Genomic DNA, 57,671 nt, shown 5'->3' on the forward strand with positions numbered 1-57,671 from the left:
AGCACCGGCAGCAGCACTTGCATCGCCACCGGCAGAAGAATTCTCAGGAGTCGCGGCAGGTGCAGCACCGGATCCTATGCGCCGATCAAGATCCTGGTATCGCTCCAGAGACTCTTGCTTCATGCGCGCAACCTGATTCTGCAGTTCTTCGATCACACCTTGCTGGCGCGATATCTGATCCTGCATCTGTTGCAGTTGGTTGAACAGCATGCCCTGTGCCGAGGCAGGGGCCGAAGCCGCTCCCCCGGCATAGGCGCCGTTCGTACCGTAACCTGCAGGCGGATAACTGCTCCCGCTATTGTTATAACCGGAGTTGTCATCGACCACAGGAACCGCAGCCCACGCCGCAAGCGGCGCGAGACTGAGAGCCAGAACAGTTACAGCACGACGGCACGTTCGCATATCGAATTACTTACGCAGTTCGACGCGACGGTTTTGAGCCCAGGACTGCTCGTCGTTGCCGGTAGCAACTGGACGCTCTTCGCCGTAGGAAACCAGTTCCAGCTGAGCTGGGGAAACACCTTGCAGTACCAGGTAACGCTGAACGGCTTTCGCACGACGCTCGCCCAGTGCCATGTTGTACTCACGAGTACCACGTTCGTCGGTGTTGCCTTCCAGAACAACGCGAGCGCCGTTTGCTTTCAGGTCTTTGGCGTGAACGTCCAGAGCGCGCATGGCTTCTGGCTTCAGGTCCGAGCTGTCGTATTCGAAGTAGAAGGTGGTGATTGCGCGCAGAGCAGCTTCTTCGCTCAGGGAACCGTCAACGGCACCAGTGTTTGCGCCGTAACCAGCGTTTGGATCAACAGCGCCTTCACCGGCGTTGTCGCCGCCTTTGGACGAGCAACCTACAGCTACAGCCATGGCCAGAGCCAGCGCAGCAAATTTACCAAACTTCAGCATTTCCATCGTGAAACTCCTAATGAACCCCAGTGTGTTAAGTAAAACGTAAAGCGCCGCGTCAGTTCAGGTAAGGGGACCAGGACGGTTCTCTGACTTCGCCTTGTGCGGTAGGAAGCGGGAGCCTCACGCGTCCATTAATGGACACGAGCATCAAGACTCCCCGGCCCTGCTGGCGGGTGGCGTAGATTACCATGGTGCCGTTGGGCGCAACAGTAGGCGACTCGTCCAGAGTGCTATCAGTTAGGATTTTTACACTTCCGCGCTGCAAATCCTGAGCCGCTACTTTGAAATTGGTGAAACCGTCCTGACGATGGATCATCACCAGGGTCTTTTCGTCAGCCGAAAGTTTCGGGTTGGCGTTGTAGTTACCGATGAAGGTCACTCGCTCCGCACCGCCGCCACTGGCGCTGGTTTTGTAGATCTGTGGTTTGCCGCCACGGTCCGAGGTGAAGTAGATGGTCGAACCATCCTTGCCCCAGTACGGTTCGGTGTTGATGCCAGGACCTGCAGTCACGCGAGTGATCTGACGCGAACCCAGGTTCATCACATAGATGTCCGGGTTACCGTCTTTCGACAGTACGAACGCAAGACGATTGCCATCCGGCGACCAGGCTGGCGCACCGTTCAGGCCTTCGAAGTTGGTGATCTGCTCACGGCGACCGGTGTCGATGTTCTGCATGAAGATGCGCGGACGCTTCTGCTCGAACGACACGTAGGCGATGCGCTTGCCATCCGGTGCAAAACGCGGCGACAGGATCGGCTCGCGCGATTGCAGCAGAGTCACGGCGCGGGCACCGTCGTAGTCCGAACGCTGCAGGGTGTAGCGAGTGTTCTTCTCGGAGAAACGCTCGGCTGTCACGTACAGCAGACGGGTCGAAAACGCACCTTTGATACCGGTGAGTTTTTCGAACGACTGGTCAGAGATGAAGTGCGCCATGTCACGCAGTTGCTCGGTGGTCCCGGAAACACTGCCGTCAGCCACTTTCTGCTCGGTGGCCACGTTGAACAGTGCCCACTGCACCTGCAGACGACCGCCCGCTGGAGCAATGCTGCCGACCATCATGTATTGAGCACCCACCGCCTTCCAGTCACGGAAGATGATTTCGCTCGGCTGGCTTGGCTGGCTGATCATGTTTTGCTTTGGAATCGGCGAGTAGTAGCCCGAGTTCCGCAAATCGTTACCAATGATTTCTGCCATATCGTCCGGCAGCACGGCACCGCCCTGCATGCCGAACGGTACAACGGCGATCGGGGTGGCCCGATCGCTGCCGCTGGTGACCAGAATGTTCTTTTCATCAGCCATCGCGATCCCTGCCATGCAGCAGATCACGACCAGCATTCCTCGAAGAAGGTTTCTCACAAGGCTAGATCCTCAGGTGTGAATGTCATCTTGAATGAACGATACGGAGCGAAATCGCTCGGCTTCATTCCCTGCATTTCCGTCAAACGTCCAATATTCTTGACCGCCGCGACTGCCGAAGCATCGAACGGACCGTCGCCACTGGACTTGGCCACGCTGACCGAGGTCACCGTACCGTCCGGCAACATGCCGATTTGCAGCACGACCGTCATGCCTTTGCGTGCCGAAGGAGGACGTGCCCAGCCTTCCGCTGCTCGCGCACGAATCAGGTCATCGAAACTGCCCGCGACTTCGTCACCCTGCTCATCGGCCAAGGCCTGCTGACGCTGCGGCGTGTCGGAAAGCAAATCTGCCAGGGCCTGAGCCTTTTTCTCTTCAGCAGATTTACGTGCCGCTTCCTGCGATTTCTTCTTCGCAGCATCGGCAGCAGCTTTCTTCTTCGCTTCGTCGGCGACTTTCTTCTTCGCCTCTTCAGCTTCAGCTTTCTTCTTGGCGTCTTCGGCGGCTTTCTTCTTCGCGTCTTCGACGATCTTCTTCTTGGCTTCTTCAGCGGCCGCTTTCTTGGCCTCTTCTTCAGCAGCCTTTTTGGCTTCTTCTTCGGCTTTCTTCTTGGCTATATCAGCCAATTGTTTCTCTTCGGCCTTTTTGGCTTCGGCTTTCTTCGCGTCGTCGGCTTTCTTGGCTTCATCAGCCTTTTTCGCTTCGTCCGCTTTCTTCGCCTCGTCGGCCTTCTTGGCTTCCTCGGCCTTTTGAGCCGCTGCTTCTTTCTTTTGTTCCGCAGCCTTTACCGCTTCCTGCTCGACCTTTTTCTGTTCCATCTGCTCGACTTCGGTCTGGCGTGCGGCGGATTTCTTCGCCTCACCCGCAATCTTCTGATTGGTCTGGGTGGTTGCCTGACTTTTCGATTTCAGCTGGTACAGGGTCGCCTGGACAATCGGCTTGGCCGGCGGCAGCTCTGGCGTGAAGGCAAAACTGACGAACAGCATGCCAAACACCAGCACGTGCAGGACAATTGCCAGGACACTAGGCCAGAAGTAGCTTTCCGAGGCGGACGGCTCTCGCTGTTGCTGCATCAGGGCGCCTCGGTAATCAAGCCAACATTACCGACCCCGGCCTTCTGCAACCCGCCCATGGCACCCATCACGGCGCCGTAGTCGACCGACTTGTCGCCACGGATAAAGACCTGGGTACGCTTGCCGCCTTCGGTGCCGGCGCGAATGATCTTGGTCACCGCGTCAGTCATCTGCGGCAGCGTCATGGCCCTGTCCTGCTGCTTTTCAGTGTCGACTTCGCTGCCAAGGTTCCAGTAGTAGGTCTTGTCAGCCTTGATCGAAATGGTCAGCACCTGAGTGTTGTTGTCCTGCGGCAAGGCTTCACTGGAAACCTTGGGCAGATCCACTTTCACGCCCTGATTGAGCATCGGCGCGGTCACCATGAAGATAACCAGCAGCACCAGCATCACGTCGATGTATGGCACCACGTTCATCTCGGCGACCGGCTTGCGCTTGTTTCGGGCTCGAGCGATTAAAGCCATCGGGAAATACCTGCTTATTCTTCGCTGGTGTGCACTTTGCGGTGCAGGATCGCCTGGAACTCATCGGCGAAGGTGTAGTAGCGGCTCAGCAAGGTTTCGCTGCGGGCAGAGAAACGGTTGTAAGCGATAACGGCCGGGATCGCGGCGAACAGGCCGATCGCGGTGGCGATCAGGGCTTCGGCGATACCCGGGGCCACGGTGGCCAGGGTCGCTTGCTGGGCACTGGCCAGACCACGGAAGGAGTTCATGATGCCCCAAACGGTACCGAACAGACCGATGTACGGGCTGACCGAACCGACGGTGGCGAGAAACGGCAGGCTCTGCTCCAGTTTCTCTTCTTCACGGGAGATGGCAACGCGCATGGCACGCGCCACACCTTCCATCACCGCCTCAGGATCGACGCCTGGCTGCTGACGCAGACGGGAGAATTCCTTGAAGCCGGCACGGAAGATCTGCTCCACGCCCGAATCCGGATCAGGGTTGCTGCCGGCCTGACGGTACAGCTTGGACAGGTCGATACCCGACCAGAAGCGCTCCTCGAAGCTCTCCAAGGCACGTCGACCGGCACGCAGCAGATTGCTGCGCTGAAAGATCATGATCCATGAGGTCACCGATGCGGCCACCAGGGTCAACATTACCAACTGCACCACGATGCTGGCATTGCTGACCAGGCTCCACATGGAGGAATGGTCGACGACGTTAGCTTCCACGCTTTATCTCCTGCTTTGAGTGTGTACCCGTGCCGCCCGCGTCGGCAAAGGCCGCACGCAAGGATTCGGGCATGGCCCGGGGTTTCAAACTTTCGGTGCGCACACAGGCCACCAGAAACTGCCCTTCACAGAGCAGCACATTATCCGTGGCCCGCCTGACCTGCTGTTTGAAGCGCAGGCTGGCACGGTTCAATTCGATTACATCAGCGCTTACCAGCAGTTCGTCGTCCAGTCGCGCCGGCGCGTGGTAGCGCGCTTCGCTGGAATGCACGACAAACAACAGGTCCTCCCCTGCCAGTTCCGACTGGGCAAAGCCCAGCGTCCGGAGCCGCTCGGTTCGAGCCCGTTCCATAAACTTGAGGTAATTAACGTAATACACGATGCCGCCGGCATCGGTGTCCTCGTAATAAACGCGACAACGATGTGCGAACGGCTCAAGCCCGTTTTGCGCGCGCATACTCTAGTGCTTACTCCTCGGGTTGCCAATCCAGCCAGGCAACTGTTTTTCATTGTTCAAAGGCTTTACCGCAAAAGTACCGTCCTGTGACAGTACAAACGCTGAATAAATCGAGAATAAATGTGTGCTAATCGTCTACCGCATCGAGAAACTCGTCTACCACAGGCATCTCGCCCATTCGTGACGGAATGTTTAAACCGAAATGCAGGTAGGCATGCCGCGTCACCACCCTGCCCCGTGGCGTGCGCATGATGTAGCCCTGCTGAATCAGATACGGCTCCAGCACGTCTTCAATGGTGTGGCGTTCTTCACTGATCGCCGCCGCCAGGCTGTCGATGCCCACCGGGCCGCCGTCGAATTTCTCGATCATGGTCAGCAGCAGGCGCCGGTCCTGATGATCGAAGCCATGTTCGTCGACATCCAGCAGGTTCAACGCCAGATCGGCCACGGCCTTGGTGATGTGCCCCTTGGCCCGGACTTCAGCGAAATCGCGTACCCGACGCAGCAGACGGTTGGCAATCCGTGGCGTACCACGGGCGCGGCGAGCCACCTCAAAGGCGCCCTCCGGATCCAGCGGCAGGCCGAGAATGTTCGCCGAGCGACTGACAATCGTCGACAGGTCAGCGGTGTTGTAGAACTCAAGACGCTGGACGATACCGAAGCGGTCACGCAACGGGTTGGTCAGCATGCCGGCGCGGGTGGTGGCGCCGACGAGGGTGAACGGTGGCAGATCCAGCTTGATCGACCGCGCCGCCGGCCCTTCGCCGATCATGATGTCGAGCTGAAAGTCTTCCATCGCCGGGTATAGCACTTCTTCCACGATCGGCGACAGGCGATGGATTTCATCGATGAACAGCACGTCGTGCGGCTCAAGATTGGTCAGCAACGCCGCCAGATCACCCGGACGCTCAAGCACCGGGCCGGAGGTGCTCTTGATCGACACGCCCATTTCCTGGGCAATGATGTTGGCCAGGGTGGTTTTACCCAACCCCGGCGGGCCGAAAATCAGCGTGTGGTCGAGAGATTCGTTACGGCCACGGGCGGCCTGGATGAACAGCTCCATCTGCTCGCGGACTGTCGGCTGGCCAATGTAGTCGGCCAGGCTGACGGGGCGAATGGCCCGATCCTGGACTTCTTCGCGCTCGCGCGGACTGTGCGCGGCGGCGATCAGACGATCAGCTTCAATCACTTAAATCATTCCCTTCAGGGCGCGGCGGATCATGTCTTCACTGCTCAGGTTCTTGTCCTTGATGGCGGAAATTGCCTTGCTCGCTTCCTGCGGCTTGTAGCCCAGGGAAATCAGCGCGCTGACCGCATCGTTTTCGGCGGTGTTGACCGGCGCCGGACCGTCCGGCTGGTTCGGCACCAGGGCGAACATCGCCGGCACGGTTTCCCAGGCCTTGAAGCGGTCTTTCAGTTCGACCAGCAGACGCTCGGCGGTTTTCTTGCCGACACCCGGGACTTTGGTCAGTGCCGAAGTGTCCTGGGATTGCACGCAGCGGATCAGCTCATCGACTTCCAGGCTCGACATCAGGGCCAGGGCCAGTTTCGGCCCGACACCATTGAGACGGATCAACTCACGAAAAAAGTCTCGCTCACGCTTGCCGGCAAAGCCATAGAGTAACTGCGCGTCTTCGCGTACGACCAAATGGGTATGCAGCGTCAGCGGTTCACCGACCGACGGCAGGCGATAAAGAGTGGTCATGGGCACTTCCAGCTCATACCCGAGGCCGTTTACATCCAGAATCAGGTGCGGCGGCTGTTTCTCAGCCAGGGTGCCGCGCAAGCGTCCAATCACGTTTCAGATCCTTGAGCGTTGACCAGCCGGGGGCTGGCGACAAAACGGAATACGGATTCGGGCCGACGACCCAGGCACAGAATCCGTATACCGGAAAATTGATTGCTGATGCTATCAGAGACGCAGGCGCCCGCCACGACTGCGTGCGGTACCCAGACCATGCGGCAACAGACTGGAACGGGTGTGCGCATGACAAATGGCGATTGCCAGCGCATCCGAAGCATCGATTTGCGGCTTGCTGGTCAGCTTCAGCATGTGCATGACCATCATCTGCACTTGTTCCTTGTTGGCCGCACCGGTACCAACCACGGCTTGCTTGACCTGGGTTGCGGTGTATTCGGCAATCTCCAGGCACTCTTCAGCCCCCGCCACAATAGCAGCCCCACGGGCCTGCCCAAGCTTCAGTGCGGAATCGGCGTTTTTCGCCATGAACACCTTTTCGATGCCCATGGTCACCGGGCCATAGGTCTGAATGATTTCACGCACGCCGCGATAGACGATTTGCAGCCGCTCATGCAGCTCGCCGGCGCCGGTACGGATGCAGCCCGAGGCCACGTAGATGCAGCCGCCGCGTCCGGTATCGCGAACAACCCCGTAACCGGTGATGCGCGAGCCGGGGTCGATACCCAAAATTAAAGTCATAACGCCTGCAGAAGTTGATGCGAAAGCTGAGGGTACATGTAGGAGCTGCCGAAGGCTGCGATCTTTTGATCTTTTAAAAGCAAAAAGATCGCAGCCTTCGATAGCTCCTACAGGTGAAGTGTAGAGCCATCAAAAACTGCGACCTTTCTATTTTGCATCAACCGAGCTGAGCGGCCACGTCTTCCGGAATATCCGCATTGGAGTAGACGTTCTGCACGTCATCCAGATCCTCGAGCATGTCGATCAGCTTGAGCACCTTCTCCGCGCCTTCCAGATCCAGCTCGGCGCTGGTGGTCGGCTGCATGACGATTTCCGCGTCATCGCCCTTGAACCCGGCCGCTTCCAGCGCGTTGCGCACGGCATAGAAACTGGTGAACGAGGTGAATACGTCGATCGAGCCGTCTTCATGGGTCACCACGTCGTCGGCATCGGCTTCCAGCGCCGCTTCGGTCAGGGCGTCTTCGTCAACGCCCGGGGCGAAGCTGATCTGGCCCTTGCGTTCGAACAGGTAGGCCACCGAGCCGTCGGTGCCCAGGTTACCACCGCACTTGCTGAACGCATGGCGTACGGCTGCAGCGGTACGGTTGCGGTTGTCGGTCATGCACTCGACCATCACCGCCACGCCGCCCGGGCCGTAACCTTCGTAGGTCAGTTCTTCAACGTTGTCCGCTTCGGTCGCACCGGCGCCGCGTGCCACGGCGCGATCGATGATGTCGCGGCTCATGTTGGCCCCGAGCGCCTTGTCCAGGGCCAGGCGCAGGCGCGGGTTGGAACCCGGATCGCCGCCGCCCTGACGGGCCGCAACAGTCAGTTCACGGATCCACTTGGTGAAGATCTTGCCTCTCTTGGCATCCTGACGTTCTTTGCGGTGCTTGATGTTCGCCCACTTGGAATGACCTGCCATAACTCGCTCCGAATTCTCTTGAAACGTTGCCCGCCCTGCTCATGCAGCGGCCAGCACACAAAAAATCTCGACCTGCTCTCTATAGATAGAAAAAAGGCGCATCCGAAGATGCGCCTTCAGGCCCGTCTTACTCAGCCTTTGGCGTTTCGCGCAAACGAATGTGCAGCTCGCGCAGTGCCTTGGCATCCACCACACCCGGGGCTTGCGTCATCACGTCCGCAGCACTCTGGGTTTTCGGGAAGGCGATCACTTCACGGATCGACTGGGCGCCGGTCATCAGCATCACCAGACGGTCCAGACCGAAGGCCAGACCACCGTGCGGCGGTGCACCGTACTTCAGCGCGTCGAGCAGGAAGCCGAATTTCTCTTCCTGTTCCGCTTCATTGATACCCAGCAGACGGAAGACCGACTGTTGCATTTCCTTGCGGTGGATACGGATCGAACCGCCACCGAGTTCGGTGCCGTTCAGCACCATGTCGTAAGCGCGCGACAGAGCGCCGGCCGGGTTGGCCTCGAGCTCTTGCGGGGTGCACTTCGGCGCGGTGAACGGGTGGTGCAGTGCGGAGAAGCTGCCGTCGTCGTTTTCTTCGAACATCGGGAAGTCGACGACCCACATTGGCGCCCACTTGCAGGTCAGCAGGTCGAGGTCGTGGCCGAGCTTGATACGCAGCGCGCCCAGGGCTTCGCTGACGATCTTGGCCTTGTCGGCGCCGAAGAACACGATGTCGCCGTCAACCGCGCCAACGCGATCGAGGATCACGTTCAGGTTGGCTTCAGGGATGTTTTTCACGATCGGCGATTGCAGACCTTCAACACCGGCAGCACGCTCGTTGACCTTGATGTACGCCAGGCCCTTGGCACCGTAGATGCCGACGAACTTGGTGTAGTCGTCGATCTGCTTGCGCGGCATGCTCGCCCCGCCTGGAACGCGCAGAGCGGCGATACGGCATTTCGGGTCGTTGGCCGGGCCGCTGAACACCTTGAATTCAACTTCTTTGAGTTGGTCGGCAACGTCAACCAGTTCCAGCGGGTTACGCAGGTCCGGCTTGTCGGAACCGTAGCGACGCATGGCTTCTTCGAAAGTCATGTGCGGGAATTCGCCGAATTCCAGATCCAGCACTTCCTTGAACAGGTTGCGGATCATGCCTTCGGTCAGGCCCATGATGTCTTTTTCGTCGAGGAAGCTGGTCTCGATGTCGATCTGAGTGAACTCAGGCTGACGGTCGGCACGCAGGTCTTCGTCGCGGAAGCACTTGGCAATCTGGTAGTAACGGTCGAAGCCGGCGACCATCAGCAGTTGCTTGAACAGCTGAGGCGATTGCGGCAGGGCGAAGAACGAACCGGCGTGAGTACGGCTCGGCACCAGGTAGTCACGGGCGCCTTCCGGGGTCGCGCGGGTCAGGATCGGCGTTTCCACGTCGAGGAAGCCGTTCTCGTCGAGGTAGCGACGGATGCTGGTGGTCATGCGCGAACGCAGACGCAGCTTTTCGGCCATTTCCGGACGACGCAGGTCCAGGAAGCGATAGCGCAGACGGGTTTCTTCGCCGACGTCGGAGTATTCGTTGAGCGGGAACGGCGGGGTTTCCGCCTCGTTCAGCACTTCCAGCTCGTAGCCCAGCACTTCGATCATGCCCGACGCCATGTTGGCGTTGGTGGCACCGGCCGGACGCAGACGTACCTTGCCGGTGATCTTCACCACGTACTCGCTGCGCACGCGATCGGCGGCGGCGAAGCTCTCGGCGCGATCCGGGTCGAACACCACCTGAGCCAGACCATCACGATCACGGATATCGAGGAAAATCACCCCGCCGTGGTCGCGACGACGGTGAACCCATCCGCAAAGGGTAATTTCCTGGCCTTCCAGGCTTTCGTTCAGTTGGCCGCAATAATGGCTGCGCATCATGGTAGTGGTTTCGCTTCTCGTAATTCGAAATTCGGTGGAGATCCCGTCGCCATCAAGCATTGCGGAATCTCACGCGTGTCGTTCGACCTGGGCCTGAACCCTAGTCAGATTTGTCGCCACCGGCCAGATTCTTCTTGGCTCCGGTCTTGAAATCGGTTTCGTACCAACCGCTGCCGCTGAGGCGAAAACCCGGCATGGACAGCTGTTTCCTGAGCTCTGGCGCCTGACAGGCAGGGCAGTCGACCAGCGGTGCCTCGCTGATCTTTTGAATGGCTTCCAACTGATGACCACAGGAAGCACATTGGTAATCGTACATCGGCATGGGGGTGTCTCGGCGATCAGATTGCCACCGCGCGCAGGGCTTTGCGGCGAAAGAGCGGGATTATATCCATTAAATGCGGGCTGTGCAGCCGTAAGACTGCACAGCCCGCTTCGTCGTTTCAAGTATCGCCCGTTCAGGGCATGACGGCCGACGGGGTATCCCGCAGGCCATTCATCACGCACACCACCCGCACCAGACCGCTGAAGTTTTTCACCCCGCCGTGGCGCAGGTGCACTTCGCGGTCCACATGGGACAGCAGCGTATTGATAGAACAGCCATTGTGCTCGGCCATTCCCCCGAGAATGTTCCAGTAAACTTGCTCGAGCCTCAAGCAGGTTGCAAAGCCGTTCAAACGTACCGACCGGGCTAACGGCCGGATCAGCTCGAAGTCAAAATCCCTGACAAACGGGTCGACCTTCATTTCCTGTCGCGAACCGAGCGGCTCGCTTCGCCTGTCTCCACCTACCATATCGCTGACACTCCTTTGCCATCTCTGGTTGTTATAAAGGCAACATCCTGTGCCTTCATAAAAACGCAGACGCAAAGTTAGCGCCAGATGACTAGTTGCCCATCTGCGTAGGATAAGCCGACATCATTGGTAAGATTTGAAACAGTACGCGGACATCCACCACCCCGGGACGTCCGCGCACCTGGCGATCAGGTCTCCAGCAACGCGCGCAGCATCCAGGCGGTCTTCTCATGCACTTGCATGCGCTGGGTCAGCAGGTCGGCCGTCGGCTCGTCGCTGACCTTGTCCAGCAGCGGGAAGATGCCACGCGCAGTCCGCGTCACCGCCTCCTGCCCCTCGACCAATTGCTTGATCATGTCTTCGGCACTTGGCACCCCCACCTCTTCCTTGATGGAGGAAAGACGGGCGTAAGTGGCGTAGGCACCCGGCGCCGGAAAGCCCAGGGCGCGAATACGTTCAGCGATCAGATCCACGGCCAGCGCCAGTTCGTTGTACTGCTCTTCGAACATCAGATGCAGGGTCCTGAACATGGGACCGGTGACGTTCCAGTGGAAGTTATGGGTTTTCAGATACAGCACGTAGGTGTCCGACAGCAGCCGCGACAGCCCCTCGACGATGGACTTGCGGTCTTCTTCACTGATACCGATATCGATTGCCATGTTGACCCCCTAAGGCGATTGAATTCATCCAGCAGGTGCAGACCCACTCTAGCAAGGCAACCGCCACCTCGCAGCCCGCAATCGGCGCGCGCGGTGCGACAAATCGACCGGGCAGGTGCCGCTGGCCGGGGTGATTTGAGTAGCCGCAGGCTTTGCTGTTAAATAGGCGGCGTGTCGCTACGCCCCATTTTTCGGGGGTGTGGCGCATAGGCTGATGCCGGGCACGTGTCCAACGCCTCTTTATTGTTCCGAAGCGAACCGTGCGCCTTCAGCTCTTCCTTGTGAGCCGTCATAACGTGAGCCAATCAAAATGTTGAAAATCGTCCACCTGCTAATGGGCGCAGCGGCCTTGCTGCTGTCGTTCATACCCAGCTTGAAATCCGAAGCCGTTCCTTACCTGCAACAACCCGATGCACTTTACCTGGCCTTTTTCGGCCTGCTGAACCTGGTCATCGCTCCAGTGATCCCTTACTGGAACAAAGGCCCGCGCCAGCATCTGCAAAATCTGGTCAGCGCTCTTCTCGTGCTGACTGTCGTCCTGCAAACCCTGACCCTCATCGCACCGATGCCGGTCATCGCCGGTCAACCGGCCGTGTTGTTCAGCCTGGTGATTGCCCTGGTTGCCGTGGTCCTGCACCTGGCCGTCAGCTTCTACAAGTCTTCACCGGCTGCCGCACCTGTCAGCTATGACATGAGCAACCGCGATACCGGGACCGTCAAGTGGTTCAACACCTCCAAAGGCTTCGGCTTTATTTCCCGGGATTCCGGTGATGATATTTTCGTGCACTTCCGTGCAATCCGTGGCGAAGGCCACCGCGTCCTGGTCGAAGGCCAGCGCGTAGAGTTCTCGGTAATGAACCGGGACAAAGGCCTGCAAGCCGAGGATGTGATCGCCGCCCTGCCGCGTCGCTGATCCAAGGCAATAAAAAACCGCGAACAGCCAGACTGTTCGCGGTTTTTTTATGCCTGCGCAAAAGGCTCGATATCAATAATGGGGCGGCGGCGCCTCTTCCTCGAAAGAGTCGAACTGCCCGACCATCTCTTCCTGACGCTTGAGCAATGCTGCCATTTGCAGTTGCAGGCGCTCGATCACGCGCTGTTGCGCTACCAGCTCGTCGTTCAACGCCTGAATGGTGTCGTCCTGGAAGGCCAGACGGCTTTCCAGATCGGTAACGCGCGCTTCAAGGCTCATGACTCACCCCTCCAGAAACGTGAAATGTTCGGTCAGCACCAGACGCAACCGTTCGCGAATCGCCGTTACCTGCTCGGCACTGTAGGGCTTGGCCGGGTGCTTGCCCCAGACCGGTGCTGGCCATGCGGCGTCGTCACGCTTGCGCACGATCACGTGCATATGCAATTGGCTGACGACGTTACCCAGAGTCGCGACGTTCAGCTTGTCGGCGTCGAACAAGTCCTTGAGCAACTCGGCCAGCGCGGTCGTTTCCTGCCAGAGCTGTTGCTGGTCGGCGACATCCAACTGAAACAACTCACTGATATCGTCGCGTCGTGGTACCAGGATGAACCACGGGTAATTGGCATCGTTGGACAGCAGCAGCCGACACAGGGGGAAGTCGCCGATGGTCAGGGTGTCCTGTTGAAGTCGTGAATCTAAAGCAAACACTGCGTGCACTCCCGGCTGATCGACATAATTCAGCTTAGCGGCCATCCCGACGGGCAACGCACCAAGCGACAGGCAGGCAGCATACCTGCGAATGCGCCGGGCTTCACGGTGACAGTGCCCACTCAGGCCAGCACCGCACTGACAAGAGACATTGACACGGAGCGTGCACCATCCCTGAGCCAGCACTGCCCTCGAACACCAGCAAATGCCCGAAACAGCCTGATATACCCGACAACAGACGTACCCAAGCTGTATGAATCCAGTACAGCCTGTAAATTTTTTGCACCAAAACCGCACAGTGCGTCTACGCTCAGTGCGTCGGGCATCCGCCAAATACTCACTGACGGGGTGAACCGGTAACGTTTTTGGTGGTCACGCCCCAACGCGAACGTGACAACACTATGCAAGGGAGTGCGTCAACCCCCTGATACAAAAGGGCTTGAACACCCGTTTTCACGAGGTTTTCACGGGGTTTTCACGAGCACAGGCGGGTGTTCAGAAAAATAAACGTAGCGACCCTGCACTTTGTGCACGCTTGTTGCATTGATATACACATGATCTATAAGCGCACCACGGGAAGTGGCAGCTTGAGATCAATCAAATACGGTGGCAGGGTTGCCCCAATGGAGATTCAAGTGTTTTGCCAGGGACTCTTTTTTACCGATGCGGAAAGGCCCGAAAACAGCGATAAAGTTGTCAGCCCGGCTGCATGGGTACTGTGAATTTGCGACATCAACCCAGCTGTTTGCGACGTCGTCGTAAAGATCATGAAAGGTTGTATGCGCAAGTATCGCCAACATTGTCGGCGTGATATAAGTTTGCGCCGACACAAAAAGAAAGAGCCGCCCAGATAATAAAACAGGTGGGACGGCAGTACTCTTCTAAAACCAAAGGAGCAAATCACGATGCGCGTGATGAAGTGGAGCACAATCGCACTGGCAGTTGCAGCAGCAGCCAGCACTCAGTTGGCTACGGCCGCCCCGTTTGTAGATGACCAGGCAGAAGCCAAAGGTTTTGTTGAAGGCGCGAAACTTACCGAGACGTTGAAGAACTACTACTTCAACCGCGACAACAAGAACGGTGGCCACGACCAGAAAGACTGGACCCAGGGCTTCCTCGGTAACTTCACTTCCGGTTACACCCAAGGCACCGTAGGCGTCGGTATCGATGCATTCGGTTACCTGGCGGTCAAACTGGATGGCGGTGATGGTACTTCCGGCACCGGCAACATGAGCCGTAGCGACACCGTCAAGGCTAACGGTTATGCCCACGACGTTAACGACAGCCAAGGCAAAGCCGGCGCAGCCATTAAGTTCCGCATCTCCAAAACCGAGCTGAAATTCGGCGACATGCAGCCAAGCACAGCACCGGTATTCGCTGTTGGCGGCTCCCGTATCCTTCCGCAAACTGCCACTGGCTTCCAGTTGCAGAGCAGCGAAGTCAAAGACCTTGACCTCGAAGCCGGTCACTTCTACTCGGCTACCAGCCAGGACAAAAACGCCCGTGATGGCGGCCTTTACGCCACCTACGCTGGTGTTGAAGCCAAAAACATCGACTACTTCGGTGGTAAATACGGCATCACTGACAACCTGACTGCATCGCTGTACGGCGCCAAGCTGGAAGACATCTGGAACCAGTACTACGCCAACGTGAACCTCACCACCCCGTTTGGTGGTGATACTTCGCTGAACACCGACTTCAACATCTACCGCACCACCGATACCGGCAGCGCCAAAGCGGGCGACATCAGCAACACCGCCTTCTCGCTGGCAACCGCCCTGTCGTTCCTGAAGGCACACACCTTCACACTGGGCTTCCAGAAGGTCAACGGCGACACCCCGTTCGACTACATCGGCGTGGGCAAGAACAACCGTGGTGGCGACTCGATCTTCCTCGCCAACTCTATCCAGTACTCTGACTTCAACGCTCCAGGCGAGAAATCCCTGCAAGCCCGTTACGACCTGAAAATGGCCGAGTACGGCGTTCCAGGTCTGAGCTTCATGGTTCGTTACGTTAAAGGTTGGGATATCGACGGTACCCACACCCCAGCGGGTAGCGCTTACACCGGTCTTTACGGTGAAGACGGCAAACACCACGAAACCAACTTCGAAGCCAAGTACGTTGTTCAGTCTGGCCCAGCGAAAGATCTGTCGTTCCGTATCCGTCAAGCCTGGCACGTTGCTAACGCTGACGAAGGTGAAGGCGACGTTAAAGAGTTCCGTCTGATCACCGAATACCCACTGAACATCCTGTAATTGTCAGTGGTTAGTTTGGAAGCATAAAAAAAGGCCCATCTTCGGATGGGCCTTTTTTATTGCCTGTCACTTGTCATAAATGCCTGACCAACAAGTCAGACATTTAATTAGCAACCTATCATTGTGTTACCGATTCCTGAACCACACGAATCACGCGCTGTGGAAACGGAATATCAATACCGGCAGTCTTCAAACGATCGCGCGACTGTTCGTTAAACATGAACAGCACATCCCAGTAGTCTGCAGTTTTAACCCAGACACGCAGGGAAACAGTGATCGAACTGTCACCGAGGGTAGAAATCACCGCTTGGGGTGCAGGGTCCTGCAACACGCGCTCATCCTTGGCCAGATCCAGCAGCACCTGACGGGCCTTCTGCAGATCCGCTTCGTAATCCACACCCACATCGAACACCACCTTGCGGGTTGGCTGACGGTTGGTGTTGGTGATGATGCCATTCGACAAATTACCGTTCGGCACGATGATGGTCTTGTTGTCACCGGTACGCAGCACGGTGTGGAAAATCTGGATGCTGTCGACAGTACCCGACACGCCTTGCGCTTCGATCCAGTCACCGATACGGAACGGACGGAACAGCAGAATCAGCACGCCGCCGGCGAAGTTCGCCAGGCTACCTTGCAACGCCAGACCGATGGCCAGGCCGGCCGCACCGATCGCGGCCACGAACGAGGTGGTTTCCACACCGATCATCGAGGCCACGCTGACGATCAGCAGCACCTTGAGAATGATGTTCGCCAGGCTGCTAATGAACCCCTGCAGTGCCAGGTCGGCATTGCGCAGGGCCAGCAGACCGCCGAGTTTTTGCGTGACCTTGTTGATCAGCCACCAGCCGATCGCCAGCGTAATCACCGCCAGCAGCACACGGCTGCCGTATTCCATAATCATCGGAATCCACGCCTGGGATGCCTTGACCAGGTTGTCTACCTCAGCATTCAAATCCATATTCCATCTCCTGATTTCCGGCTACCCGGGCTATATGCAAATAAAAGTGGGAGCGAGCCTGCTCGCGAAAACGCCGTGTCATTGAGCAATGAGATATGACACACCGCTTTCGCGAGCAGGCTCGCTCCCACAGGTCATCCGACCAGACTTAGTCGCGGAAGTTGTTGAACTGCAGTGGCATGCCGAATTCCTTGGCGCGCAGGGCCGCGATGGCTTCCTGCAGGTCATCGCGCTTCTTGCCGGTCACACGGACCTGCTCGCCCTGGATGGCGGCCTGCACCTTGAGCTTGGCGTCCTTGATGTGAGCGACGATCTTTTTCGCCAGCTCCTTGTCGATGCCTTCCTTGAGGATGGCGTCCTGCTTCATCAGCTTGCCCGAGGCGTAAGCGTCTTTTACTTCAAGGCACTGCACATCGATCTTGCGCTTGGTCAGAGCCAGCTTCAGGATCTCGATCATCGCTTCCAGCTGGAACCCGGCTTCAGCGGTCAGGTTGACGGTCAGGTCCTTTTCCTTGAACTCGAAGCTGCCTTTGCCTTTCAGGTCATAGCGACGATCGAGTTCCTTCACGGCGTTCTCGACCGCGTTGGTCAGCTCGTGTTTGTCCAGTTCGGATACCACGTCGAACGACGGCATGTAATCTCTCCAATAAAAAGGCGCGCTCGATCAGGATGGAGCGCGCTTGGCTTGCGGTTAAAATCCGGCTCATTATAACGGGTCTTTTCCCACCGATACGGCGAGCCTTGCATGCCAGTACCTTACCGAGTGAAAAACTGATGTCCACCCCTTGGCACGTTCTCGGCGCCGGCAGCCTCGGCACCCTGTGGGCCACGCGCCTGGCCCGGGCCGGTCTGCCGGTGCGGCTGATCGTGCGCGATGCCAAGCGTTTGCGTGGCTATCAGGCGGCCGGCGGCCTGACCCTGGTCGAGCACGGCGCAGTCAACACCTACGCCGTCCCCGCACAAACGGCGGACGATCCGGAGCCGATCCGCCGCCTGCTGGTCGCCTGCAAAGCCTATGACGCCGAAAGCGCCGTCGCCCGCCTCGTCCCGCGTCTGACTGCCGATGCCGAGCTGATCCTGCTGCAGAACGGCCTCGGCAGTCAGGACGCCGTCGCAGCCTTGGTACCGCAGGCACGTTGCATCAGCGCTTCCAGCACCGAAGGCGCCTTCCGCGACGGCGACTGGCGCGTGGTGTTTGCCGGCCACGGTTTCACCTGGCTGGGCGATGCGGGGCACCCGGTAGCGCCGATCTGGCTGGACGATTTGCAAGCGGCGCACATCCCCCACGAATGGAGCACCGACATCCTCACCCGGTTGTGGCGCAAACTGGCGCTCAATTGCGCGATCAACCCGCTGACCGTGCTCCACGATTGCCGCAACGGCGGGCTTGAGCAGCATCAATGCGAAGTCGCCACGCTGTGCAGTGAGCTGGCCGAGCTGCTGGAGCGCTGCGGCCAACCGGCAGCAGCCGTCAACCTGCAACAGGAAGTCGAACGGGTGATCCACGCCACGGCGGCCAATTACTCCTCGATGTATCAGGACGTGGCGAACCGGCGCCGCACTGAAATCAGCTACCTGTTGGGGCACGCCTGCAAAGTCGCCACGCGCCATCAGTTGAATCTTCCCCACCTCAATCGATTGCAGCAGCGCCTGGTCGCCCATCTGCGCAGCCTTGGATTGCCCAGCGACTGAGCAGCGGCTACGCTGCCCACTTGTTCCTCTGCTGCGATAAACCTGATGCCATTGCGCCAGCGCCTTGAAAACCTGCCGGTCGGCCAGAAACTGCTGGCCGCCCTGCTGGTGTTGTTGACCACTGTTCTGCTGGTCGCCAACCTGACCTTTATCAGCGCCGCCTATTACATCTCCCAGGAAAGCATGGCGCCGCAGGCCCTGCAGACCATCGGCCGACTGATCTCCAACCCGAGCCTGGTCTCGCAAGCCCTGGAATCGCCGCAAAGCGCCGAACGCCTGCTCAAGGAACTCGACAGCTATTCGCCGCTGCGTGCGGCAGCGCTGTATAACGGCCAGGGGGAGCGGATCGCCCAGGTGCAGCGTGGCGACAAGCTCAATCTGCCGGAACGCTATCGACACGTCGAAGCCTGGCAACTCACCGAGTTTCGCAGCAATCAGCTGATCACCCTGCCCCGCCCGGGTACCGAACCAGGGCATCTGCTGCTGGTGGCCAGCAGTGAACTGCCGATGGCGTTCTACACCGGCACGCTGACCGCCAGCCTCGGCATCCTGATTTTCAGTGTGCTGCTGTGGCTGGTGATTGCCCGGCAGATCAAACGCCTGATCACCCGCCCGATCCATGAGCTGGAAGAACTCTCGCGTCAGGTCACTCGCGAAGAGAACTACGCCCTGCGCGCCTCGCGGGGCAACCACGACGAAATCGGCAGCCTCGCCGAAGCGTTCAACACCATGCTCTCGCGCATCGAAGCCCGCGAACAGCAGCTCAAGCGCGCCCGTGATGACTCGCAAGCCGCCTATGACCAGGCTCAGGGTCTGGCGGAAGAAACCCGCCACACCAACCGCAAACTGGAGCTGGAAGTCCAGGTGCGCAGCAAGATCGAGAAGAAGCTCACCGGATTCCAGAACTACCTCAACAGCATCATCGACTCCATGCCCTCGGCGCTGATCGCCCTCGACGAGCAGCTCTACGTGACCCAGTGGAATCAGGAGGCCAGCGCCCTCTCCGGGACACGCCTGGATGAAGCGCTGAACCAGCCGATCTTCCTCGCCTTCGAACCGCTCAAACCGTTCCTGCCGCAACTCAAGCAGACCGTGGAACAACACACGGTGGCGAAGATCGAGCGGGTGACCTGGCTCAAGGATGACGAACCCAAGCATTACGCCCTGACCTTCTACCCGCTGATGGGCGGCGCCGGGCGCGGTGTGGTGATCCGGATAGACGACATCACCCAGCGCCTGTCGCTGGAGGAAATGATGGTGCAATCGGAAAAAATGCTCTCGGTCGGCGGCCTCGCCGCCGGCATGGCCCATGAGATCAACAACCCGCTGGGCGCGATCCTGCACAACGTGCAGAACATTCGTCGGCGACTGTCGCCGGACCTGCCGAAAAACCTCGAAACCGCCGAGCAGCTCGGCATCGAGCTGGACACGGTCAACCGTTACCTGCAAAGCCGCGAAGTGCCGAAACTGCTCGATGGCATTCAGCAGGCCGGTGCCCGCGCAGCCAAAATCGTCACCCACATGCTCAGCTTCAGCCGGCGCAGCACCCGGCAAATGGCGCCCTGCGATCTGCCGGCGCTGATCGATCAGGCGGTGGAAATTGCCGGCAACGACTTCGACCTGGCGATCGGTTTCGACTTCAAGGGCCAGGCGATCATCCGTCAGTTCGACCCGGCGCTCGGCCCTGTGCCGGGTACCGCCAACGAACTGGAGCAAGTGCTGCTCAACCTGCTGAAAAACGCCGCGCAAGCCATTCACCAACGCGAAGACGACAGCGAGCCGGGACGGATCATTCTGCGCACCAAACTCAACCCGCCATGGGCCGAGATTCAGGTCGAGGACAACGGCATCGGCATGAGCGAGAACGTGCGCAAACGCACCTTCGAACCGTTCTTCACCACCAAGGAAATCGGTCAGGGCACGGGCCTTGGGCTGTCGGTGTCGTACTTCATCATCACCAACAACCACAAAGGGCAGATGGAAGTGCAGTCCGCGCCGGGCCAAGGCACCTGCTTCACGCTGCGCCTGCCACTGACGCAACCGGCGGCCATCGCCGCCGAAACCAATCAACTACCGAGGTAACCCATGGGCTTTCGCTTGTCGAAGATTTACACCCGCACCGGCGACAAAGGCGAAACCGGCCTGGGCGATGGCCGCCGCGTGCCCAAGGACCACCCGCGAATCGAAGCCATTGGCGAAGTCGACACGCTGAACAGTCAGGTCGGTGTGCTGCTGGCCGGTTTGATCGCCGAGCGTGAGGCTTTTCCGGGATTGAATGAACTGATCGAAGTGCTCGCCCCTTGTCAGCATCGCTTGTTCGATCTGGGCGGTGAGCTGGCAATGCCGGAATATCAGGCGCTGAACACGGCAGAAATCGAACGCTTGGAAGCGGCGATCGACGTGTGGAACGAGGAACTGGGGCCGCTGGAGAATTTCATTCTGCCCGGTGGCTCAATGCTGATTGCCCAGGCCCATGTGTGCCGCAGCCTGGCGCGCAGTGCCGAGCGCCGTTGTCAGCATTTGAACGCGATCGAGCCGTTGGCCGGGGTTGGCCTGGCGTATATCAATCGGTTGTCGGATTTGCTGTTTGTTGCAGCGCGGTTGATTGCGCGGCGGCAGGGGATTGCGGAAATTCTGTGGCTGCCGGCGGCGAAACCTTCAGATAAGTAGTGCCTGACAGGACGCCTTCGCGAGCAGGCTCACTCCTACAGTTGACCGCATTCCGTCAGATAGAACGCGGTTAATGGCAGGAGTGAGCCTGCTCGCGATGAGGCCGGTAGCCGTTAAACAGAATCAGGCCAGAACGCCCGAATCCCCGCCACACCCTGAGCCCCAACGCCCCAGGCCTTGTCCCGCTCCGCCGGGCCTACCCCGCCGAGCAGGAACACCGGCTTGCTGAAGCCCTCGATCAACGTCGATGCCTGCTCCCAGCCCAACGGCTGCGCGTCCGGATGCGTCAGCGTCGGCTGCACCGGCGACAGCGTGACGAAATCCACGCCCATCTGCTCCGCCAACGCCAATTCCTCAGCGTTATGGCACGAAGCCGCCAGCCAGCGCTCCGCCGGCAATGGCCGCCCCGCTTCGGCGTATTTGCGCAATTGCGCGGCGGTGATGTGCCAGCCGGCAGACGGGAAATCGCCGAGCCATTCGAACGGTCCCTTGATCATCAACTGCGCCTTGCCGGCACACAGACCTGCCGCATCCACCGCCAGATCACGGTATTTGGGGTCATAGCCGTTCGGCGCGCGCAGCTGGATCAACTTGATCCCGCCGGCAATCGCCTTCTGGATGCCGCGCAGCAAGGCTGGTGCTTCCAGATCTTCAGGTGTGATCAGGTATTCGCCGGGCAAACGCGCCGCCGCAACGATCGGCTGGTTGGCGGCCGGAAACTCGTAACGGGTCAGTTCTTTCGCGCTAACCCAGGCCAATGGCTGGCCTTCGGCGCCGTGCGGTTCACCGCTGAAGCTCGACACTTCCCAGACATCCAGCAACACCTGCTTGTCCGGGTAATCGTGACGCACCTTGATCAGCGGGCGAGCAGCGCCAACGACGATGCCCAACTCTTCGTGCAGCTCGCGAGCCAATGCGCGTTCGACTGATTCGTCAGCCTCGACCTTGCCGCCGGGAAACTCCCACAGGCCACCCTGATGCTGGGTGTCGGCACGGCGGGCGATCAGGATCTTGCCACTGTCGTCACGGATGACGGCGGCGGCGACGTGTACGCGTTTCACGGGGTCAACTCCTCCAGTCCAGCCTTTTGCCACGCCTTGAAGGCGGGCCATTGGTAGATGGTTTCAACATAAGCTTGATCGACGGCCGGCAACGGTACCTGATAGGTACGCAGACGCACGGCAATCGGCGCGAAGAACGCATCGGCCAGGCTCACCCGGCCAAACAGATAGGGCCCGGGCTCGGTGGCAGCGGTACGGCATTCAGCCCACAGTGCGAGCATGCGCTCGATATCGACCTTCACCTCCGGCGGCACCGGGTTGAGCGGTGCGTCGTGGCTCAGGTTGAACGGCATGTGATTGCGCATGGCGAAAAAGCCACTGTGCATCTGCGCGCAGGCGGAACGGGCCTGGGCGCGAGCAAAAAGATCGCTAGGCCAAAGCTGTTCGGACGGGAACTGTTCGGCGAGGTATTCGGCAATCGCCAGAGAATCGGCAATGGTGCCGCGGGACGTTTGCAGCAACGGCACCTTGGCGGTCGGCGAATGCTTGAGCAGCCGCTCGCGGGTGTCGGGCTTGCCGAGCGTGATCAGCTCTTCGGTATAGGGTGCGCCGGTCAGCTCGACGGCCAGTGCGGCACGCAGCGACCAGGAGGAAAGCAGTTTGTCGCCGATGATCAGGTGCAGGGACATGGTGTGGCGCCTTTTCGTCAGTGGAAAGCTTCAAGACTTTTGGTGTCAATACCTGCGCCTTCGCGGGCAAGCCCGCTCCCACAGGGTTTCGAGGTGTACTCAGAATTGGAATTACACACCGACCACTGTGGGAGCGGGCTCGCCCGCGAAGAGGCCGGCAGCCCACCCTCACCCTTTTGGATCAGGTGCGGTACTCGGCGTTGATCTTCACGTATTCATGCGACAGGTCGGTGGTCCAGATGGTTTCGCTGCAATCGCCGCGACCCAACTCAATGCGGATGGTGATTTCTTCCTGCTGCATCACCGCCGAGCCCTGTGCTTCAGTGTAGGTCTCGGCACGGGCGCCACGGCTGGCGATGCACACGTCGCCGAGGAACACGTCGATCTTGCTCACGTCCAGGTTCGGCACGCCGGCACGGCCGACAGCGGCCAGGATACGGCCCCAGTTCGGGTCGGAGGCGAACAATGCCGTCTTGATCAGCGGCGAGTGCGCCACGGTGTAGCCGACATCCAGGCATTCCTGATGGTTGCCGCCACCGTTGACTTCAACGGTGACGAACTTGGTCGCGCCTTCGCCGTCACGCACGATGGCCTGGGCCACGTCCATGCACACTTCGAACACCGCTTGCTTGAGTTTGGCGAACAGCTCGCCTTCAGCGCGGGTGATTTCCGGCAGGGCTGCCTTGCCGGTGGCGATCAACATGCAGCAGTCGTTGGTCGAGGTGTCGCCGTCGATGGTGATGCGGTTGAACGACTTGTTGGCGCCGTCGAGCATCAGGTTATGCAGCACGTCGCGGGAGACTTTGGCGTCGGTGGCGATGTAACCGAGCATGGTCGCCATGTTCGGACGGATCATGCCCGCGCCTTTGCTGATGCCGGTGACGGTGATGGTCACGCCGTCATGCTGGAACTGGCGGCTGGCACCCTTGGGCAGGGTGTCGGTGGTCATGATGCCGGTGGCGGCGGCTTCCCAGTTGTTTTCCGACAGATCGTCCAGCGCCGCTTGCAGTGCGCCTTCGATCTTCTCGACCGGCAGTGGCTCACCGATCACGCCGGTGGAGTACGGCAGGATCTGGCTGGCGTCGACGCCCGTCAGTTCGGCCAGTTTCGCGGTGGTGCGCTCGGCAGCGGCCAGGCCCGGCTCACCGGTACCGGCGTTGGCGTTGCCGGTGTTGGTCAGCAGATAACGCACAGCGTTCTGCACGCGTTTTTTCGCCAGGATCACCGGCGCGGCACAGAAGGCGTTCAACGTGAAGACACCGGCCACGGTCGAACCTTCGGCACAGCGCATCACTACCACATCCTTGCGCCCGGGGCGCTTGATGCCGGCCGAGGCGATACCGAGTTCAAAACCGGCAACCGGGTGCAACGTTGGCAAAGGACCAAGACCAACAGCCATGAATGCGCTCCTTACTCAATGATGTCAGCACCGCGCTCCTACTTTTACGACCAGAAGGCGGTGGATTAAATGGCAAAACGCCGCGACGGCAGGAGCCGGTCGCGGCGCGGGTATTTCAGCGATTGAAACGGGGTTTACTGGATCTGCCCGTGGCAATGCTTGAATTTCTTGCCCGAACCGCAGTAGCACAATTCGTTGCGGCCCAGCTTCTGCTCGTTGCGAACCGGCGCGGCGGCGAGGGCTACATCGACCTCTTCACCCAGTGCTTCCGGCTGCTCCAGACCTGGGGCCTCGGCGTGTTCGAACTGCATGCGGGCGGCCAGTGCTTCGGCTTCCTCACGCAGGCGTTGCTCTTCGGCTTCAGGATCTTCGCGGCGCACCTGAACGTGCGACAGCACACGGATCGAGTCGCGCTTGATCGAATCCAGCAGTTCGGAGAACAGCGTGAACGACTCGCGCTTGTATTCCTGCTTCGGGTTCTTCTGGGCGTAGCCACGCAGGTGGATACCGTGACGCAGGTGATCCATGGTCGACAGGTGGTCTTTCCACAGGTCATCCAGTACGCGCAGAACGATTTGTTTCTCGAAGGAGCGCAGTGCTTCGGCACCGGCCTGGTCTTCTTTCTCGTTGTACGCCGCCATCAGCTCGACCATCAGCTTCTCGCGCAGGGTCTCTTCGTACAGGTGATCGTCTTCGTCGAGCCATTGCTGGATCGGCAGCTTCACCCCGAAGTCGCTCGCCAGCGAAGCTTCCAGACCGGCCACGTCCCACTGCTCTGGCAGCGATTGCGGCGGAATGTGTGCGCTGACGGTGGCGTTGAGCACGTCCTGACGGAAGTCGGCGATGGTTTCACCGATGTTGTCCGCGGCCAGCAACGTGTTACGCATGTGATAGATCACTTTACGCTGTTCGTTGTTGACGTCGTCGAACTCGAGCAGTTGCTTGCGAATGTCGAAGTTGCGACCTTCCACCTTGCGCTGCGCCTTCTCGATCGCGTTGGTCACCATGCGGTGCTCGATCGCTTCGCCCGGCTGCATGCCCAGGGCTTTCATGAAGTTCTTCACCCGATCAGAGGCAAAGATGCGCATCAGGCTGTCTTCCAGCGACAGGTAGAAGCGGCTGGAACCGGCATCGCCCTGACGGCCGGCACGGCCACGCAGCTGGTTGTCGATACGACGCGATTCGTGACGCTCGGACGCGATCACCTGCAGACCGCCGGACTCCAGCACTTGCTGGTGACGCTTCTGCCAGTCGGCCTTGATCTGGGCGATCTGCTCGGGGCTCGGGTTTTCCAGCGCCGCGACTTCCACTTCCCAGTTGCCGCCCAGCAGGATGTCGGTACCGCGACCGGCCATGTTGGTGGCGATGGTCAGGGCGCCCGGACGACCGGCCTGCGCAATGATTTCAGCTTCTTTTTCGTGGAACTTGGCGTTCAGGACCTTGTGCTCGATGCCTTCCTTGTTGAGCAGGTTGGAAACGTGCTCGGAAGTCTCGATGGTCGCAGTACCCACCAGGATCGGACGGCCCTGGGCCATGCCTTCCTTGATGTCGTTGATGATCGCCGCGTATTTCTCTTCGGCGGTCAGGAACACCAGGTCGTTGTAGTCTTTACGCGCCAACGGCTTGTTCGGCGGAATGACCATGACCTGCAGGCCATAGATCTGGTGGAATTCGAACGCTTCGGTGTCCGCGGTACCGGTCATGCCGGACAGCTTGGTGTACAGACGGAAGTAGTTCTGGAACGTGGTCGAGGCCAGGGTCTGGCTCTCGGCCTGGATGTTCAGACCTTCCTTGGCTTCGATGGCCTGGTGCAGGCCTTCGGACAGACGGCGGCCCGGCATGGTACGACCGGTGTGCTCGTCGACCAGGACGACCTGACCGTCCTGCACGATGTATTCGACGTTGCGGTGGAACAGCTTGTGCGCACGCAGCCCCGAATAGACGTGGGTCAGCAGGCCCAGGTTATGTGCCGAGTACAGGCTCTCGCCTTCGGCCAGCAGGCCGACGCCGGTGAGCATTTCTTCGATGTACTGGTGACCGGCTTCGTTGAGCTCGACCTGACGGGTCTTCTCGTCGATGGTGTAGTGACCGGCCTTGGTGACCTCGCCTTCGACTTCTTCCACATGCAGTTCCAGCTGCGGGATCAGTTTGTTGATCTCCATGTACAGCTTGGAACTGTCCTCGGCCTGACCGGAAATGATCAGCGGGGTACGGGCTTCGTCGATGAGGATGGAGTCGACTTCGTCGATCACGGCAAAATTGAGTTCGCGCTGGAATTTCTCTTCCATGCTGAACGCCATGTTGTCGCGCAGGTAGTCGAACCCGAATTCGTTGTTGGTGCCGTAGGTGATGTCGGCAGCATAGGCGGCGCGCTTCTCTTCCGGCGGCTGGAACGGCGTCACGACGCCGACGGTCAGGCCGAGGAATTCGTAGAGCGGGCGCATCCAGTTGGCGTCACGGCGGGCCAGGTAGTCGTTCACGGTTACAACGTGCACGCCCTTGCCGGACAGCGCGTTGAGGTAAACGCCCAGGGTTGCCACGAGGGTTTTACCCTCACCGGTACGCATTTCGGCAATCATGCCTTCATGCAAGGTCATGCCGCCGATCAACTGAACGTCGAAGTGGCGCATGCCCATGACACGCTTGCCGGCTTCACGGGCGACCGCGAAGGCTTCAGGCAACAGCTTGTCGAGGGATTCCCCTTTGGCGATACGGGCCTTGAACTCGTTGGTCTTGGCACGCAATTGATCGTCCGAAAGGGCCACCATTTGCTCTTCGAAGGCATTGACGAGCTGCACCGTCTTGAGCATGCGTTTGACTTCACGCTCGTTCTTGCTTCCAAAAAGTTTCTTTAACAAAGGCGCAAACATATCGGCAGGATCTTCCACACTAAAGGGATGGAGGGCGGCCCCGTGAGTCGCCCGTGCAGCCCTCATGGCCGCATGCGAACGAGCATTCTACCCGGAAACGGTGGTGAGGAAAGTGGCGATCTTCCACGATGCTGGCACTGCGCTTTGACGGGGCTCACTTAAAATAGGGGCGTTTTGCTCAACTTCAACCCATGCAGGAAAGAAGTTAGTCGTTGATTTAATGGGTAAAGCAGGGACAAAAGCAATGGGCGAGTGAAACTGGTGCTTTCTGCTACCATGGCGTTTCTGTTACTTCAGGTGTTCGATCATGGCATTTCGCCCCCTTACGGCCAGAGCACCCGCCGTTCTGCTTCGCGAAGCCAAGCCGCTCAAAGCCATCCTCGGCCATGCCCAACGCCTGGGGCATCTGCAACGCCTGCTCGAAAGCCAACTGCAACCGGCCGCCCGCGCACATTGCCATGTGGCCAAGTGGCGCGAAGGCGAACTGTCGCTGGTGGTCACGGACGGCCATTGGGCCACGCGCCTGCGCTACCAACAAAAACGCCTGCAGCGGCAACTGCAGCTGTTCGAAGAATTTGCCAACCTGACGCGGATCAAGTTCACCGTGCGACCGCCGATCGTGCAGCACGGGGCTGTCGGGCACACGATGGATCTGTCGAGCGATGCGGCGGCGACCATTCAGTCCACAGCCGACGGGATCAGTGATCCGAATCTGCGCGCGGCGCTGGAGCGTCTGGCGGCGCACGCCAAAGACAAAGCCTGACAGCAAGATCAAAGGATCGCAGCCTGCGGCAGCTCCTACAGTTGGATTGCAATTCTCTGTAGGAACTGCCGCAGGCTGCGATCTGTGCTTTTAACGGCGTTTACTGCCACCGAGCAACGAGCCCATCAGGCCGCGCACCAGTTGTTTGCCGAGATTATTGGCAGCCTGGCGCATGGCTGACTTCAGCGCTTGCCCCGCCGCCGTCCCCAGGAACTCTCCGGCACGATCGGCAAGGCTCGGCTCTTCAGGCGCTGGTTTGCCCACTGGGGCTTCAGCCTCCGGCGCCAAGCCTTTGCGGCCCATCAGGATTTCATACGCCGACTCACGATCGATCGGCTTGTCATACCGCCCCTTGAATGGCGAACCACCGATCAGCACCGTGCGCTCGGTTTCGCTCAACGGCCCGATCCGCGATTGCGGCGGCGCCACCAGCACGCGCTGGACCATCTCCGGCGTGCCCTTTTCCTGCAACGTACCGACCAACGCCTCGCCGATGCCCAATTCCGTCAGCACCGACAAGGTGTCGAACCCCGGATTCGGCCGGAAGCCATCGGCCACCGCCCGCAGGGATTTCTGTTCCTTGGCGGTAAACGCGCGCAAGCCGTGCTGGATCCGCAGGCCAAGCTGCGCCAGCACGTCGTCCGGCAAGTCGCCCGGCGACTGGGTGACGAAATACACCCCCACGCCTTTCGAGCGGATCAGCCGCACCACTTGTTCCAGCCGTTCCTGCAACGCCTTGGGCGTATCGCCGAACAGTAAATGGGCTTCATCGAAGAACAGCGCCAGCAACGGTTTGTCGGCATCGCCACGCTCCGGCAACTGCTCGAACAGCTCGGCCAACAGCCACAGCAGGAACGTCGCATAGACCTTCGGTGCTTCGTGAACCAGACGACTGGCATCCAGTAGATGAATACGCCCACGGCCGTCAGCCGCTGGTTGCAGAATGTCTTCGAGTTGCAGCGCCGGTTCGCCGAACAAGGCTTCAGCGCCCTGCTGCTCCAGAGTCGCCAGCCGGCGCAACAACGCCTGACTGGAACCGGTGGTCATCAGCGCGGCGTCTTCGCCGAGCAATTGCGGGTTGTCCTTGAGGTGATTGAGCAGCGCCTTGAGGTCTTTCAGGTCCAGCAGCAACAGGCCTTCGCGGTCCGCCACTTTAAAAGCCGCGTACAGCGCCGACTGCTGACTGTCGGTCAGTTCCAGCAGACTGCCGATCAACAACGGGCCCATTTCACTCAGGGTGGTGCGCAACGGATGACCGGATTCGCCGTGAATGTCCCACAGCGTTACCGGATAAGCCTGCGGTTTGTAGTCAAGCCAGGGCATCCCGGCGATGCGCTCGGCGACCTTGCCCTGCGGATTGCCGGCGGCACCGAGGCCGCACAGGTCACCTTTGATGTCGGCGGCGAACACCGCCACCCCGGCGTCACTGAAAGCCTCGGCGAGGCGCTGCAAGGTCACCGTCTTGCCGGTCCCGGTCGCACCGGCGATCAGCCCGTGTCGGTTCGCCAGGCGCATGGCCTGAGCAATCGATTGCCCCGCCAGATCGGCGCCGATAACGAGTTGCGATGTGTCAGGCATTTTGTCACCTATGGTTAATCTTTAATTCGCGATGGCCGATAAACAAGGCGAGTACCCGGCCGAAAGGTCGAGTCGGACATTTCCCTAAGGAGAGACGGAAATATCAGTTGGTTTTCACCCTTGCCCATATTGCGCGTCCTTATAAAAGCACGCCCAGGACATTAAGACCTTAGCGGAACCCCAAGCCATGAACAAAAATCTGCGCTTCAGCCATAAAATTTTGCTTGCCGCCGCCCTCATCGTCATCGCCGCTTTCGCCTCGTTCACCCTGTACAACGACTGGCTGCAACGCAACGCGATCCGCGATGACCTGAACAACTATCTCAACGAGATGGGCGAGGTGACTTCAGACAACATCCAGACCTGGCTCAACGGGCGCATTCTACTGATCGAGAACGCCGCCCAGAATATCGCCATCAATCCGGAACCTGCCAACGTCGCCAGCCTGCTGGAACAGAAATCCCTGACTTCGACGTTCATGGCCACCTACCTGGGCGATGCCACCGGTCACTTCACCATCCGCCCGGACGTGAAGATGCCGGACGGTTTCGATCCACGGGTTCGTCCTTGGTACAAAGGCGCCGAGAGCAGCAGCACTTCGACCTTGACCGAACCGTACATCGACGCCGCCACCGGCCAATTGATCATTTCCATCGCCACCGCCTCGAAAAAAGCCGGTCAGAGCGTGGGCGTGGTCGGCGGCGACCTGAGCCTGCAATCGCTGGTCGACACCCTCGCCGCCCGGGATTTCGACGGTATGGGTTATGTGTTCCTGGTCAGCGCCGACGGCAAGATCCTCGTGCACCCGGACAAGGCGCTGGTGATGAAGTCGCTGAAAGAAGCCTATCCGCAGGACACCCCGCGCATCAGCACCGACTTCAGTGAAATCACCGTCGATGGCAAAACCCGCATCGTCACCTTCGCGCCGATCAAAGGCCTGCCGTCGGTCAACTGGTACATCGGGCTGTCGGTCGACAAGGACAAAGCTTTCACGATGCTCAGCCAGTTCCGTACCTCGGCGGTCATCGCTACGGTGATCGCGGTGGTGATCATCATCGCGCTGCTGGGCATGCTGATTCGCCTGCTGATCCAGCCACTGCACGTCATGACCCGCGCCATGGAAGACATCGCCGACGGCGAAGGCGACCTGACCAAACGCCTGACCATCGTCAATCACGATGAATTTGGTGTGCTGGGTACCGCATTCAACCGTTTCGTCGAGCGTATTCACGGTTCGATCCGCGAAGTGTCGTCGGCCACCGGGCAAGTCAACGAAGTCGCCCTGCGCGTGGTCGCAGCGTCCAACTCGTCGATGTACAACTCCGATCAGCAAGCCTCGCGCACCAGCAGCGTCGCCGCCGCGATCAATCAACTGGGCGCCGCCGCTCAGGAAATCGCCCGCAACGCCGCGCAAGCCTCGAACCAGGCCAGTGATGCCCGCGGCCTCGCCGAAGACGGCCAGCAAGTGGTGGATCGCAGCATCAAGGCGATGAATCAACTGTCGAGCATGCTCAGCGCTTCCAGCAGCAACATCGAGTCGCTGAACAGCAAAACCGTGAACATCGGGCAGATTCTGGAAGTGATCACCAGCATCTCCCAGCAAACCAACCTGCTGGCGCTCAACGCCGCCATTGAAGCGGCGCGTGCCGGTGAGGCTGGCCGTGGTTTCGCGGTGGTGGCCGATGAAGTGCGCAACCTGGCGCACCGCACCCAGGAATCGGCGCAGCAAGTGCAGACCATGATCGAGGAGCTGCAAGTCGGCGCCCGTGAATCGGTAAGCACCATGAGTGACAGCCAGCGCCACAGCCAGGACAGCGTGGAAATCGCCAACCTCGCCGGCGAACGCCTGAACAGCGTGACCCAGCGCATCGGCGAGATCGACGGGATGAACCAGTCGGTGGCGACCGCCACCGAGGAACAGACGGCAGTGGTCGAGTCGATCAACGTCGACATCACCGAGATCAACACGCTGAACCAGGAAGGCGTCGAGAACCTGCAGGCGACCTTGCGCGCCTGTTCGGATCTGGAGCAGCAGGCTTCACGTCTGAAGCAGCTGGTAGGCAGTTTCCGCATCTAAGATCAAAAGATCGCAGCCTGCGGCAGCTCCTACAGGGTGAACAAAAATCCCGTGTAGGAGCTGCCGCAGGCTGCGATCTTTATGCCCTTGAGACCCACCGCCAACTCCCGACCGAACATCTATTCTGGATAAAGGTCAACCAAGGGAGTGCAACGCAGCGGAGGGTTGATTACTGTGCATATCGCCGACATCACCATGTTTTACGCCCCGGCCAGCGGTGGCGTACGCACGTACCTGGACGCCAAGCACCGCCGCTTGGGCGTCAAACCGGGAATTCGCCACAGCCTGCTGATCCCCGGCGCGCATCTGGGCGAACATGACGGCGTCTACACGGTGCCCGCCCCTGCCCTGCCCTTCGGCAAAGGCTATCGCTTCCCGCTGCGCCTCGCGCCATGGCGCAATGTCCTGCAGGATTTGCAGCCGGATCTGATCGAAGTCGGCGATCCGTACCTCACCGCCTGGGCGGCGCTCGATGCGCGGCGCCAACTGGACGTGCCGGTGATCGGCTTTTACCACTCGGACCTGCCGCTGCTGGTCGGCAATCGCATGGGCCATTGGGTCACGCCGAATATCGAGGCGTACGTCACCAAACTCTACGGCAACTTCGACCGGGTGCTGGCGCCCAGCCAGGTCATGGCCGACAAACTCACGGGCCTGGGGGTGCGCAACGTCTACGTGCAACCACTGGGCGTGGACCTGCAAACCTTTCACCCTGACGCCCGCGATAACGGCCTGCGCGCGGAACTGGGAATTACCGAGGACACTCGCCTGCTGATTTTTGCCGGGCGCGGCTCCAAGGAAAAGAACCTGCCAATCCTGCTCAAGTGCATGCAACGCCTCGGCCCGCGCTATCACCTGCTGCTGGTCGGCTCGTCGATGCCTGCCGTGGTCCCGGACAATGTCAGCGTCATCGACTCATTCTGCCCGGCGCCCACCGTGGCCCGGTTGATGGCCAGCGCTGATGCCCTGCTGCATGCCGGTGATCAGGAAACCTTCGGCCTGGTGATTCTTGAAGCCATGGCCTGCGGGATTCCGGTCGTCGCGGTGGCGGCCGGGGCGTTCGAGGAAATCATCAACGAAGATTGCGGCTTGCTGTGTCTGCCGAACAACCCGCAGGCCATGGCCAATGCGGTGCGCGAACTGTTCAGCCGTGGTTGCGTGAAACTCGGCCGCCAGGCGCGGCAACATGTCGAACAGCATTACGCCTGGGACACGGTGGTCGACAGCCTGCTCAGTCATTATCACGCGGTCCTCGGCCACTCGCTGCCAAGGGTGGCCAATGGCTGATCGGCTGAACTGTCGCGCCGTACTGCTGGTGCTGCATGACGTAGCGCCGTCGACGTGGGCGGATTATCGACCGTTTGTCGAAGCGGTCGATGCGATCGGCGGCGTCCCGATGACCTGGCTGGTGGTTCCGGACTTCCATGGGCACGACGCACTTGCCAACCACCCGGCGTTTTGCCGAATGCTCGGCGAGCGGCTTGCCCGTGGCGATGAGCTAGCCTTGCACGGCTATTACCATGAGGACCGCGAGCCAGCCCCAACCACGCCCCGGGACTGGTTCATGCGCCGGATCTACACCCACGAAGGCGAGTTTTATCGTTTGCCCCACGCCGCCGCCCTGGCTCGCCTGCGCGCCGGCATCGAGCTGTTCCAGCGCAATGACTGGCCGTTGCACGGTTTCGTCGCCCCGGCCTGGCTGATGAGCGAGGGCACGCGCCAGGCCCTTCGCGAGCTGCCATTGCGCTACACCAGCGACCCGCAGCATCTTTATCAATTACCGGATTTCACCCCCATCGACACCCCGGGCCTGGTCTGGAGCGCTCGCAGTGCCTGGCGCCGAGGCCTGTCAAAAATCGTCAGCGACCAACGCGAACAGCACTGGCGCGACGCCCCGGTGATTCGTCTAGGCTTGCACCCGGTAGACATGCGTCATCCGTTCGCGCGTGATTACTGGCTACACACCCTTGAACGACTGCTGGCGGAAGGACGCAAGCCCATGAGCAAAATCGACTGGCTGATCTATCAACGTGAGCGGATGGGACGCGCGGCATGAGTCGCGGCATTGTGCTGTTGATCGGCCTGCTCGCCGCCGTCCTGATTCCGGTGCTGCTCGGCGGCGGTGAAATCGGCGCGCGGCTGCAGAACTTTCCGCTGCAATGGCTGCTGATCATGTTCGGCATGATCCTGCTTTGCTGGGGCATCAATACCCTGCGCCTGCGACTGCTGCTGGGCGATCAGCGGGAGCGGGTCACGCCGCTGAAAAGCCTGGGCGTGGTCATGGCCGCAGAGTTTGCCTACTGCGCCACCCCCGGCGGCAGTGGCGGGCCGCTGACAATCATGGCGTTGCTCGCCCGCTGCGGCGTGCGCCCGGCCCGGGGCAGCGCAGTGTTTGCCATGGATCAGTTGAGTGATCTGCTGTTCTTTCTCTGCGCCCTGAGCGGCATTCTGATTTACGCGTTGTTTCAGCACCTCAGCGACCGCCTGGAGTGGTTGCTGATGGTCAGTGCGGTGTCGCTGTTCGGCGGGCTATTGAGTTGCGTGCTGCTGGCGCGCTACCACCGCCGCCTGATCCGCCTGAGCGGGCGCCTGCTCGCCCGCCTGAACGTGCAACCCGCCACTCGCCGGCGCTGGGCGCGCAAGCTGCTGCATTTTCTCGACGCGTTTATCGACACGCTCAAGTTGCCGTGGCAGACCCTGGTCAAAGTCTTCGCCCTGACCTGCATGCACTGGCTGCTGCGCTACAGCGTGTTGTACCTGGCCTTGCGCGGGTTGGGCGCGGACCTGCAATGGGCCTGGAGTTTTCTGGTGCAGATGCTGTCATTGGGCGCCGGCCAAATGAGCCTGTTGCCCGGTGGCGCAGGCGCGGCGGAACTGACTTCGGCGGCGCTGCTGGCGCCGATGGTCGGCAAATCCACCGCCGCGGCGGCGATTCTGATCTGGCGGGTGGTGACGTTCTACTTCTATCTGTTGGTGGGCGGCCCGGTGTTTCTATTGATGCTGGGACGGCCATTGCTCAAGAAACTGCTGAAGATTCGACAAGCCTGAAGATCGCAGCCTGCGGCAGCGCCTACAGGGGTTCGCCATTCAATGTAGGCGCTGCCGCAGGCTGCGATCTTTTCAGGCCGACTCACTGTCCTCATCCGGTTCGGGCTTCACCTGCTCCCACAACTCCGCCGCCCCGGGAAACTCGGTGCCGTCTTCCGGGCTCAGGTCATCCGGGTCGTAGCGGCTCAGACAGCCCTCCCCCAGAGTCGCAGGCGCTTTCGAAGTGGCTTTGTCCAGTGGATCGCTCACGGGCAGTTCCTCAAGGGCTGAAACGAAAAAAGGGCCTGGAACGATTGAACGCCCAGGCCCTTCATTATTCAAGCATGCGTGGGTTCGATCAGAACACCACGGTCTTGTTGCCGTGCACCAGCACGCGGTCTTCGAGGTGATAACGCAGGCCCCGGGCCAACACCATCTTCTCGACGTCACGGCCGAAACGCACCATGTCTTCGATGCTGTCGCTGTGGCTGACACGCACCACGTCCTGCTCGATGATCGGACCGGCGTCCAGCTCTTCGGTGACGTAGTGGCAGGTCGCGCCGATCAGTTTCACGCCGCGCAGCGACGCCTGATGGTACGGCTTGGCGCCGACGAACGACGGCAGGAAGCTGTGGTGAATGTTGATCACCTTGTGCGCGTACTCGCGGCACAACGACGGTGGCAGGATCTGCATGTAGCGCGCCAGCACCACCACTTCGGCATCGTGCTGTTTGACCAGACGCGACACTTCGGCGAATGCCGGTTCCTTGTCCTGCGGATTGACCGGGACATGGTAATAAGGAATGCCGTGCCACTCGACCATGCTGCGCAGGTCATTGTGGTTGGAAATCACGCAGGAGATTTCGCAATCGAGCTCATCGCTGTGCCAGCGGTGCAGCAAGTCGGCCAGGCAGTGAGATTCGCGGCTGGCCATCAGCACTACGCGCTTCTTCTGCTCGGTGTCGGTGATGCGCCAGTCCATCGAGAACTCTTCGGCGATCGGCGCAAACTTCTCGCGCAACACTTCAATACCGAACGGCAGCGAATCGGCACGAATTTCGTGACGCATGAAGAACCAGCCGTTCTGATTGTCCGAATGGTGGCTCGCTTCGGTGATCCAGCCGTTGTGGGATGCCAGAAAGTTACTGACTTTGGCAACGATGCCAACGCGGTCAGGGCAGGAAATCACCAACCGAAAGGTGCGCATGGGGGGAAACTCCAGAACTTCGCAAAGGCGGGCATTCTAGCGACTGCGCGCGGAAACTGCAGTATTGATGACCCTGTCCGCGGAAAACGAGCGGTTCAGGGTTTCTCGGCGCCGCGCACACGAAGGGGATGACGCGCCTGCAGCATTGTTCAGGTGGATAATTGTGAATATTCGTGATGACTGCATCACATTATTTAACAGCGCATTCAATTTACCGGTTATTTCACGTAACTAATTCAAATAAAAAAACCGCTTAAATGTTTACTTGATGAAACAGCCTGACTATTATTGCGGCACTGTCCCTGCCATTCAACACCTCATAAGGTAGTTATCATGTCCTTGATCAACGAATATCGTGCCACTGAAGAAGCAATCAAAGAGCTGCAAGCCCGTTTGAAGAACCTGTCGCAAGACGACAAATTGCAAGCCGAGCTGGAATTCGAAGGCAAACTGCGCACCCTGATGGGCGAATACTCCAAGTCCCTGCGCGACATCATCGCCCTGCTGGATCCAGAGTCGAAAACCAAAGGCACCCGTGGCGCCGCAGTAAAAACTACCGGCACCAAGCGCGCACGCAAAGTTAAACAATACAAAAACCCGCACAACGGCGAAGTCATCGAAACCAAAGGTGGCAACCACAAGACTCTGAAAGAGTGGAAAGCCAAGTGGGGCGGTGACGTGGTTGAAGGCTGGGCTACCCTGCTGGGCTAAGCCGCAACGCCGGTCGCCGATTGCTTCTGCGACCCATGAAAAACGCCAGCATACGCTGGCGTTTTTTTATGCGCGGCCTTTCATGGAGACACTATGTTCGATTTCAAAGATTCAAACGTTTGCGCAATGCCTCGACATAACTCTGCCACTCATTGAGCACTTGATTCTGTAGCGGCGTAGCACTAAGCGCCCATTGCTGCGCGGCTTCGGCAAATGATCTCAGGGTATTAGGTGCGCCCATTTGCGGCTCGGACAAACGCTGCTGGCAGAATATTCTCCAGCGCTCTTGCTCTGCAGAATTCAACGTCTCGGGAAAGTTGCGTGCGCGATATCGAAAGAGCAATTCAGGCAGACGTTCATCATCGAACGGCCAGTGTTCTTGCGCTAACTGCGCCGGATCCGCCGTCCTCACTTGCTCGCATAGACGCCGATCGCGATCACCGATAAATCCATCGTACAACTGCTGTTCCGGGTCTTCACTCGGGGTGAAGTCTTCGCTGGCATACATTGCCGTAACTTTATCTTTCCAAACTTGTTGTGCGTCACTTAGCCGCAGCGCACGCGCCTGATAGAGCGCCATGTCCAACCCAAGGCGCTGCTGATCGTCGGCACGCAATACCGACAACGGCGCCACCACCGGGCAGCGATTGATGTGAATCAGCTTGAGCGGCACCGGCAGTTCACCCTCGGCCAACGCGTCGCGGCGGGTGTAAAGACGCTGACGCAGGGTATCGGCGTCCAGATCCAGCAAGCCTTGCGGGTCGAGGTGCAGGTCACAGACGATCAAGGCATTGCGATTACGCGGATGCCAGGCCAATGGCAGCACCACACCGACATAATGCCGGGCCGCCGAAAAGCGTCCAGAGATATGCACCATCGGCTGCAGCAGGCGAATCTGATCCATGACCTTCTGCTTGCTGCGCAGTTGAAACAGCCAGTCATACAACTTCGGCTGTTTCTCGCGGATCAACCGCGCCAGGGCGATGGTTGCGCGCACATCCGACAAGGCTTCGTGGGCATGCCCATGGTCGATGTTGTTGGCGGCCGTCAGGCGTTCGAGTTTGAGGGTGACCTTGCCTTCGTCATCGGTCGGCCAGACCAGACCGTCGGGGCGCAACGCATAGGCGGCGCGTACCACATCGATCAGATCCCAACGACTGTTGCCGCCCTGCCACTCGCGGGCGTACGGGTCGAAGAAGTTGCGGTAGAGGCTGTAGCGGGTCATCTCGTCGTCGAACCGCAGGGTGTTGTAACCCGCGCCGCAGGTGCCCGGCGCTGCCAGTTGCGTGTGCACCCGGGTCATGAAGTCGGCTTCGCTCAGACCCTGCTCGGCGAGACGGCTCGGGGTGATGCCGGTAATTGCACACGCAGCGGGATGCGGCAGGATGTCTTCGCTGGGCTGGCAGTAGAGGTTGACCGGTTCGTCGATTTCATTGAGATCGTGATCGGTGCGAATCCCGGCCACCTGCAGCGGACGATCGTTGCGGGGATTGATGCCGGTGGTTTCGTAGTCGTACCAAAAGATTGAAGTCACGGGCGGTTCCTGAACTGAAGATCGGCGAAGTCTAGGCGTTGAACCGCCATCGCGGCCAGCGCTCTGTCATTCAACCACCGTGCGCCACACGATGTGCAATACATAGTTATGTCGTTTTCCCCCAAGAGGCTGCTAGCATCGGACAGACTTCGCATCCCGATCCGGCCCCATCAGGTAGCCCATGCTCGAGAACACAGCAGCGCCACGGAAAGCACCGCTGAACCCGCCACTCGATACCCGCTATCAAGTGGAAACCCCGGAAGGCATCGACCTGCCGTTGCGCCCGGCCGGTCTGATGGTGCGCACCCTGGCCTTCGGCATCGACCTGGGCATTCGCGGCGCCCTCCTCGGCGTGCTGTTCCTGGCACTGGCGTTTCTCGGCAAGCTCGGCATGGGCCTGGGGTCGCTGCTGCTGTTTGCCGTCAGCTGGTGGTACATGGTGCTGTTCGAAGTGCTGCATCAGGGCCGTTCGCCGGGCAAGCAATGGATGGGGCTGCGGGTGATCCACGATAACGGCACACCCATCGGCTGGTCGGCCTCGCTGCTGCGCAACCTGTTGCGCTTTGTCGATCTGCTGCCGTTCGGCTACTTCCTTGGCGCCATCAGTTGCCTGCAACACCCGACCTTCAAGCGCCTGGGCGACATTGCCGCCGGCACCCTGGTGGTCTACAGCGAACGCGCCCTGCTCCGCCCGCAATTACCCGACGCCCAGCCGCGCAGCGCGCCCGTGCCGCTCAATCTCAGCGAACAACGCGCGCTGCTTGCCTTCGCCGAGCGCCAGGCTGAACTGTCACCCGCGCGGGTCAATGAGCTGGCGGCCCTGCTGGCCCAGCCGCTGCACATCCCGGCGCCCAAAGCGGTCAGCGAACTCAACGGCATCGCCCGCGGCTTGTTGGGTCCGACATGAAACAGAGTCTTTTCGAAGCCCGCCACAAGGCCGAATGGGAGCGTTACACGCTGGCCCTCGAGCGCCTCGAACACGGCAAGGACACTTCTCAGGTGGCCAGTTTCCCCAAGGCTTACCGGCGCGTGTGCCAGCATCTGGCGCTGGCGCAGGAGCGCGGCTACAGCAGTTTTCTGATCGACTCGCTGCAGCAACAGGTGTTGCGCGGCCATCAGCAGCTGTATCGGCACCGCAGTCGTTTCGGCGCCAACCTGCTGGGTTTCATCCTCGCCGACTTCCCCCGACTGGTGCGCGCCGAATGGCCATTCGTGCTGGCTGCCGGCCTGCTGTTTTTCGGCAGCCTGATCGGTTTTGCGCTGTTGGTATATGCCTATCCCGAGCTGATCTACAACCTGATCCCCGCCGAACAGGTGCGCGAGATGCAGAGCCTGTACGATCCGGTGGCCGGGCACCTCGGGCGCTCGGCCGAACGCGCCGCCAGTGAAGACTGGGTGATGTTCGGATACTACGTGATGCACAATATCGGCATCGCTTTCCAGACCTTCGCCAGTGGCTTGCTGCTGGGGGTGGGCAGTGCGTTTTTCCTGTTCTACAACGGCTTGGTCATCGGAGCGGTGGCCGGACACCTGACCGAGATCGGGTTTGGTCAGACGTTCTGGTCGTTCGTGATCGGCCACGGCGCTTTTGAACTGACTGCCATTGCCCTGGCTGGAGCGGCAGGCCTCAAACTGGGCTGGGCAGTGGTCGCACCGGGGCGTCTGACGCGTGGCGAGGCACTGGTGGAAGCCGCGCGCAAGAGCGTCCTGCTGGTGTGCGGGGTCATACTGTTGCTGTTGATCGCCGCTTTCGTCGAGGCGTACTGGTCATCAAAAACCAGCGTCACCCCGCTGACCAAATATCTGGTCGGCGCGGCGCTGTGGGCGGCGGTGGCGGCGTACTTGCTGTTTGCCGGAAGGACACGCCATGCGCCTGAGTGACGCCACCGTAGCCATCCGCCCGCGCAGCACCTGGGAAGCCATGGACCTGGGCGTCCTCATGAGTCAGCAGCACCGGCGTCTGCTGATGACCAGTTGGGCCATCGTCACCCTGCCGCTGTTCGCCTTGCTGACGTTGTTGCTGTGGGATTCGCCGTCGCTGGCGGTGTTCATTTTCTGGTGGCTGAAACCGGCTTACGAACGCCTGCCACTGTACATCCTGTCCAAGGCCCTGTTCGGCGAAACACCGACTCTGAAACAGGCCCTGGGCGAATTTCCTCGGTTGCTCAAACCGCAACTGCTGGCCAGCCTGACCTGGCGCCGCCTGAGCCTGAGCCGCAGTTTTCTGCTGCCGGTGTTGCAGCTTGAAGGCCTCGACGGTGCGGCCCGCCAGCAACGTCTGCAGGTGTTGTTGCAACGCAATGCCGGCGCCGCACAATGGCTGACGATCATCGGCATGCACCTGGAGACCGCGCTGTGGATCGGCCTGATGGTACTGTTCTACATGCTGCTGCCGCAGCCGATCGAAACCGACTGGGACTGGCAATCGTTGATCCTCGACGCCGATCACCCTTGGCGCTGGCTGGAGCACCTGACCAATACCTTTTATGCGCTGGTGCTGGTGATCTGGGAGCCGGTGTATGTCGCCTGCGGTTTCAGCCTGTATCTGAACCGGCGCACCACCCTGGAAGCGTGGGACATCGAGCTGGTGTTTCGCCGTTTGCGCCAGCGTCTGAACAGCAGCACTTTGGGTTTGCTGCTGGCCGTCTGCCTTTTGTTACCAGCAGTGCCACCCGTATGGGCCGCGGCCGATCCCGCCAGCGCGCCGCAGGCGCCACGCCTGCTGCACCAACCGCTGACCAGCCAGGCCGCGCACGACAGCATCAAGGCGTTGCTGGAACAACCACCGTTCAAGAACAAGGAAAGCGTGACCCGTTATCGCTTTGGCGACGACCCGGCCACCCCCGCCGAGGCCAGGCCCGGTGAGGCGCCGCAGTGGTTGAAGACCCTGCTCGGCTGGCTCGACAGTCAACGCTTCAATGCGCTGGGCACCCTGATTGAAGTGCTGTTGTGGGGGGCATTGATCGCCGCTATCGGCTGGCTGATCTGGCGCTACCGCGAGTTCCTGCGCACCTTCGTCAGTCGCCGGGCGAAGCTGCCCGCCCGCGTCAGGCCACCCGTACCGCAGCAAGCATTCGGCCTGGATCTGGACCCGCAAACCCTGCCCGATGACATCGCCGCCAGTGCCGAACAACTCTGGCACAGCCAGCCACGCGCCGCGCTGGGCCTGCTCTATCGCGGCTTGCTCAGCCGCCTGCTGCATGACTTCGACCTGACCTTGAAACCTGCCGACACCGAGCATCAGGTGCTGCTGCGGGTCGAGCAGTTGCAGCGCCCGGAACTGCTGAGTTTCAGCCGCACCCTGACGCTGCACTGGCAGAACATGGCGTACGGGCATCGTGTGCCGGCGGCGCATCTGCAACAGGAACTGTGTAACGGCTGGCGTGCCCTGTTCGGCCCGGGAGTACGCGTTTGAACCGGCGCAACGTGTGGCTGATCGGCGGGCTGATTGTCGCCCTGCTCGCAGCGTTGAGCTTCTATCTGTACCTCAAGGCCAGGCCCTATCAGGAAGTGATCGATCACGGCCCTTCGCCCCAGGCCCAGGCCAATCCCTATCTGGCGGCGGAAATGTTCCTGCGCGAGCGCGGCCTCAAGGTCGGCCATGCCGAAACGCTGGCGGTGCTGCCCGACATCGATCCGCGTCGGCACACCCTGCTGTTGTTCAGCGAGCGCTCGCGGATGCCCCCGCGCCAGGTCGATCAGGTGCTGAACTGGGCACGCGCCGGCGGACGCCTGGTGTTCGTCGCCGAAGCGCTGTGGGATAAACAGGCCGGACAGAGCGATGACCTGTTGCTGGACCGAGTGCAACTGCACCAGTCCCTGAGCAAGAATCTCAAGGAGCCGCCGGCAGAACTGGCCGATGACCCGTACCCGAACCTGACCAAGCTGTACCTGGAGGACGAGGACGCTCCCGCCTACGCCGGTTTCGACACCGCGTTTCATCTGGATGACCCGAAGAATCTCGCGCAAGCCTGGGCCAACAGCGCCAAGGCCACGCATATGATGCAACTGGCCTACGGCCTCGGCTCGATTACCGTGGTCACCGATGCCGAGTTGTGGAAGACCCCCGCCATCAGCAAACACGACAACGCCTGGCTGCTCTGGTACCTGAGCGCCGACACTGACGTCACGCTGCTTTTCAACACGGCACACGACGGCCTGCCGACCCTGCTCTGGCGCTATTTCCCACAAGCCATCGTTGCTCTGCTCGCGCTGATCGGCCTGGGCTTGTGGCACGTCGGTGCGCGCCATGGGCCACTGCTCGCGCCCGCCCCACAGGCTCGCCGCCAGTTGCAGGAACACCTGCGCGCCAGTGCCGATTTCATCCTGCGCCACAACGGCCAGCACACACTGTTGCAAGCCCTGCAACAGGACGTACTGCGCCGCGCCCGACGCCGCCATCCCGGCTTCGACCAATTGAACGTGGCCGAGCAATGGCTGGTGCTGTCGCGCCTGACCCGACAGCCGACCCGCGCCATCAGCCAGGCCCTGAGCCCGGTGCCGAAACAGCGCATGAGCAGCGCTGATTTCAGCCGCCAGGTGGCCCACCTGCAAACCTTGAGGAACACGCTATGAGTGAACAGATCGAGCCCGGCAGCGCCAGCCACGCCGCCCAGCAACGCCAGCGTGCCAGCCAGCTGGCGCAAGCGGTGCGCGGCGAATTGCAGAAGGCCCTGATCGGCCAGAACGGCGTGATCGACGACGTGCTGACCGCGTTGATTGCCGGTGGCCACGTGCTGCTCGAAGGCGTACCCGGACTGGGCAAGACCTTGCTGGTGCGGGCGCTGGCGCGGTGCTTCGGCGGCGAGTTCGCGCGCATCCAGTTCACCCCGGACCTGATGCCCAGCGACGTCACCGGCCACGCGGTGTACGACCTGCACACCGAGCAGTTCAAGCTGCGCAAGGGGCCGCTGTTCACCAACCTGCTGCTGGCCGACGAGATCAACCGCGCACCGGCGAAGACCCAGGCGGCGCTGCTCGAAGCGATGCAGGAACGCCAAGTCACCCTCGAAGGCCGGGCGCTGCCCATCGCCCAGCCATTCATGGTGCTCGCCACGCAAAACCCGATCGAACAGGAAGGCACTTATCCGCTGCCGGAAGCCGAACTCGACCGCTTCATGCTCAAGGTGCGCATGGACTACCCGGATGCCGAGCAGGAGCTGCACATGGTGCGTCAGGTCAGCCGCTCGACCCGCGCCGACATGCTCGATGTGCAGCCGCTGCGCACGGTCCTGCAAGCCAAGGATGTGCAGGCCTTGCAACGCATCGCCAGTGACCTGCCGCTGGACGATCAGGTGCTCGATTACGCCGTGCGCCTGGCGCGCAGCACCCGCACCTGGCCGGGACTGACCCTCGGCGCCGGGCCGCGTGCCTCCATCGCCCTGGTGCGTTGCGCCCGCGCCCGGGCGTTGCTGCGTGGCGGCGAATTCGTGATCCCCGATGACATCAAGGGCTGCGCGCTCTCGGTGTTGCGTCATCGGGTGCGGGTGGCGCCGGAGCTGGACATCGAAGGTCTGCAGGTGGACCAGGTGCTGCAGCAACTGCTCGACCAAGTGCCGGCGCCGCGCCTATGAGAATTCAGGAAAAATCAAAAGATCGCAGCCTTCGGCAGCGCCTACAGGGGATCGCGCTCTATGTAGAAGCTGCCGCAGGCTGCGATCTTTTCAGTAAACAGCCCGGTGCAGCGCCATGAAACCATCACGCCTGCTGCTGATCTGGCTGGCCATTCTGCTCGCCGTTGGCACGCTGCTGGGCACCGTGCAGGCACTCGACATCCAGACGCCCGCCAGCCTGCCGGCGATCAACTGGGGTTTGCTGCTGGCCCTGCTGGTGCTGGCGTTGCTCGACGCCGTTCGCCTGCGGCGCATGCCCTCGCCCCGAGTGCAGCGGCAAATGCCCGGCAGCCTGGCACTCGGCCGTTGGAGCGAGGTACGGCTGCAGGTCAGTCACGTCTTCAGCGAGCCGCTAACGCTGGAGATGTTTGATCATGTGCCACAGGGGTTGAGTTTCGAAAACCTGCCGCTGTCGGTCGCGCTGCAACCCGGCCAGTTCAGCGAGGTCGGCTACCGCTTGCGCCCGCTCAGTCGCGGTCACTTCACCTTCGCGCATTGCGAAGTCAACCTGCCCAGCCCGCTGGGTCTGTGGTCAGGCAAACGCCTGCTCGACGTACCCGGCGACATTCGCGTCTACCCGGACTTTGCAAAGCTCTACGGTGGGCAGTTGCTGGCGGTGGATAATCGACTCAGCCAACTCGGGGTACGTCAACGACAGCGACGCGGTCTGGGTCTGGAGTTTCACCAACTGCGAGAATTCAGAGAAGGCGACAGCCTGCGCCAGATCGACTGGAAAGCCACGGCACGCCAGCGCACACCGATTGCCCGCGAGTACGAGGACGAACGCGATCAGCAGATTATTTTCATGCTCGACTGTGGCCGGAGCATGCGCAGTCAGGACGATGAACTGTCGCACTTCGACCATGCGCTCAATGCCTGCCTGCTGCTCAGTCATGTGGCGCTGCGCCAGGGTGACGCAGTGGGCCTTAGCACCTTCGCCAGCGATCGGCCGCGATACCTGGCGCCGGTCAAAGGCACCGGTTATCTCAACGTATTGCTCAACAGCGTTTACGATCTCGACAGCACACAACGGACCGCCGACTACCAGGCAGCGGCCAATCAGATACTGGCGAAACAAAAACGCAGGGCACTGGTGATACTGATCACCCATCTGCGCGACGAAGACGATGATAACCTGTTGAACGCCGTCAAACGCCTGAGTGTTCGACACCGGGTGTTGGTGGCCAGCCTTCGGGAAACCGTGCTCGATGAAATACGCCAATGCCCGGTAGAAACACTGGACGAAGCGCTGGCCTATTGCAGCGTGGTGGACTATCTGAATGCCAGCGTGCAACGCCATGAGCACTTGATTGCCCATGGTGTTGCGGTGCTGGAAGCTCGACCCGGGGAGTTGGGAGCCGGGTTGGTGACGCAATACCTGAGCTGGAAAAAAGCCGCCGCCCTCTAACTCTCGGCCAAACCCGCAGGCGGTACAGGCCCCAGCGAATTCAGATTGAGAGGCGATTGGTTGAGTAGACGAGAAGCCTCCAGTACAACGTTATAGGCACCGCCGATGGTACCGGTGCATTGCCATTCCAGGCCGGCACTGGTCAATTGCCGAGGCACACCCAACGCTGGCACAACGGTCAATCCCACGTCCCGGGCGGAGGAGTAGCCCTTCAGCCCGAGGCTTATATCGCGATTGAGCAGATGACTGCTGGCATTGCCGACCGATAACCTGATGACATGCACCTGCGGGGTCCGCGGAAACAGCGTTGCTTGCCCCCAGACCGAATTCGCCCCATCGGTGCCCAACTGAATCAGGGCATCGGCCCAGGGATCTGCGGCCAGGGACTTGATACGGAAAGTATGGGACGGCGGCGCCTCGGCACTATTTTCGACGTGCTCAACCGTAGCAACTACCGAAACCTCCCCTGAGTTTTCCGGACGGTAGGAGAAATACGCCCACCCCTGAGCATCCGTCATCACTTGGATGGTTTTCTGCTCGGCAACGAACGTCACCTCCACACCGGACGCTGCCCGTCGTGTGCCCGACGATACAACCTTGAGGCCCAGCCGGACGCTTTCGCCCACCACCGGATCACATGAGGACTCACGCACCTTCTCGATCTCGAGTCCACTGAGTACCGACTTCTGCTCATCAGACACCTCTCCCCCCTCGTGCGTGAGCGGTGTGGACGGCGACACCGTGGACGAATCCGACGCCTCGGCGGCGGCCAGAACCTTGACATCAAATGTAAATGAGGGACCAACAGGGCCATCGTAGGGGCTTGTTAGCTCGGCACGCACTGGCTGATCACCCGGCCGAGTGGCGGTAATAGCACAGCGAGCCCAACCATTTTCCGATGTCGGAATGAGTGTTGAAGTGCCCTCGTGTGCGAAGCTCACTTCGAGTCCCGGTACTGAGCGCTGGGTATAGTACGACTGACTCTTGACCTCCAGAAAAAAGGTTTGGCCCACAATCGGATCGAACGTGAGCCCACGCAGATCGGTGATCTCCATACGGTTGTGCGCCAATACCATAGGCAGTGCAGGGAACGTGTAACCGGGTTGAGAGAGCTCCAGCGCCAGTGCCAACGTTCCGCCCTCAGCGCTGTCGCGAGCATCGAGCATCCATTCCAGGCCACCACTTGGGAGAGCCACTGCATGATCCGGCACAAGTTTCACGTTGAGATCACGATTTGACTCATCCACCCATTTCGCAACGATATCAAGTCCGATCAACAGGCTGCCGAAACGGGGATTAAACTTTAACGTGTGCGTCCCACCCAGACAGGGATGCGTGATGATGCCTTCGATAGGCTTTTCGTCAAACTCGAGCTCACCCTCTCCTTCAAGCGTTGGCGAGAGAAGTCGCCCCTGCAATTCATAGGGCGCCAACTCGTCATGGCACACATGCAACTGAAAAGATGCACTGATGGCGGAGGTTGAACTGACCTTCCAGGTCAGGCCGCTGCGGGTCAACTTCCGAGGGGTCGACGGAGAAGGCTCGATATGAAATTTCAGATCCAGGTTTTCTTCATTCGTCAGCGCCAGGTAAATATCTTCGTCCAGAAGCGTATCGTCACCCGGCATGATCAGCAGATCCACAGGCGCGGTATTACGAAAACATAGAAGTCCGACCCTTTCTTCGCGCAGACCATTGAGCGTCACCGTGACCAGCCTGCTCCAGGGATCCTCAGCCAAAACAGTGATCTCGAATACATGCTCGTGATACTGCTCATCATGAGGGCTGGCCACTCTGGCCGTCACTGTAAAATTCCCCTCCTCGCTCGGACTAAACAGGTATACACACCAACCATCATCACCGGTGAGCAAGGTTTCTTCAGGGCCTGAGCCAACACGCCACTGAACCTCAATACCTGATACGCCCCCCATGCCGAAAACCTGTGACAGTATCTGAACTTCCAGCCGCAGATCGGCACCGCCCACTGAAGGAAACCTCGACGGAGGCTTCACCTCACCGATGACCAACCAGTTATGGGCCAGGACCAGCTCTTGCAAAGGCGAGTGCCGCAACAGCTTCGAACAACTGACACTGAGCCCGAAAAGACTGTCTCCCTGGTTGCCACACACCACCTCCCACTTATGCCCCCGCCCTTCGACCGGGTTGAGGTCGTCAAGATCCGGCGTGAACGTCATACCCAGATCGCCCGGAGTGTCATTCCTGTCCCAATGCAATGCCAGTTCGGTTTCGGCCAATGCGTGCCCCTCCGCAAAGGCCAGCGTCACCTCATGGGTCGCGCCGCGGCAGGGATATCCCGTTTCGTGTCCCCAAGCCCACTCACGCGGTGAGCCATCCAAGGCAAATTTTGCGCTCAACCATGGATCCTCCTTCAACGCACGCACCGCGAACGCATACCGGGCATCTTCCTTTTTATAGTGACTGTCTACAGAGGCATCGATTAGCCAGTCGCCTGCGGTATCCGGTATCCAGGTAAGGCCGGCCTCACCGTTCTCGTCCGAGAATTGCCTGAGCAACACAACATCGTCCGCAGGAGTCGGGCCTTTCAGCGTCCAGGTGACCTCGCGGTTGGCCAGAGGCGTTTGGGTGTAATGGGACACCACCCGCACACGTAGCTCTACACTTTCATCCAGATCGATCACTGGATACCAGTCGGCCTCCTGCAACGGGATAACGTCGAGCTGGAAGTGCCCGCAAACCGCGTTCAACGGGTAGGTCTGGGCGGTGTACTCGCTGCGTATGGCCAAAGAGCGCTCAATCTCTTTGTCTTCAAAAATATCGGCACAGAAGATTTCCCACGGAACGTCCACGGAATGTTCCTGCCCAAAAGACGGGTTGGCACTGAGAATCCGCTCGGGATCCACCACGCCATCATTCACCAGCAATCCCGCATTCGTTCCAGACCACAGACTGTCGCTCGCCAGTTGCAGTGCCAGCGCATGACTGGCGCCAAAGCATAAGTGCAGTTTTTCTTCGGGGGACTGTGGCTCGCCATCAATTATCACGCTGTCCAGCCGCAAAGGCTCCAGCCATAATTCCACACTCACGAAAGTGGCTCGCACGGCACCAGGCCGGCCCGGCCCACCGTTATCCGGACTGATGATGGTAAATTTGACGCTGGTTTCATCAGGAGCGAGTGCAAGTGTGTACGGGTACTCGACAAGATTGAGATCCAGCAGCAACTGGTCGGGCTTCAATGTCTGTTCGGCGTCGGCCTCACGCGAGGGTACAAGCCTGAGCTCCACCTCCCCACCCAGGCTCGGATTGATCTTCAGCGTACCCTCCGCACCTTGAACCGCCTCGTAGAAAAATCTCAACTCGTAAACTGCTCTGCCAGCAGTCGGGCGCGGCAGCGGTGCCAGGGCGATTGTCTGTTCGCCAGTCCCCGTATTCACGGCGCTCATGAATCCGATCGTTTTTCCCTCCCATACCCCTTCTTGCCGGGTGACCTTTTGCTCGTCACTGATAATCCAGCCATCCAGCTGGTTCGCAAAATCACCGTTGACGATGAAGTTATGGCTGGCATAAATAACGTGTTCGTTCATGACCGCATCATCCTTGCACGCCTGGTACGCGTGCCTTGTCGGGCGAATTGTTTTCGGCATTGGATTTGAGCAAGTCTTCAACATCCCTGGCGAAGGACTGCCCACCATCCCGCGCTTGATAAACCAGCGTCAGAATGACGTCTGTCAATGAATCCAGAAGGCGCTCCTGGGAAGGCTGGCCAGACCTGGGAAGGGTCAGTACATATTCGGCATGGGCGCCCGTGCCTTCGAAAGGCAGGTAACGGCCGTCATCCATCCACTGGGCAAGGCCGTTGTCATCCAGCCCCAGAGACAGACCGATCTGTTGGTAAGGGCGCAGGTTCTGCACCAGCGAACCTGGCGGCGCAACGCCGGTCGAAGTGTGCAGGTATTTGACAGCCTCGATATCCGGTTCAAGCAGCGTTGAACTGCTGATTTGCACCAGCGTCGCGCAAATATTCTGGTACGGTCCCAACAGGCCGGGAAACGTCAGGGACAAGCCCTTGACCTGACGGCAGTAGTGCCCCGGGTAGTCTTCATTGAAGAGTTCTTCGCTCAGCTTGATCTGCAGCGTTCCCGATTCTTTGAAGCTCTCCCAGCGGTTCGCATCCAGGTTCTTGAGCGATATCGTTTTCACCAGCTGCAGCCGATGCTCGTCGCGCTTGATACGGGCAGAAGCCATCCTCAACAGATCCAGTTTCAACGATTGACCGGTTGTGAACCCGTGATAGGTATCCATCCACACATCCGGTCGGACAAACCGCGGCTTGTAGTCGGCCATTTCGTACTGCCAGCAGGTTTCGGCACACAGGCACAGTCCGGCAACGACGTCGTAGACCTGGTAGATCAGCGTCTTCACCTGGCCCACGACCCAGTTACTCAGCTCCCGGCCAGTCGTACGATTTTTGTAGAATGCGTACACCGCCCTCGCCTGGTTGTTGGATATTTCGGTCTGTTGCAGGCTGGCCCTGGCGGCGCTGATCGCATGCTCCTGCGCCAGCAGTTGCTCACGCAACACCCTAACCTCGGCATTGGATTGATCGCGGGCAAGCTCCCACTCTTGTTTGCGCCGCCGTTGTTGCTCAATGATGCTGGCCTCCTCGGCTTCGCGCATCATGAGTTCCGCCGTCAGTTGAGCCACCTCGGCAAAAGCGTAAGGAATGGCCGCCAGACGCATGCCGCCATTGGCCACCCCGTAGATATTGGGAAGCAGGTCCAGCGCCGCCCCCGTTGCCCGCAGTGCCCCGGAGCCCGCGGAGACATATCGGGCCTGCCGGTTTTTTTCCAGCACACCATATTCAGCCGCTGAAACTCCTTCCAGGAGCAATAGGTCATAGTGCTGCACCCGGGCCTTGACCATGCTTTCGCTTTGTCTCAACGACGCCGCCGTCGCCTCGAGTTGGGCAATCGTCATCTCGTGGATCGAGCGGGCATAGTCGGCCAGTTCGATCATGTGGCTTTGCTGCAGCTCGTCCAGTTCGCCCCGGTCACGCAACTCCAGCCATGACCGTAGCTGATCCTCCTGCTGAATCAGGAACTCCACACCTTGCAGCGCGAGGTTGTACACGGACTGCCATTTGTAGGGAACCACCTGCACCTGACCACCCGGATTACGCGCGGCACCCAGATTGCCGTTGGCTTGCGCACGCAACAGCGCCAGCGGATCCATCGTTCGCTTGAACAGTGGAATCGACAGTGGCTGACCATCGATCGAACGATTGTTGCGCAAGTTGTTCAATCGCGTGTTGAGCAGCGTCCACAACGCTTTGGGGCGCTCGTTGATCCCGGGCCGGAACACACCGGAACCCAACAGATCGAAACGCGGGGTAGCCTGCATCGCGGTAGGCACTTCATCCAGGCTGAGATCAAGACTGGCTTCAAAAGCCTTGAGCTGATCGCGCCCCCGGATCCTGCTCAACACGTCGCTCAGCTTACTGGGCTTCCAGGTGCTGGCCGTTCGAGTGACCGGTTCTTCACCGATCAGCGTCAGGGCCCGGCTGTAATTGAGCCCCGCACTAACCATGCTGTCGTAATCCAGATGACGATAAAGAACGTCGCCCCACTCGATCAGGTTTTCCACATAACGCAAAAAAATCGCGATCTTGAAGTGAACCGGCGCGCAGTAACCAATCGCGTCCGGATCCGACGGCGCTGCGCTTTCATAGGAGCACTCGATAGTCTCGTTCTGCAGCGGCCGGCAGCGCCAATATGCCGGTGCCTCAATGACCACCGGATCATCGGACTGCGGGTTTTCGGGGGGGGGGATTTCGCGCGCCAACGGGTTGAAGACGTACTCATACCAGGCCTGGGCTTCGTGATGACGGCCCTCCGCCGACAAGCGTGAACCCACCAGATCCGGGGTATGGAAGAACAGTTCCCAGAAGTACAAACCATTGCAGCCATCGAATGGCCCGTTTTCCTCGATCTGTCCGTCGGGCATGAGTGGCTCGTCGACATGCTGGGTGTCCCAGGCCAGCAACGCATCCACCGAGACCGCCGCGCGGCTGGTCAATACGGGGCCGAACGTGGAGTTCACCCGTGAGAACTTGAGTGTCTGATTACTGTTGAAGCTCAGAAACTGCGCGCCCTCAGCGCTGCTCTTGTCGATGGACGGGGTTGGGTATAACCGTGGCCGTTCCGTCAGCAAAACCTCGAACGAGTTGCGCCCATATCCTTTTTTACCCTCGTCCGCCTCACCGAAAGTAAATTCGATTGGATCTCCAATGGGAAAGTTTTCGATATTTGAAGAGGTTTGACGGCGATAGGTCAGCCAAGGGGTTGCGTACTGGCCATCAAGTACGCCGGTCGAGCTCCAGTCCGCCGGGTCAACCACAGTCCGCGCAGCGTATTCAAGCTTGAAGACGACAGGTGCATACAGAATCCTCGGCACTACCTGATTCTGTTCGTTCAATACCGCATCACTCAGGCCGGTGATGGAGAAACCGGCGCCGGCCCGAACCTCGTCCCGGGTTCTTGCCAGCAGAATCACTAACAAATCGTTGCCAAGGGAAGACACGGCTTCTGCCACCCAAATACCGTCGCCGGTCGATGTTTCCTTGAAATCATCGACGGCGAAAGAATGGATGGTTTCCTTGCTTTCCCCTTTCGCCAACTGCACGGCATGGATCTGAGCCGGCTTTTGGCGGGTGGTCAATGTGATCCGCAGTTGCCGCTCGCCGGCCTCGATAATCCTGATGTCAAAGGACGTATCGGTGGTCACCGCGCGCCAACTGATCGACAACCGCTCGAGCATCCGCCCTTCTTCTTTCACTGCATTGCAACGGCCTCGAACTCTGAGCACTTCATAGAATTTGCTATCCGGTGCCCGTTCGCGTGTGTAGATGGCGTCCAGAAACAAATTCGCGTTAATTGACCCCGGCGTCACCACGGAGCTGGTGATGGTGACCGTCGAATACTCCGCAGGTACCACCTTTTGCTGCAGACTGGCAGCATTTGCGAAGCGCCCGAAGGTCATCTCCAGCAAGGTTGCGGTGTCATCGGGCACCTTGCGGAACAACGCATCGCGGGTTTCATGAATTTCTATCTCATGGAACGAGGCCTGCCCATCCAGACCGTGACGGTTGGTATAACAGACCGCCAACCGGTCATCTCGTGGATCGCCATCGCCCAGTGACACAACGGTCAACCGTCCATTGGAAACGTCGTACTCGCTCTCACGCTGATGCAAGGACAGCGGAGCCGACCACTGGCCGTTTAGGGAGCTGAAGGCGACTTTGATCTCCAGTGACCAGGGGGTCTGCACTACGCCGTTGTTATCAATCAGGCGTTCACGCCATTCACACCAGACCATGACCGGCAGGCCCAGCCAGTTCACACAGCGGATATCCACCACGGTGCCAGTGGTGGCGATATCGATCTTCTGCCATTCCCCCCAGGCAGCCGGATTGATTTTTCTGCTGTTGTTATCCAGCTCGACTTTGACACTGCGCAAATAATAGGCAAACGGCGCTGTCCGCTCCTGTCCGATCAGGTAATAACTTGCATCCTGTACGTTCTGCCCATCGATATAGCCGCTGAGTACATCGAGATCACAGAGACGCTGGAAGCTCTGCGTGTACTCCATCAATCCCCTTTGCACCGAATCGGTACTCAGGCGCATCTGATTCAAGCTGTTTTCCAGGGCCCGGAACAATGTGGTTTTTTTCAGGCGAAGTGACGGGACAATGTAGTTTTCCGCCTGATCCTTGAGCAGCACATTGGCCGACCATGTGCTGTAGTGACTCAGAAACTGGTACCAGTACTGCAAGTCTTCGTCGTCAAAATGGCTGCTTTCGTAACCCGGCTCCATACCGCTGTAAACCGACTGGATATGCTGCTGCAAGCAACGCACCGTGGAGGAAGTCAAGGTGGCTTGCAGTTGAGCGCTGTCCTGAGTGTCTAACATCAGATACTGACTCAAGTCCTCGGGGGTGTTCAGGCTGACCGCACCTGACCACAGATTTTGTCCCAGGATGGCCTCCACCATCGCCGCCGTATAACGCTCTATCAGCTCATTGATCTGGAGCGTGTCCATTGCTTATCTCCTTGTCGCGGTATGGTGAGTCGAGCGGCGAGTAACGGGACGCTTGGTCAGCGTGCCTTCGAGTACCAGCGCCTCATTCAGGCGATCACAGAACAGACTTAACTGAAACTGACCGTTGCGAATGTTTGCGATCTGGATCTCCACTTCATAGGGGGCATCGGTGAACTCAAAGCGCGTGGCCAGCGGTGGCGTGAACACCATTCCCAGCTCCCGGGTGGAGTAAGTGGCAGCCCATCCCAGCGCACCCTGGCTACCCTTGAGCTGCGTGGCGTCGATCGGTGAGATTTTCAGACGGTAATGGCTGTTTCTGAACAGCGTGAGCGTCTGGGGACCGGGGATGATGGGTACAGGAGGGAGCTCAACTCCGGACTCAATGGTGATCAGTTCGACTTGCCATTCAAAGGCTTTAAGCACTGTCAGGTTGAATGTCTGAAGCCCTGGATGGAGTGCCAAATCGGCGGTCACGACGAAGTTACCCGCTGTTGCCGACGTGAACGGGTACACCGACCGCCCTTGCGCATCGGTCGCCAGGGTAATTTCCACGGGAGGATTCGAATCGACCCTCCACATCACAGGATAATTACTCACCGGTTTCGCATTCGCGGCGCTCGATTCCTTCACATCCACCCACAACAATGTCGGCCGGGAAGCCCCGACCACCGGGAAGCGAATGACCTCCGAATAGTTCTGGATGACGGCATCACTGGCTACCCACACCATGACTTCAACCCTGGGGTCGGTGCCCAGTTTCGCGAAGACGGTCAATTCGCCCTGCTGCGGATCGGCCACGGAAAAATCAGAGAAGCCGTCTGCGTCGCTGAGTCGCTCGACTTCTGTCGAATCTGCACTGGTCCACCACACCACCTTCTCACCTTCTATCGGGCCATCGTCCAGTCCGACGACCTGACAGCGCACTTGCAGGGCATGCCCGACCATCGCAACCGCAGTGATAGAAGGAATGTCGAGAATCCGCGGTTTATTGGCAAACACGATGGGGCGACTGAACGTGAGACTGTGACTGCCTTCCACGTTGCTGACCGTGATATAGGCGTTCCCCGGGCTCAGGCTGGAGATCCACACACGGCTTACGCCATCCTTGTCGGTGAACGTCTGGCTGGGGCGAATTTCACCCAGCGTCGTGGACCAGGCCACGTGACGGTGAGCGCCCCTGTTGCCGTGATCGTCGATCAGCACGGCGTGCATTTCCTGCTCCCGAAGACGCCCCGCCAGCACCGGATCTCTGGGCGGCAATCCGCTCAACTCGGAATTGAACTTCAGGGTCGCCTCATCACAATCGATCAGCACCGACGGACCATAAATCGGCTCGTGGAGCGGCAACCAGTAGTGAAAATGGGCGGTTCCCTTCCTTGCGCCAGCCTGCAATCGCGCCCACGCGCGTCCTTCGTCATCCGTACGGATGAAAGGGGTGAGCATCGCCCCCAGATCTGTACTGGTTTCAATATCGACCTGTTTGAGCGGGTTACCGTAAAAGTCCCGGAGGGTGATCTCGAACTCCGCAACTTCCTGTGGCAGGTTCGCAATCAGGGTGGCGTTGTCCACCACACAGCGGGTGGTGAAGCTCTGGCCGACTTCCGCCGAATCCTGTGGGGTGGTCGTGGCGTTGAACCGGGCCAGACTTTCCAGAGCGTTTTGCGCTGCGCTCGCGTAAAGCGGCTCAGAATCCAATGGGGACAACGCGCCCAGACTCAACGCTGCGGTGATGTCCATCCCTTGCCGGGCCAGCTCCAGCGTGCGCTCCAGCAAATCGAAATGCGCCAGACTGCGCAAAATGGGCCAGGCCGGGCTGTCGCTGTCTTCAACGTCGAGAGTGATATGTTTGGCGCACTCCAGCACATGCCGGATGCCACAGCCGAAATAAGTCGCCAACTTGTCGGCGGCGGCATCGCGAACCAGACGCAGGCCATCCTCACTCATGTCGTCGGGCAACTGGTTGACCTGACTCAGGTAGTCGAGGATCTTTTCCTCAGGCTGCCGGGCCCGGGAAATAACGCGACGGTAGAGCGCCAGGTAGTACACCGAGCGAATCGAGATCTCGTAGGGGCTTTCGAGACTGAACCATTGATACTGCTCGCCCGTCAGGAGTGTGGCGAGCATCTGTGGGCTCAACGCCAGTTTGTCGGCAATCCGGCCGCGCCGCTCCAGCTCTGTCAGCATTTGCAGGAACGAATCCGGTTGCTCCGGCACCCGCTGCTCCCGTGGCCTTGCAGCGGGTTGCAGCGACATGGCCTCTTTCAAAAAGTCATAAGGGTGGCCCTGGGCCCAGGACAACACCTGCGTCGCCAGCAATGAATCCAGCTTCAGATAAACCGAGATGCCCTCTTCCACCACCACCCGCTGCTCGTCCCGGCAACGCAACACAATCGTGCGGACAAGGGTTTCCAGCGCTTCGCGCCGGTCCGCATCCTCTTGCCCCGGATAGATCGTGCTCACAATGTCCTTGATCTCGGCAGTGGCGCGCTCCAGATACTGATCCTCTGCTTCCTCGGCACTGCCGATCACCAACCCATCGGCGTCCACCAGTGGTTCCAGCACTCTCAGCCACTGGATGAGCTGCTGGTTACTATCACGTAGCGGCGCGCCTGCCTCCAGCAGCGAGGCCTCATCCACCCGCACCGCCTGCACCTGGCTGCGCAATTGCCGCAGCAACTGCTCCTGGGATTCGGTCCAGACCGTCGGCACATAAACCGGATTGATGTTTTGCACCAGCCACAGGGGGGACAAATCGTATTCCCGGCACCAATTGGCACAGGTCATCAACCCGCGTATGGCACTCAGAGCATCCGCACCGTCCGCAGAACCATAACTGGACACCGCCGGCTCGCCTGCCAGTTGTGCCGCCAAGCCCTCCCCTTCGCTCAGAGTTTGCAGCAGGGCTGTCGATTCAATCGGAGTGATTCCAAACAACCGGCCCAGAAATACCAGGCGCCAGAAACTGGACAGAATCTTCAGGCTGCGCCTCAAGTGGGTCTTGAGGCCATAAGCCTCGGCAATCACCATCGCCAGGTAGCGGTAGGTTTCGAAATTGATTTCCAGCGCGCTGCAAATCTGATGCACCGTCTGCTGTTCGAGTTGCGTGCGCGGCATGATCGCAAACTCGACGTCATCGACAAACAACGGGACCTCATACACTTCATCCCGGTTATAGACACGGTCAAAGTGCGACAGCTGCCCATCCTGGCCGTACACCGACAGAACGTCGATGAGCGCTGCGAACTCTTCAGCCTTGCAGTCATGGATCCTATTGAGTTCCTTGAACAGGCCCAGACAACGCAGGGTATTGGGGCGGATCCAGATTAACGCCTCACCGGTGCCGCGACGCTCGGCATGCATCGCAGCCTTCAGCAGTTGATCAACCTGATGACCGGGCAGTTGCAGCATGCGATCCAGGCGGCACTTGCGGTTGATACGGTCCATGCGGTGTTCCAGCGCCGTGTCCCCCTCTCCTACATGGATCATTTCAAACAGGCCACCGATGCGGGCTGGGACCAGATCGATCGCAGGTTCTGCACCGTCATTGATAAACCAGGCGCCGGCGGTTTCCCCCGTCAGGGGTATATCCGGGTCACCCAACACAGGTGCATTGGCCGAGAGCTTGGGTGTAAAGGCCACCCGCCCGAGCAAGCAATCGACCTGACGTTGATCAAGACGCGTCGCATCCCTGAAAATCCAGAGCCTGCGCAAACTGGGGAGGAATCTCGCCAGGTCGCCAAAGTTCTCGAGGTAGAAGTCCCCCGCAGACGCTTGCGGATCCGGATCGACCCGCCGGGTCAGAGGATCGACCCTGCGCAGCGGCGCCCCGGCCATCGTCGCATTCAAGGGAAAGTAAGGGTCTTCCAGCAACAACGACAACTTCAGCGGCCCGATACCGCCACTCAGTTGCATGGCCACATCGGCGCTTGATCCACGAGCGCCGGGGTTCTTGAAATACGGATAGCTCAGGTCGACCCGGCGAATAATATCCCCCAATACCCCATCTTTGAGGGCTGCACCGACGACATGGGAAATACTTTCCCAGTCGTGGTCATAGGGCAGGGAATTATGAAAACGGATCGTGCGCAGATACGCCTTGATGCTCGGCAACTCGAAACCGGGCGTGCTCCGGATCTGCGCTTCGAGTACCGAGTTGACGACTTCCAGTCGTGACTGCACGCGGTTGATCGCCATTTCGTCGATCAGCAATGCATCCACATCGGGGCGCCGTTCATCCAACGGGAGGGTTTGTCCCGGTTCGCCCTGCGGCACGATGTAGTCCCTTACCCATTCGCGCAGTGCCACCATATAGGCAGTGGTCGAAGCACTGTGTTCAGGGCTGCCCGCAGGAGCAGCAGCGTCGACGTCCGGCTGGAACTGCTCTTTGTACGTGGGCAACGGCACCAATGCCTGATCATCGCCTGGAGCCGGCAGAGCACGCAGGCTCTGCTCGCGAAACTGCCTGGCGATATACAACGCCAGGGCTTTGCCACGGGCGATCAGCGCGTGGGACTCCTGGCGACCAAGACCCATTGCCTGCAACCCGATCGGCCCCTGCTTTATCAACTCAAACACGCTGGGATTCTGCGCAATGAACTCATCGAAAGACGAGGGAGTTTCACCGCTTCTTTCTCCGAGTACAGCCTTGACCAATTGATGAACCGGACGGTTGTCGGACGCATTCATTGCGGTAGCCACTCCCAAGCAAAAAATCGTGCCATCGGCCATCAAGTCAATGGTCGGTGTCTGGCGTCAGGTCGATTTAGCGCCTGTTGCAGAAATGGGGCTACTGTCATATCTGACAGGTTGAATGACCGTTGGTCGGAATCTGTTGCCCTTCAACGCAGAAAAAAAAGGCCCTC

The 57,671-nt window shown here is 59.8% G+C and carries 47 protein-coding genes and 1 pseudogene (1 of these 48 only partly in view); 18 read left to right on the top strand and 30 right to left on the bottom strand.

Annotated elements, in window-relative coordinates; translation table 11 throughout:
• The 15 genes from ybgF to NN484_RS15075 form a co-directional block, all read right to left on the bottom strand.
• Positions 1-402, bottom strand: the beginning of a protein-coding gene (gene ybgF, locus NN484_RS15005) for a tol-pal system protein YbgF (RefSeq protein ID WP_064588907.1). Its footprint begins 435 nt before the window's first position; 402 of the gene's 837 nt are visible here — the first part of the coding sequence; its start codon is at positions 400-402; its stop codon lies beyond the left edge, outside the window.
• 6 nt (positions 403-408) lie between these two features.
• Complete coding sequence (gene pal / locus NN484_RS15010; RefSeq protein WP_003178634.1) at positions 409-906, bottom strand: peptidoglycan-associated lipoprotein Pal; 498 nt, start codon at positions 904-906, stop codon at positions 409-411.
• A 52-nt stretch (positions 907-958) separates the two neighbouring features.
• Positions 959-2,239 carry a Tol-Pal system beta propeller repeat protein TolB gene (tolB, locus tag NN484_RS15015; protein WP_164747834.1) on the bottom strand — a complete coding sequence of 427 codons (1,281 nt, stop codon included), beginning with the start codon at positions 2,237-2,239 and terminating at the stop codon, positions 959-961.
• 17 nt (positions 2,240-2,256) lie between these two features.
• Positions 2,257-3,333 (bottom strand): cell envelope integrity protein TolA, encoded by a 1,077-nt coding sequence (gene tolA / locus NN484_RS15020; RefSeq protein ID WP_127648393.1) that lies wholly within the window; start codon positions 3,331-3,333, stop codon positions 2,257-2,259.
• On the bottom strand, positions 3,333-3,785 hold the full coding sequence (gene tolR, locus NN484_RS15025) for a protein TolR (protein ID WP_161794900.1): 453 nt from the start codon (positions 3,783-3,785) through the stop codon (positions 3,333-3,335). The genes tolA and tolR overlap by 1 nt, the downstream gene beginning before the upstream one ends.
• 23 nt (positions 3,786-3,808) lie before the next feature.
• Positions 3,809-4,504, bottom strand: a complete 696-nt coding sequence (tolQ, locus tag NN484_RS15030; protein ID WP_007912733.1) for a protein TolQ — start codon at positions 4,502-4,504, stop codon at positions 3,809-3,811.
• Positions 4,494-4,961, bottom strand: coding sequence for a tol-pal system-associated acyl-CoA thioesterase (gene ybgC / locus NN484_RS15035; protein WP_047599520.1), 468 nt, complete (start codon positions 4,959-4,961; stop codon positions 4,494-4,496). Before ybgC ends, tolQ begins: the two co-directional genes overlap by 11 nt.
• Positions 4,962-5,088: 127 nt before the next feature.
• On the bottom strand, positions 5,089-6,150 hold the full coding sequence (gene ruvB / locus NN484_RS15040; protein ID WP_064588910.1) for a Holliday junction branch migration DNA helicase RuvB: 1,062 nt from the start codon (positions 6,148-6,150) through the stop codon (positions 5,089-5,091).
• Positions 6,151-6,759 (bottom strand): Holliday junction branch migration protein RuvA, encoded by a 609-nt coding sequence (ruvA, locus tag NN484_RS15045; RefSeq protein ID WP_025112788.1) that lies wholly within the window; start codon positions 6,757-6,759, stop codon positions 6,151-6,153. It lies immediately after the preceding gene.
• Positions 6,760-6,873: 114 nt separating this feature from the next.
• A complete protein-coding gene (gene ruvC / locus NN484_RS15050; protein WP_103303956.1) occupies positions 6,874-7,401 on the bottom strand; it encodes a crossover junction endodeoxyribonuclease RuvC in 528 nt (175 codons plus the stop codon).
• A 157-nt stretch (positions 7,402-7,558) separates the two neighbouring features.
• A complete protein-coding gene (locus NN484_RS15055; RefSeq protein WP_085709622.1) occupies positions 7,559-8,305 on the bottom strand; it encodes a YebC/PmpR family DNA-binding transcriptional regulator in 747 nt (248 codons plus the stop codon).
• A 127-nt stretch (positions 8,306-8,432) separates the two neighbouring features.
• Complete coding sequence (aspS, locus tag NN484_RS15060) at positions 8,433-10,208, bottom strand: aspartate--tRNA ligase (RefSeq protein ID WP_127648392.1); 1,776 nt, start codon at positions 10,206-10,208, stop codon at positions 8,433-8,435.
• A 100-nt stretch (positions 10,209-10,308) separates the two neighbouring features.
• On the bottom strand, positions 10,309-10,530 hold the full coding sequence (locus NN484_RS15065) for an FmdB family zinc ribbon protein (RefSeq protein WP_025112785.1): 222 nt from the start codon (positions 10,528-10,530) through the stop codon (positions 10,309-10,311).
• A 133-nt stretch (positions 10,531-10,663) separates the two neighbouring features.
• Positions 10,664-10,999: a ribbon-helix-helix domain-containing protein gene (locus NN484_RS15070; protein ID WP_215502745.1), complete on the bottom strand. Its 336-nt coding sequence runs from the start codon at positions 10,997-10,999 to the stop codon at positions 10,664-10,666.
• A 188-nt stretch (positions 11,000-11,187) separates the two neighbouring features.
• Entirely contained in the window at positions 11,188-11,658 is a 471-nt protein-coding gene (locus NN484_RS15075; protein WP_003227537.1) for a Dps family protein, read from the bottom strand.
• A 310-nt stretch (positions 11,659-11,968) separates the two neighbouring features.
• Between NN484_RS15075 and NN484_RS15080 the strand changes: the two genes are divergently transcribed.
• Positions 11,969-12,571: a cold-shock protein gene (locus NN484_RS15080; RefSeq protein ID WP_025112782.1), complete on the top strand. Its 603-nt coding sequence runs from the start codon at positions 11,969-11,971 to the stop codon at positions 12,569-12,571.
• 72 nt (positions 12,572-12,643) lie between these two features.
• Here the strand turns inward: NN484_RS15080 and NN484_RS15085 are convergent, their stop codons facing one another.
• Both NN484_RS15085 and NN484_RS15090 read right to left on the bottom strand, forming a co-directional pair.
• Entirely contained in the window at positions 12,644-12,850 is a 207-nt protein-coding gene (locus NN484_RS15085) for a SlyX family protein (RefSeq protein WP_064588916.1), read from the bottom strand.
• A gap of 3 nt (positions 12,851-12,853) precedes the next feature.
• Positions 12,854-13,279, bottom strand: coding sequence for an HIT family protein (locus NN484_RS15090; RefSeq protein ID WP_127648390.1), 426 nt, complete (start codon positions 13,277-13,279; stop codon positions 12,854-12,856).
• Positions 13,280-14,184: 905 nt separating this feature from the next.
• Between NN484_RS15090 and NN484_RS15095 the strand changes: the two genes are divergently transcribed.
• On the top strand, positions 14,185-15,534 hold the full coding sequence (locus NN484_RS15095; RefSeq protein ID WP_127648389.1) for an OprD family porin: 1,350 nt from the start codon (positions 14,185-14,187) through the stop codon (positions 15,532-15,534).
• 118 nt (positions 15,535-15,652) lie between these two features.
• Here NN484_RS15095 and NN484_RS15100 read toward each other — a convergent pair whose 3' ends face one another.
• Both NN484_RS15100 and NN484_RS15105 read right to left on the bottom strand, forming a co-directional pair.
• Positions 15,653-16,495 (bottom strand): mechanosensitive ion channel family protein, encoded by an 843-nt coding sequence (locus NN484_RS15100; RefSeq protein WP_215502743.1) that lies wholly within the window; start codon positions 16,493-16,495, stop codon positions 15,653-15,655.
• 148 nt (positions 16,496-16,643) lie between these two features.
• A complete protein-coding gene (locus NN484_RS15105; protein ID WP_003227548.1) occupies positions 16,644-17,129 on the bottom strand; it encodes a YajQ family cyclic di-GMP-binding protein in 486 nt (161 codons plus the stop codon).
• 140 nt (positions 17,130-17,269) lie between these two features.
• Between NN484_RS15105 and NN484_RS15110 the strand changes: the two genes are divergently transcribed.
• Genes NN484_RS15110 through NN484_RS15120 form a run of 3 tightly spaced genes read left to right on the top strand, consistent with a single transcriptional unit; the run spans position 17,270 to position 20,857 of the window.
• Complete coding sequence (locus tag NN484_RS15110; RefSeq protein ID WP_274657412.1) at positions 17,270-18,187, top strand: putative 2-dehydropantoate 2-reductase; 918 nt, start codon at positions 17,270-17,272, stop codon at positions 18,185-18,187.
• 45 nt (positions 18,188-18,232) lie between these two features.
• Positions 18,233-20,269 (top strand): sensor histidine kinase, encoded by a 2,037-nt coding sequence (locus NN484_RS15115; RefSeq protein WP_127648386.1) that lies wholly within the window; start codon positions 18,233-18,235, stop codon positions 20,267-20,269.
• A gap of 3 nt (positions 20,270-20,272) precedes the next feature.
• Positions 20,273-20,857, top strand: coding sequence for a cob(I)yrinic acid a,c-diamide adenosyltransferase (locus tag NN484_RS15120; protein WP_274657413.1), 585 nt, complete (start codon positions 20,273-20,275; stop codon positions 20,855-20,857).
• A gap of 113 nt (positions 20,858-20,970) precedes the next feature.
• Here NN484_RS15120 and NN484_RS15125 read toward each other — a convergent pair whose 3' ends face one another.
• The 4 genes from NN484_RS15125 to secA form a co-directional block, all read right to left on the bottom strand.
• Positions 20,971-21,918: a Nudix family hydrolase gene (locus NN484_RS15125; RefSeq protein WP_215502740.1), complete on the bottom strand. Its 948-nt coding sequence runs from the start codon at positions 21,916-21,918 to the stop codon at positions 20,971-20,973.
• Entirely contained in the window at positions 21,915-22,547 is a 633-nt protein-coding gene (locus NN484_RS15130) for a glutathione S-transferase family protein (protein ID WP_127648383.1), read from the bottom strand. Before NN484_RS15130 ends, NN484_RS15125 begins: the two co-directional genes overlap by 4 nt.
• Before the next feature lie 181 nt (positions 22,548-22,728).
• The gene (gene argJ, locus NN484_RS15135) at positions 22,729-23,946 is read right to left on the bottom strand and encodes a bifunctional glutamate N-acetyltransferase/amino-acid acetyltransferase ArgJ (RefSeq protein ID WP_047296069.1); all 1,218 of its coding nucleotides are present in this window, start codon (positions 23,944-23,946) and stop codon (positions 22,729-22,731) included.
• Positions 23,947-24,080: 134 nt separating this feature from the next.
• Positions 24,081-26,816, bottom strand: coding sequence for a preprotein translocase subunit SecA (gene secA, locus NN484_RS15140; protein ID WP_127648381.1), 2,736 nt, complete (start codon positions 26,814-26,816; stop codon positions 24,081-24,083).
• A 307-nt stretch (positions 26,817-27,123) separates the two neighbouring features.
• Here secA and NN484_RS15145 point away from each other — a divergent pair, with 307 nt between their 5' ends.
• The gene (locus NN484_RS15145; RefSeq protein WP_127648380.1) at positions 27,124-27,579 is read left to right on the top strand and encodes a DUF721 domain-containing protein; all 456 of its coding nucleotides are present in this window, start codon (positions 27,124-27,126) and stop codon (positions 27,577-27,579) included.
• A 90-nt stretch (positions 27,580-27,669) separates the two neighbouring features.
• Here NN484_RS15145 and NN484_RS15150 read toward each other — a convergent pair whose 3' ends face one another.
• On the bottom strand, positions 27,670-29,157 hold the full coding sequence (locus NN484_RS15150; protein WP_215502739.1) for a helicase HerA-like domain-containing protein: 1,488 nt from the start codon (positions 29,155-29,157) through the stop codon (positions 27,670-27,672).
• Positions 29,158-29,344: 187 nt separating this feature from the next.
• On the opposite strand from NN484_RS15150, the pseudogene NN484_RS27370 reads away from it, so the two are divergent.
• The 5 genes and pseudogenes from NN484_RS27370 to gpgF form a co-directional block, all read left to right on the top strand.
• Positions 29,345-30,376: pseudogene (locus NN484_RS27370) on the top strand (cache domain-containing protein); the annotation flags it as partial.
• Between the two features lie 93 nt (positions 30,377-30,469).
• Positions 30,470-31,234, top strand: coding sequence for a methyl-accepting chemotaxis protein (locus tag NN484_RS27375; protein ID WP_371043227.1), 765 nt, complete (start codon positions 30,470-30,472; stop codon positions 31,232-31,234).
• A gap of 174 nt (positions 31,235-31,408) precedes the next feature.
• Entirely contained in the window at positions 31,409-32,521 is a 1,113-nt protein-coding gene (gpgS, locus tag NN484_RS15160; protein ID WP_127648423.1) for an N-acetylglucosaminyl phosphatidylglycerol synthase, read from the top strand.
• Positions 32,514-33,290, top strand: coding sequence for an N-acetylglucosaminyl phosphatidylglycerol deacetylase (gene gpgD, locus NN484_RS15165; protein WP_127648377.1), 777 nt, complete (start codon positions 32,514-32,516; stop codon positions 33,288-33,290). The genes gpgS and gpgD overlap by 8 nt, the downstream gene beginning before the upstream one ends.
• Positions 33,287-34,282: a glucosaminyl phosphatidylglycerol flippase gene (gene gpgF / locus NN484_RS15170; RefSeq protein ID WP_274657414.1), complete on the top strand. Its 996-nt coding sequence runs from the start codon at positions 33,287-33,289 to the stop codon at positions 34,280-34,282. The genes gpgD and gpgF overlap by 4 nt, the downstream gene beginning before the upstream one ends.
• Before the next feature lie 72 nt (positions 34,283-34,354).
• Here the strand turns inward: gpgF and NN484_RS15175 are convergent, their stop codons facing one another.
• Positions 34,355-34,531, bottom strand: a complete 177-nt coding sequence (locus NN484_RS15175; protein WP_164747833.1) for a hypothetical protein — start codon at positions 34,529-34,531, stop codon at positions 34,355-34,357.
• An 88-nt stretch (positions 34,532-34,619) separates the two neighbouring features.
• On the bottom strand, positions 34,620-35,468 hold the full coding sequence (gene purU / locus NN484_RS15180) for a formyltetrahydrofolate deformylase (protein ID WP_025112763.1): 849 nt from the start codon (positions 35,466-35,468) through the stop codon (positions 34,620-34,622).
• A 333-nt stretch (positions 35,469-35,801) separates the two neighbouring features.
• Between purU and mvaT the strand changes: the two genes are divergently transcribed.
• The gene (gene mvaT / locus NN484_RS15185) at positions 35,802-36,179 is read left to right on the top strand and encodes a histone-like nucleoid-structuring protein MvaT (protein ID WP_003227581.1); all 378 of its coding nucleotides are present in this window, start codon (positions 35,802-35,804) and stop codon (positions 36,177-36,179) included.
• Positions 36,180-36,282: 103 nt separating this feature from the next.
• Here mvaT and sbcB read toward each other — a convergent pair whose 3' ends face one another.
• Complete coding sequence (gene sbcB / locus NN484_RS15190; protein ID WP_274657415.1) at positions 36,283-37,713, bottom strand: exodeoxyribonuclease I; 1,431 nt, start codon at positions 37,711-37,713, stop codon at positions 36,283-36,285.
• Positions 37,714-37,894: 181 nt separating this feature from the next.
• Between sbcB and NN484_RS15195 the strand changes: the two genes are divergently transcribed.
• The 6 genes from NN484_RS15195 (at position 37,895) to NN484_RS15220 (ending at position 44,733) form a co-directional block, all read left to right on the top strand.
• Positions 37,895-38,620 carry an RDD family protein gene (locus tag NN484_RS15195; protein WP_274657416.1) on the top strand — a complete coding sequence of 242 codons (726 nt, stop codon included), beginning with the start codon at positions 37,895-37,897 and terminating at the stop codon, positions 38,618-38,620.
• A complete protein-coding gene (locus NN484_RS15200) occupies positions 38,617-39,594 on the top strand; it encodes a stage II sporulation protein M (RefSeq protein ID WP_274657417.1) in 978 nt (325 codons plus the stop codon). Before NN484_RS15195 ends, NN484_RS15200 begins: the two co-directional genes overlap by 4 nt.
• On the top strand, positions 39,581-41,128 hold the full coding sequence (locus tag NN484_RS15205; protein WP_274657418.1) for a DUF4129 domain-containing protein: 1,548 nt from the start codon (positions 39,581-39,583) through the stop codon (positions 41,126-41,128). Before NN484_RS15200 ends, NN484_RS15205 begins: the two co-directional genes overlap by 14 nt.
• Complete coding sequence (locus tag NN484_RS15210; RefSeq protein WP_274657419.1) at positions 41,125-42,288, top strand: DUF4350 domain-containing protein; 1,164 nt, start codon at positions 41,125-41,127, stop codon at positions 42,286-42,288. The genes NN484_RS15205 and NN484_RS15210 overlap by 4 nt, the downstream gene beginning before the upstream one ends.
• On the top strand, positions 42,285-43,286 hold the full coding sequence (locus NN484_RS15215) for an AAA family ATPase (protein ID WP_215502728.1): 1,002 nt from the start codon (positions 42,285-42,287) through the stop codon (positions 43,284-43,286). The genes NN484_RS15210 and NN484_RS15215 overlap by 4 nt, the downstream gene beginning before the upstream one ends.
• 115 nt (positions 43,287-43,401) lie before the next feature.
• Complete coding sequence (locus tag NN484_RS15220; RefSeq protein ID WP_274657420.1) at positions 43,402-44,733, top strand: DUF58 domain-containing protein; 1,332 nt, start codon at positions 43,402-43,404, stop codon at positions 44,731-44,733.
• Here the strand turns inward: NN484_RS15220 and NN484_RS15225 are convergent.
• Genes NN484_RS15225 through NN484_RS15235 form a run of 3 tightly spaced genes read right to left on the bottom strand, consistent with a single transcriptional unit; the run spans position 44,730 to position 57,495 of the window.
• The gene (locus NN484_RS15225) at positions 44,730-48,296 is read right to left on the bottom strand and encodes a hypothetical protein (protein WP_215502726.1); all 3,567 of its coding nucleotides are present in this window, start codon (positions 48,294-48,296) and stop codon (positions 44,730-44,732) included. The genes NN484_RS15220 and NN484_RS15225 overlap by 4 nt on opposite strands.
• Positions 48,297-48,303: 7 nt before the next feature.
• Complete coding sequence (locus NN484_RS15230) at positions 48,304-52,809, bottom strand: Tc toxin subunit A-related protein (RefSeq protein WP_274657421.1); 4,506 nt, start codon at positions 52,807-52,809, stop codon at positions 48,304-48,306.
• Between the two features lie 3 nt (positions 52,810-52,812).
• Positions 52,813-57,495 (bottom strand): Tc toxin subunit A, encoded by a 4,683-nt coding sequence (locus tag NN484_RS15235; protein WP_274657422.1) that lies wholly within the window; start codon positions 57,493-57,495, stop codon positions 52,813-52,815.
• Positions 57,496-57,671 lie beyond the last annotated feature (176 nt).

This window comes from Pseudomonas serboccidentalis (assembly GCF_028830055.1).
Taxonomy (GTDB): domain Bacteria; phylum Pseudomonadota; class Gammaproteobacteria; order Pseudomonadales; family Pseudomonadaceae; genus Aquipseudomonas; species Aquipseudomonas serboccidentalis.

Bases quoted from the DNA above. Each gene is read 5' to 3' on its own strand.
- pal (WP_003178634.1), bottom strand. From the start codon at position 906: ATGGAAATGCTGAAGTTTGGTAAATTTGCTGCGCTGGCTCTGGCCATG.
- tolB (WP_164747834.1), bottom strand. From the start codon at position 2,239: ATGCTGGTCGTGATCTGCTGCATGGCAGGGATCGCGATGGCTGATGAA.
- tolA (WP_127648393.1), bottom strand. From the start codon at position 3,333: ATGCAGCAACAGCGAGAGCCGTCCGCCTCGGAAAGCTACTTCTGGCCT.
- ybgC (WP_047599520.1), bottom strand. From the start codon at position 4,961: ATGCGCGCGCAAAACGGGCTTGAGCCGTTCGCACATCGTTGTCGCGTT.
- ruvC (WP_103303956.1), bottom strand. From the start codon at position 7,401: ATGACTTTAATTTTGGGTATCGACCCCGGCTCGCGCATCACCGGTTAC.
- NN484_RS15055 (WP_085709622.1), bottom strand. From the start codon at position 8,305: ATGGCAGGTCATTCCAAGTGGGCGAACATCAAGCACCGCAAAGAACGT.
- aspS (WP_127648392.1), bottom strand. From the start codon at position 10,208: ATGATGCGCAGCCATTATTGCGGCCAACTGAACGAAAGCCTGGAAGGC.
- NN484_RS15065 (WP_025112785.1), bottom strand. From the start codon at position 10,530: ATGCCGATGTACGATTACCAATGTGCTTCCTGTGGTCATCAGTTGGAA.
- NN484_RS15070 (WP_215502745.1), bottom strand. From the start codon at position 10,999: ATGGTAGGTGGAGACAGGCGAAGCGAGCCGCTCGGTTCGCGACAGGAA.
- NN484_RS15075 (WP_003227537.1), bottom strand. From the start codon at position 11,658: ATGGCAATCGATATCGGTATCAGTGAAGAAGACCGCAAGTCCATCGTC.
- NN484_RS15080 (WP_025112782.1), top strand. From the start codon at position 11,969: ATGTTGAAAATCGTCCACCTGCTAATGGGCGCAGCGGCCTTGCTGCTG.
- NN484_RS15085 (WP_064588916.1), bottom strand. From the start codon at position 12,850: ATGAGCCTTGAAGCGCGCGTTACCGATCTGGAAAGCCGTCTGGCCTTC.
- NN484_RS15095 (WP_127648389.1), top strand. From the start codon at position 14,185: ATGCGCGTGATGAAGTGGAGCACAATCGCACTGGCAGTTGCAGCAGCA.
- NN484_RS15100 (WP_215502743.1), bottom strand. From the start codon at position 16,495: ATGGATTTGAATGCTGAGGTAGACAACCTGGTCAAGGCATCCCAGGCG.
- NN484_RS15105 (WP_003227548.1), bottom strand. From the start codon at position 17,129: ATGCCGTCGTTCGACGTGGTATCCGAACTGGACAAACACGAGCTGACC.
- NN484_RS15110 (WP_274657412.1), top strand. From the start codon at position 17,270: ATGTCCACCCCTTGGCACGTTCTCGGCGCCGGCAGCCTCGGCACCCTG.
- NN484_RS15115 (WP_127648386.1), top strand. From the start codon at position 18,233: ATGCCATTGCGCCAGCGCCTTGAAAACCTGCCGGTCGGCCAGAAACTG.
- NN484_RS15120 (WP_274657413.1), top strand. From the start codon at position 20,273: ATGGGCTTTCGCTTGTCGAAGATTTACACCCGCACCGGCGACAAAGGC.
- NN484_RS15130 (WP_127648383.1), bottom strand. From the start codon at position 22,547: ATGTCCCTGCACCTGATCATCGGCGACAAACTGCTTTCCTCCTGGTCG.
- argJ (WP_047296069.1), bottom strand. From the start codon at position 23,946: ATGGCTGTTGGTCTTGGTCCTTTGCCAACGTTGCACCCGGTTGCCGGT.
- secA (WP_127648381.1), bottom strand. From the start codon at position 26,816: ATGTTTGCGCCTTTGTTAAAGAAACTTTTTGGAAGCAAGAACGAGCGT.
- NN484_RS15145 (WP_127648380.1), top strand. From the start codon at position 27,124: ATGGCATTTCGCCCCCTTACGGCCAGAGCACCCGCCGTTCTGCTTCGC.
- NN484_RS15150 (WP_215502739.1), bottom strand. From the start codon at position 29,157: ATGCCTGACACATCGCAACTCGTTATCGGCGCCGATCTGGCGGGGCAA.
- NN484_RS27375 (WP_371043227.1), top strand. From the start codon at position 30,470: ATGTACAACTCCGATCAGCAAGCCTCGCGCACCAGCAGCGTCGCCGCC.
- gpgD (WP_127648377.1), top strand. From the start codon at position 32,514: ATGGCTGATCGGCTGAACTGTCGCGCCGTACTGCTGGTGCTGCATGAC.
- gpgF (WP_274657414.1), top strand. From the start codon at position 33,287: ATGAGTCGCGGCATTGTGCTGTTGATCGGCCTGCTCGCCGCCGTCCTG.
- purU (WP_025112763.1), bottom strand. From the start codon at position 35,468: ATGCGCACCTTTCGGTTGGTGATTTCCTGCCCTGACCGCGTTGGCATC.
- mvaT (WP_003227581.1), top strand. From the start codon at position 35,802: ATGTCCTTGATCAACGAATATCGTGCCACTGAAGAAGCAATCAAAGAG.
- NN484_RS15195 (WP_274657416.1), top strand. From the start codon at position 37,895: ATGCTCGAGAACACAGCAGCGCCACGGAAAGCACCGCTGAACCCGCCA.
- NN484_RS15200 (WP_274657417.1), top strand. From the start codon at position 38,617: ATGAAACAGAGTCTTTTCGAAGCCCGCCACAAGGCCGAATGGGAGCGT.
- NN484_RS15205 (WP_274657418.1), top strand. From the start codon at position 39,581: ATGCGCCTGAGTGACGCCACCGTAGCCATCCGCCCGCGCAGCACCTGG.
- NN484_RS15215 (WP_215502728.1), top strand. From the start codon at position 42,285: ATGAGTGAACAGATCGAGCCCGGCAGCGCCAGCCACGCCGCCCAGCAA.
- NN484_RS15220 (WP_274657420.1), top strand. From the start codon at position 43,402: ATGAAACCATCACGCCTGCTGCTGATCTGGCTGGCCATTCTGCTCGCC.
- NN484_RS15225 (WP_215502726.1), bottom strand. From the start codon at position 48,296: ATGAACGAACACGTTATTTATGCCAGCCATAACTTCATCGTCAACGGT.
- NN484_RS15230 (WP_274657421.1), bottom strand. From the start codon at position 52,809: ATGGACACGCTCCAGATCAATGAGCTGATAGAGCGTTATACGGCGGCG.
- NN484_RS15235 (WP_274657422.1), bottom strand. From the start codon at position 57,495: ATGAATGCGTCCGACAACCGTCCGGTTCATCAATTGGTCAAGGCTGTA.